The 57,671-nt window shown below is 44.0% G+C and carries 56 protein-coding genes, 1 pseudogene and 2 riboswitches (1 of these 59 running past the window's edge); of the genes and pseudogenes, 40 read left to right on the top strand and 17 right to left on the bottom strand.

The features are described from left to right. The 8 genes from galT to D1970_RS07135 all read left to right on the top strand — a co-directional run. A protein-coding gene (gene galT, locus D1970_RS07170; protein WP_119112205.1) for a UDP-glucose--hexose-1-phosphate uridylyltransferase crosses the window boundary here: on the top strand, positions 1-1,452 show its 3' portion. Its footprint begins 87 nt before the window's first position; the window shows 1,452 of its 1,539 coding nt (coding positions 88-1,539); its start codon lies off the left edge, out of view; its stop codon occupies positions 1,450-1,452. 24 nt (positions 1,453-1,476) lie between these two features. Further along, complete coding sequence (locus tag D1970_RS07165) at positions 1,477-2,646, top strand: galactokinase (protein ID WP_246370227.1); 1,170 nt, start codon at positions 1,477-1,479, stop codon at positions 2,644-2,646. 15 nt (positions 2,647-2,661) lie between these two features. After that, entirely contained in the window at positions 2,662-3,648 is a 987-nt protein-coding gene (gene galE / locus D1970_RS07160) for a UDP-glucose 4-epimerase GalE (protein ID WP_119112203.1), read from the top strand. Positions 3,649-3,729: 81 nt separating this feature from the next. Beyond that, positions 3,730-4,809 (top strand): M24 family metallopeptidase, encoded by a 1,080-nt coding sequence (locus tag D1970_RS07155; RefSeq protein WP_119112202.1) that lies wholly within the window; start codon positions 3,730-3,732, stop codon positions 4,807-4,809. Positions 4,810-5,077: 268 nt separating this feature from the next. Then, on the top strand, positions 5,078-6,349 hold the full coding sequence (locus D1970_RS07150) for an ABC transporter substrate-binding protein (protein WP_119112201.1): 1,272 nt from the start codon (positions 5,078-5,080) through the stop codon (positions 6,347-6,349). 165 nt (positions 6,350-6,514) lie between these two features. Continuing rightward, positions 6,515-7,408: a carbohydrate ABC transporter permease gene (locus tag D1970_RS07145; protein ID WP_119112200.1), complete on the top strand. Its 894-nt coding sequence runs from the start codon at positions 6,515-6,517 to the stop codon at positions 7,406-7,408. Between the two features lie 5 nt (positions 7,409-7,413). Further along, positions 7,414-8,244, top strand: a complete 831-nt coding sequence (locus tag D1970_RS07140; protein WP_119112199.1) for a carbohydrate ABC transporter permease — start codon at positions 7,414-7,416, stop codon at positions 8,242-8,244. 26 nt (positions 8,245-8,270) lie between these two features. Beyond that, positions 8,271-10,034: a glycoside hydrolase family 2 protein gene (locus D1970_RS07135; protein ID WP_119112198.1), complete on the top strand. Its 1,764-nt coding sequence runs from the start codon at positions 8,271-8,273 to the stop codon at positions 10,032-10,034. A gap of 60 nt (positions 10,035-10,094) precedes the next feature. Here D1970_RS07135 and D1970_RS07130 read toward each other — a convergent pair whose 3' ends face one another. Beyond that, on the bottom strand, positions 10,095-11,318 hold the full coding sequence (locus D1970_RS07130; protein WP_119112197.1) for an ROK family transcriptional regulator: 1,224 nt from the start codon (positions 11,316-11,318) through the stop codon (positions 10,095-10,097). A gap of 115 nt (positions 11,319-11,433) precedes the next feature. On the opposite strand from D1970_RS07130, the gene D1970_RS07125 reads away from it, so the two are divergent. Continuing rightward, the gene (locus D1970_RS07125) at positions 11,434-11,829 is read left to right on the top strand and encodes a hypothetical protein (RefSeq protein ID WP_142921000.1); all 396 of its coding nucleotides are present in this window, start codon (positions 11,434-11,436) and stop codon (positions 11,827-11,829) included. Positions 11,830-12,094: 265 nt separating this feature from the next. On the opposite strand, the gene D1970_RS07120 is transcribed toward D1970_RS07125, so the two are convergent. The 3 genes from D1970_RS07120 to brnQ form a co-directional block, all read right to left on the bottom strand. Further along, positions 12,095-12,427, bottom strand: a complete 333-nt coding sequence (locus D1970_RS07120) for a hypothetical protein (RefSeq protein ID WP_119112195.1) — start codon at positions 12,425-12,427, stop codon at positions 12,095-12,097. A 721-nt stretch (positions 12,428-13,148) separates the two neighbouring features. Further along, the gene (locus D1970_RS07115) at positions 13,149-14,642 is read right to left on the bottom strand and encodes a peptide MFS transporter (protein WP_119112194.1); all 1,494 of its coding nucleotides are present in this window, start codon (positions 14,640-14,642) and stop codon (positions 13,149-13,151) included. Positions 14,643-14,840: 198 nt separating this feature from the next. Beyond that, the gene (gene brnQ, locus D1970_RS07110) at positions 14,841-16,178 is read right to left on the bottom strand and encodes a branched-chain amino acid transport system II carrier protein (protein WP_119112193.1); all 1,338 of its coding nucleotides are present in this window, start codon (positions 16,176-16,178) and stop codon (positions 14,841-14,843) included. 544 nt (positions 16,179-16,722) lie between these two features. On the opposite strand from brnQ, the gene D1970_RS07105 reads away from it, so the two are divergent. Both D1970_RS07105 and D1970_RS07100 read left to right on the top strand, forming a co-directional pair. Further along, a complete protein-coding gene (locus D1970_RS07105; protein ID WP_119112192.1) occupies positions 16,723-16,995 on the top strand; it encodes a ubiquitin-like small modifier protein 1 in 273 nt (90 codons plus the stop codon). 5 nt (positions 16,996-17,000) lie between these two features. Next, complete coding sequence (locus D1970_RS07100; protein WP_119112191.1) at positions 17,001-17,270, top strand: MoaD-like domain-containing protein; 270 nt, start codon at positions 17,001-17,003, stop codon at positions 17,268-17,270. Between the two features lie 24 nt (positions 17,271-17,294). On the opposite strand, the gene D1970_RS07095 is transcribed toward D1970_RS07100, so the two are convergent. Then, the gene (locus D1970_RS07095; RefSeq protein ID WP_119112190.1) at positions 17,295-19,124 is read right to left on the bottom strand and encodes an aldehyde ferredoxin oxidoreductase family protein; all 1,830 of its coding nucleotides are present in this window, start codon (positions 19,122-19,124) and stop codon (positions 17,295-17,297) included. Between the two features lie 145 nt (positions 19,125-19,269). Between D1970_RS07095 and D1970_RS07090 the strand changes: the two genes are divergently transcribed. Further along, entirely contained in the window at positions 19,270-20,295 is a 1,026-nt protein-coding gene (locus D1970_RS07090) for a ThiF family adenylyltransferase (RefSeq protein WP_119112189.1), read from the top strand. Positions 20,296-20,394: 99 nt separating this feature from the next. Here the strand turns inward: D1970_RS07090 and D1970_RS07085 are convergent, their stop codons facing one another. After that, entirely contained in the window at positions 20,395-20,991 is a 597-nt protein-coding gene (locus D1970_RS07085; protein WP_119112188.1) for a biotin transporter BioY, read from the bottom strand. Positions 20,992-21,206: 215 nt separating this feature from the next. Here D1970_RS07085 and D1970_RS07080 point away from each other — a divergent pair, with 215 nt between their 5' ends. The 4 genes and pseudogenes from D1970_RS07080 to D1970_RS07065 all read left to right on the top strand — a co-directional run bounded on the left by D1970_RS07080 (position 21,207) and on the right by D1970_RS07065 (position 25,005). Then, complete coding sequence (locus tag D1970_RS07080; RefSeq protein WP_181213387.1) at positions 21,207-22,289, top strand: ATP-binding protein; 1,083 nt, start codon at positions 21,207-21,209, stop codon at positions 22,287-22,289. Between the two features lie 389 nt (positions 22,290-22,678). Beyond that, a pseudogene (locus tag D1970_RS07075) lies at positions 22,679-23,100 on the top strand (spore coat protein). Positions 23,101-23,263: 163 nt separating this feature from the next. Further along, positions 23,264-23,785, top strand: a complete 522-nt coding sequence (locus tag D1970_RS07070) for a hypothetical protein (RefSeq protein ID WP_119112186.1) — start codon at positions 23,264-23,266, stop codon at positions 23,783-23,785. Between the two features lie 17 nt (positions 23,786-23,802). Then, positions 23,803-25,005 (top strand): membrane-associated sensor domain-containing protein, encoded by a 1,203-nt coding sequence (locus D1970_RS07065; RefSeq protein ID WP_181213388.1) that lies wholly within the window; start codon positions 23,803-23,805, stop codon positions 25,003-25,005. Here the strand turns inward: D1970_RS07065 and D1970_RS07060 are convergent. After that, on the bottom strand, positions 24,970-26,325 hold the full coding sequence (locus D1970_RS07060; protein ID WP_119112184.1) for a HAMP domain-containing sensor histidine kinase: 1,356 nt from the start codon (positions 26,323-26,325) through the stop codon (positions 24,970-24,972). The genes D1970_RS07065 and D1970_RS07060 overlap by 36 nt on opposite strands. A 455-nt stretch (positions 26,326-26,780) precedes the next feature. On the opposite strand from D1970_RS07060, the gene D1970_RS07055 reads away from it, so the two are divergent. Further along, complete coding sequence (locus D1970_RS07055; RefSeq protein ID WP_119112259.1) at positions 26,781-27,503, top strand: response regulator transcription factor; 723 nt, start codon at positions 26,781-26,783, stop codon at positions 27,501-27,503. Then, positions 27,481-28,848 carry a sensor histidine kinase gene (locus tag D1970_RS07050; protein ID WP_119112183.1) on the top strand — a complete coding sequence of 456 codons (1,368 nt, stop codon included), beginning with the start codon at positions 27,481-27,483 and terminating at the stop codon, positions 28,846-28,848. The genes D1970_RS07055 and D1970_RS07050 overlap by 23 nt, the downstream gene beginning before the upstream one ends. Positions 28,849-28,918: 70 nt before the next feature. Here D1970_RS07050 and D1970_RS07045 read toward each other — a convergent pair whose 3' ends face one another. From D1970_RS07045 to D1970_RS07025, 5 genes are all read right to left on the bottom strand, one after another. After that, positions 28,919-29,641 carry an ABC transporter ATP-binding protein gene (locus tag D1970_RS07045; protein ID WP_119112182.1) on the bottom strand — a complete coding sequence of 241 codons (723 nt, stop codon included), beginning with the start codon at positions 29,639-29,641 and terminating at the stop codon, positions 28,919-28,921. Continuing rightward, positions 29,638-30,336: an ABC transporter permease gene (locus D1970_RS07040; RefSeq protein ID WP_119112181.1), complete on the bottom strand. Its 699-nt coding sequence runs from the start codon at positions 30,334-30,336 to the stop codon at positions 29,638-29,640. The genes D1970_RS07045 and D1970_RS07040 overlap by 4 nt, the downstream gene beginning before the upstream one ends. Before the next feature lie 24 nt (positions 30,337-30,360). Then, positions 30,361-31,218 (bottom strand): ABC transporter substrate-binding protein, encoded by an 858-nt coding sequence (locus D1970_RS07035; protein ID WP_119112180.1) that lies wholly within the window; start codon positions 31,216-31,218, stop codon positions 30,361-30,363. A 15-nt stretch (positions 31,219-31,233) separates the two neighbouring features. Beyond that, on the bottom strand, positions 31,234-32,154 hold the full coding sequence (locus tag D1970_RS07030) for a substrate-binding domain-containing protein (RefSeq protein WP_119112179.1): 921 nt from the start codon (positions 32,152-32,154) through the stop codon (positions 31,234-31,236). Positions 32,155-32,733: 579 nt separating this feature from the next. Then, positions 32,734-33,516, bottom strand: a complete 783-nt coding sequence (locus D1970_RS07025) for an undecaprenyl-diphosphate phosphatase (RefSeq protein ID WP_119112178.1) — start codon at positions 33,514-33,516, stop codon at positions 32,734-32,736. Positions 33,517-33,771: 255 nt separating this feature from the next. Here D1970_RS07025 and D1970_RS07020 point away from each other — a divergent pair, with 255 nt between their 5' ends. After that, on the top strand, positions 33,772-34,941 hold the full coding sequence (locus D1970_RS07020) for an FtsW/RodA/SpoVE family cell cycle protein (RefSeq protein WP_119112177.1): 1,170 nt from the start codon (positions 33,772-33,774) through the stop codon (positions 34,939-34,941). Positions 34,942-35,281: 340 nt separating this feature from the next. Here D1970_RS07020 and D1970_RS07015 read toward each other — a convergent pair whose 3' ends face one another. Both D1970_RS07015 and D1970_RS07010 read right to left on the bottom strand, forming a co-directional pair. Then, positions 35,282-35,620 (bottom strand): spore coat protein, encoded by a 339-nt coding sequence (locus tag D1970_RS07015; protein WP_119112176.1) that lies wholly within the window; start codon positions 35,618-35,620, stop codon positions 35,282-35,284. Between the two features lie 13 nt (positions 35,621-35,633). Beyond that, a complete protein-coding gene (locus tag D1970_RS07010) occupies positions 35,634-35,912 on the bottom strand; it encodes a hypothetical protein (protein WP_119112175.1) in 279 nt (92 codons plus the stop codon). Positions 35,913-36,128: 216 nt separating this feature from the next. On the opposite strand from D1970_RS07010, the gene D1970_RS07005 reads away from it, so the two are divergent. Beyond that, positions 36,129-37,046 (top strand): proline dehydrogenase family protein, encoded by a 918-nt coding sequence (locus tag D1970_RS07005; RefSeq protein ID WP_119112174.1) that lies wholly within the window; start codon positions 36,129-36,131, stop codon positions 37,044-37,046. Positions 37,047-37,101: 55 nt separating this feature from the next. On the opposite strand, the gene D1970_RS07000 is transcribed toward D1970_RS07005, so the two are convergent. Beyond that, entirely contained in the window at positions 37,102-37,233 is a 132-nt protein-coding gene (locus tag D1970_RS07000) for a YuzL family protein (RefSeq protein ID WP_119112173.1), read from the bottom strand. A 216-nt stretch (positions 37,234-37,449) separates the two neighbouring features. Between D1970_RS07000 and D1970_RS06995 the strand changes: the two genes are divergently transcribed. The 20 genes from D1970_RS06995 to sufB all read left to right on the top strand — a co-directional run bounded on the left by D1970_RS06995 (position 37,450) and on the right by sufB (position 56,454). Beyond that, a complete protein-coding gene (locus D1970_RS06995) occupies positions 37,450-39,831 on the top strand; it encodes a 3-hydroxyacyl-CoA dehydrogenase/enoyl-CoA hydratase family protein (protein ID WP_119112172.1) in 2,382 nt (793 codons plus the stop codon). Positions 39,832-39,903: 72 nt separating this feature from the next. After that, the gene (locus tag D1970_RS06990; RefSeq protein ID WP_119112171.1) at positions 39,904-41,079 is read left to right on the top strand and encodes an acetyl-CoA C-acetyltransferase; all 1,176 of its coding nucleotides are present in this window, start codon (positions 39,904-39,906) and stop codon (positions 41,077-41,079) included. Positions 41,080-41,139: 60 nt separating this feature from the next. Beyond that, positions 41,140-42,924, top strand: a complete 1,785-nt coding sequence (locus D1970_RS06985) for an acyl-CoA dehydrogenase FadE (protein ID WP_119112170.1) — start codon at positions 41,140-41,142, stop codon at positions 42,922-42,924. A 197-nt stretch (positions 42,925-43,121) separates the two neighbouring features. After that, positions 43,122-43,481, top strand: coding sequence for an arsenate reductase family protein (locus tag D1970_RS06980; RefSeq protein WP_119112169.1), 360 nt, complete (start codon positions 43,122-43,124; stop codon positions 43,479-43,481). Between the two features lie 73 nt (positions 43,482-43,554). Beyond that, positions 43,555-43,935, top strand: a complete 381-nt coding sequence (gene gcvH / locus D1970_RS06975; RefSeq protein ID WP_119112168.1) for a glycine cleavage system protein GcvH — start codon at positions 43,555-43,557, stop codon at positions 43,933-43,935. 126 nt (positions 43,936-44,061) lie between these two features. Continuing rightward, entirely contained in the window at positions 44,062-44,301 is a 240-nt protein-coding gene (locus D1970_RS06970; RefSeq protein WP_119112167.1) for a YusG family protein, read from the top strand. 182 nt (positions 44,302-44,483) lie between these two features. Then, complete coding sequence (locus D1970_RS06965; RefSeq protein WP_181213389.1) at positions 44,484-44,834, top strand: toprim domain-containing protein; 351 nt, start codon at positions 44,484-44,486, stop codon at positions 44,832-44,834. A 6-nt stretch (positions 44,835-44,840) separates the two neighbouring features. Continuing rightward, positions 44,841-45,155 (top strand): thioredoxin family protein, encoded by a 315-nt coding sequence (locus D1970_RS06960; protein ID WP_119112166.1) that lies wholly within the window; start codon positions 44,841-44,843, stop codon positions 45,153-45,155. Positions 45,156-45,303: 148 nt separating this feature from the next. Further along, positions 45,304-45,636 carry an SCP2 sterol-binding domain-containing protein gene (locus D1970_RS06955; RefSeq protein ID WP_119112165.1) on the top strand — a complete coding sequence of 111 codons (333 nt, stop codon included), beginning with the start codon at positions 45,304-45,306 and terminating at the stop codon, positions 45,634-45,636. A gap of 81 nt (positions 45,637-45,717) precedes the next feature. Further along, a riboswitch (SAM riboswitch) is annotated at positions 45,718-45,821 on the top strand. Positions 45,822-45,910: 89 nt separating this feature from the next. Then, complete coding sequence (locus D1970_RS06950; RefSeq protein WP_119112164.1) at positions 45,911-47,230, top strand: O-acetylhomoserine aminocarboxypropyltransferase/cysteine synthase family protein; 1,320 nt, start codon at positions 45,911-45,913, stop codon at positions 47,228-47,230. Between the two features lie 78 nt (positions 47,231-47,308). Then, a riboswitch (SAM riboswitch) is annotated at positions 47,309-47,425 on the top strand. Between the two features lie 121 nt (positions 47,426-47,546). Next, a complete protein-coding gene (locus D1970_RS06945) occupies positions 47,547-48,572 on the top strand; it encodes a methionine ABC transporter ATP-binding protein (protein ID WP_119112163.1) in 1,026 nt (341 codons plus the stop codon). After that, positions 48,565-49,230 carry a methionine ABC transporter permease gene (locus D1970_RS06940; protein WP_119112162.1) on the top strand — a complete coding sequence of 222 codons (666 nt, stop codon included), beginning with the start codon at positions 48,565-48,567 and terminating at the stop codon, positions 49,228-49,230. The genes D1970_RS06945 and D1970_RS06940 overlap by 8 nt, the downstream gene beginning before the upstream one ends. 13 nt (positions 49,231-49,243) lie before the next feature. Further along, positions 49,244-50,071: a MetQ/NlpA family ABC transporter substrate-binding protein gene (locus D1970_RS06935; RefSeq protein WP_119112161.1), complete on the top strand. Its 828-nt coding sequence runs from the start codon at positions 49,244-49,246 to the stop codon at positions 50,069-50,071. Between the two features lie 169 nt (positions 50,072-50,240). After that, a complete protein-coding gene (locus tag D1970_RS06930; RefSeq protein WP_119112160.1) occupies positions 50,241-50,609 on the top strand; it encodes a carboxymuconolactone decarboxylase family protein in 369 nt (122 codons plus the stop codon). A gap of 220 nt (positions 50,610-50,829) precedes the next feature. Further along, positions 50,830-50,982 (top strand): YuzK family famiily protein, encoded by a 153-nt coding sequence (locus D1970_RS23585; protein WP_498071986.1) that lies wholly within the window; start codon positions 50,830-50,832, stop codon positions 50,980-50,982. Between the two features lie 231 nt (positions 50,983-51,213). Further along, the gene (sufC, locus tag D1970_RS06925; protein WP_119112159.1) at positions 51,214-51,999 is read left to right on the top strand and encodes a Fe-S cluster assembly ATPase SufC; all 786 of its coding nucleotides are present in this window, start codon (positions 51,214-51,216) and stop codon (positions 51,997-51,999) included. 17 nt (positions 52,000-52,016) lie between these two features. Beyond that, complete coding sequence (gene sufD / locus D1970_RS06920) at positions 52,017-53,324, top strand: Fe-S cluster assembly protein SufD (RefSeq protein ID WP_119112158.1); 1,308 nt, start codon at positions 52,017-52,019, stop codon at positions 53,322-53,324. Next, a complete protein-coding gene (locus tag D1970_RS06915; protein ID WP_119112157.1) occupies positions 53,324-54,553 on the top strand; it encodes a cysteine desulfurase in 1,230 nt (409 codons plus the stop codon). Before sufD ends, D1970_RS06915 begins: the two co-directional genes overlap by 1 nt. Continuing rightward, positions 54,543-54,986 (top strand): Fe-S cluster assembly sulfur transfer protein SufU, encoded by a 444-nt coding sequence (sufU, locus tag D1970_RS06910; protein WP_119112156.1) that lies wholly within the window; start codon positions 54,543-54,545, stop codon positions 54,984-54,986. Before D1970_RS06915 ends, sufU begins: the two co-directional genes overlap by 11 nt. Before the next feature lie 70 nt (positions 54,987-55,056). Further along, a complete protein-coding gene (gene sufB / locus D1970_RS06905; RefSeq protein ID WP_119112155.1) occupies positions 55,057-56,454 on the top strand; it encodes a Fe-S cluster assembly protein SufB in 1,398 nt (465 codons plus the stop codon). A gap of 88 nt (positions 56,455-56,542) precedes the next feature. Here sufB and D1970_RS22840 read toward each other — a convergent pair whose 3' ends face one another. Then, entirely contained in the window at positions 56,543-56,878 is a 336-nt protein-coding gene (locus D1970_RS22840) for a tyrosine-type recombinase/integrase (protein ID WP_246370229.1), read from the bottom strand. Between the two features lie 240 nt (positions 56,879-57,118). Beyond that, on the bottom strand, positions 57,119-57,517 hold the full coding sequence (locus D1970_RS22835) for an N-terminal phage integrase SAM-like domain-containing protein (protein WP_259339590.1): 399 nt from the start codon (positions 57,515-57,517) through the stop codon (positions 57,119-57,121). Positions 57,518-57,671: the final 154 nt, after the last annotated feature.

Genomic DNA, 57,671 nt, shown 5'->3' with positions numbered 1-57,671 from the left:
TCCCGAAACAAAATATTGTCTGTATTGAACATGGATGATTGGGAAGATCCGGAAATTATGAAGGAAGACCGTAAGCCAGCTGTCAGCAGCAATTCGGAAATCTTGCTTAAACCCATTCTTGACTGGGCCTTTGAAAATGATGTTCTTAAGTCCAATACACTAACAGAGCGCGATATTTTGGATACTAAAATCATGGATTGCCTCATGCCTCGGCCATCTGAGGTTATAGAAATGTTTAAAAGCCACTACAAAAATAATCCTATAGAGGCGACTGATTATTTCTACAGCTTGTCTAAAGCTTCCAATTATATCAGGATGGACCGGATAAATAAAAATATTGAATGGAAAACCCCTACAGCATACGGGGAGATAGACATCACGATTAACCTTTCCAAGCCTGAAAAGGATCCGAAGGAAATTGCACTCCTGAAAAACGCACGCATTTCCTCCTATCCGGCATGCCTCCTTTGCAGGGAGAACGAAGGCTACCGGGGGACACTGCGAAATCCTGCCAGAGCGACGCACCGGATCATTCCGGTGGAGTTAAATGGAGAAGGCTGGTACCTCCAGTATTCACCTTACGTTTATTATAATGAGCATTCAATTATTTTCAGCAATAAACATCTGCCAATGAAAATTTCAGGGGATACATTTGTAAGGATTTTGGAATTTACAGAAAAATTCCCGCATTATTTCGTTGGCTCGAATGCAGACCTTCCCATTGTTGGCGGTTCAATTCTTTCTCATGACCATTTCCAGGGAGGCAGATTTGAGTTCGCCATTGAACGTGCAGGGATAGAGGAAGAGTTTTTAGCAGCCCAATACCCATTGGTGAAAATCGGGATTGTTAGTTGGCCGATGTCGGTTATCAGAGTCCGTGGTGAAAAGAATGAAGTAGCCGAAATTACTGAAAAGATTTGGAGAACCTGGCAGCAATATAGCGATCCGGAGGCAGGGATTGTTCCATTCACTAATGAAACCCCCCACAATACAGTCACACCAATTGCTCGTAGGCGAGGTGGGCTTTTTGAAATGGATATTGTTTTACGGAATAACCGGACTTCGGAAGAACATCCCGATGGAATTTTTCATCCGCACCAAGAACTTCATCATATAAAAAAGGAGAACATTGGACTTATTGAAGTGATGGGCTTGGCTGTGCTGCCGGGACGGCTTGCCACAGAGCTTGAAAAGGTAGCACAGTATATGCTTGGAGATGTACAGGAAGCGGATTGGGATTCGGATATGCTTAAACATTACGATTGGGCTCAAGACATGCTAGGGAAGTACAAAGAAATCACTGAAGAGAATATCATGGAGCTTTTAAAAACGGAAGTTGGAAAAAAGTTCACTAGAGTCCTAGAGCATGCAGGCGTTTTTAAAAGAACAGACGAGGGGAAAAGGGCTTTTGCTAAGTTTATGTCGCACTTGCAGAATGAACAACTCAACTAAAGTAACATGCAGGAGGTAGTAAGTATGGAAAGACAAGAATTGCTTGCGCTGTTCAAAGAACAATATGGCTACACTGAAGGGGTAAGGGTGTTTTTTGCGCCTGGCCGTGTCAATCTGATTGGCGAACACACTGACTACAATGGCGGTTATGTTTTCCCAGCGGCGCTAACCTTTGGCACCTGGGCGGTAGCAGCACTGACCAATGATCGAAAATACAGATTTAGCTCAGCCAATTTCCCGTCTGCGGCTGCTTGTTCATCCGCGGAGCAGATTACCTATAGGGAAGAAGATGATTGGGCGAATTATCCCAAGGGTGTCCTAAACGAATTGATCCAACGTGAAGGTGCGTCTGCATTTACAGGGGCTGATGTTCTGTTCTATGGAAATATTCCAAACGGTGCAGGGCTTTCATCTTCAGCTTCCATTGAACTTGCAACATGCCTCGCATTAAGCAAGCTTGCGGGCCTGGAGCTGCCTATGGTCGAGTTAGTAAAGATTGGCCAGCTCGCCGAGAATCGTTTTGTCGGAGTGAATTGCGGAATCATGGATCAGTTTGCTGTGGGCATGGGAAAGAAAGGACATGCCATTGTATTAAAGTGTGACACCTTAAAATTTGAATATGTGCCAGTCAAAATCGATGGCTATAAGCTAGTCATTACCAATACGAATAAGCGCCGCGGACTCGCTGATTCAAAGTACAATGAACGGAGAAGTGAATGCGAGCAGGGCTTTGCCATTTTGAAAAATCACTTCCCTGAAGCGGCTTGTCTTGGCGATATCAGTTATGAACAATGGCAGTTTATTAAGGGTGTTATGGACAATGAGACAATTCGCCGCCGAGTTGAGCACGTCATTTGTGAGGATGAGCGAGTGCTTAAGGCAATGGAAAGCCTAAACCAAAATGATCTAGCTGCATTTGGTGAAATGATGAAGAAATCCCATGAATCGTTAAGAGACCTCTATGAAGTAACGGGAGTTGAGCTGGATACCCTGTTTGAAGAGGCTTCAAAAGTCGAGGGGTGCATCGGGACAAGGATGACTGGAGCAGGATTTGGCGGCTGTAATGTAAGCCTTGTAAAAGAAGAAAGAGTGGAAACGTTTATCAATGAAGTTGGCCAGAATTATGAAAGAAGGACAGGGCTTGAACCGACTTTCTATGTTTGCGAAATCGGCGACGGTGCCAAAGAAATATAGAGGGGAGATTGGACAATGGCTATTTTGGTGACAGGCGGAGCTGGTTATATTGGCAGCCATACTGTAGTCGAACTTCTTTCCCATGGGGAAGAAGTCGTTATAATCGATAATCTAAGGACGGGTCATAAGGAAGCTGTGAAAGGAGGGGCTTTTTACAAAGGAGATCTAAAGGACAGGGAGTTACTTGATTTAGTTTTTAAAAAACATGATATTGAAGCTGTCATTCACTTCGCAGCAAGCTCCCTTGTAGGGGAAAGCGTGCAAAAACCACTAGATTATTATGATAATAATCTGCTTGCTTCGCATTCTCTTGTTTCAGCAATGGTGGAGCATGGTGTGAACAAAATTGTTTTCTCCTCCACTGCAGCAACGTATGGAGAGCCTGAACAAATCCCGATTCTTGAACAGAGTCCTACTAATCCAACCAGCCCATACGGAGAAACTAAGCTTGCGATGGAAAGAATGTTCCGCTGGTGCGATGGCGCGTATGGACTAAAGTCCATTTCGCTGCGTTATTTTAATGCGGCCGGCGCCCATCCTGATGGGCACATAGGAGAGGACCACAATCCTGAGAGCCATTTGATTCCGATTATCCTACAAGTAGCATTGGGACAACGGGAGTCAATCGGCATTTTTGGCGATGACTATCAGACTGAGGACGGAACCTGTATCCGGGATTATATCCATGTTATGGACCTGGCTAACGCCCATTGGCTGGCTTTGGAACATTTGCGTAAAAATGAAACAAGCCATGTTTTTAATTTAGGAAATGGAACTGGTTTTTCCGTGAAACAGGTTATCGAGACTGCACGCCAGGTAATCGGTAATGATATCCCGGAGGTAGTCAGCAAGCGCCGGGCAGGAGATCCGGCAGTTTTGATAGCTTCGTCCAGTAAGGCGCAAACAGTACTTGGCTGGAAGCCTAAGTACAATGATTTGAAAACAATTATCGAAACAGCATGGAAATGGCATTGTGACCATCCTAACGGCTATAACGATTAAGACATAAAAGCAGAGAAGTCGCAGCAGTCTGGCTAATTTACCTGCTGGCCGCCGCGGCTAAATGATGAAGAGGTGAAGAAGATGAAGACACCCGCGGAAAAGGTGCAAGAATTTATCGATCAGAAAAATGTGGATGGGATATTTTTTCGAAAGCGCAGCAATTTTTCTTGGTTCACCCAGGGAAAAGTTAACTACATAGTGAACACAACTGAATATGGTGTTGCCGATCTGCTAATTTTAAAAAATAAAATGTATTGCATTACATCCAAAATGGAAGCTGCCAGAATTCATGATGAGGAACTTGAAGGCCTTGGCTTTGAATTCGTGACACCGGAATGGTTTGAGAACCAGGATGATGTAATCCGCCAGCTTACCAAGGGCAAAAAGATTTGCAGTGACAGCCCATTTAACGGCTTTTTGGATTTTGGGCTTGAGCTAACAAGCCTGCGGTTTACGTTGTCTGAAGAGGAGATTACCCGTTATAAGTGGCTTGCGCAAAAGGCAGCTAATGCTGTCGAGTCAACCTGTCGGGAAATCGAGCCAGGGTGGAGCGAGTATGAAATTCAGGCACACTTGGCGCAAAAGGTCATAAAAGATGGGATAAATCCGCATGTCATTCTTGTTTCTACCGATGAGAGGGTATTCGACTACAGGCACCCTATTCCAACCGACAAGAAGTTGGAAAAGTATGCGATGGTCGTTATTTGTGCGGAAAAATGGGGCTTGATTGCGAATGTGACGAGGTTTGTCCATTTTGGAGAACTTCCAGCTGCGCTGAAAGTCAACAAGGAAAAACTTGTACAAATTGATATTGCGATGAACGCAGCAACAAGGCCTGGAACAGCCATCAAGAATGTGCTTGAGATAGGGCTTGCCCAATATGGAACTGTAGGACATGGCGAGGATTGGAAATATCTTCATCAAGGAGGGCCGACAGGTTATGCATCTCGCGAATTCATCGCTGTTCCCGGAGTGGAAGGAATAGTTCATGAAAATCAGGCATTCGCCTGGAACCCAGCAATTAAAGGTATTAAGTCGGAAGATACCATTCTTGTAGGAAGGGAAGATAATGAATTTTTGACCCATACTGGCGAGTGGGTATACATCGAAAAAGAGGTGGATGGGAAGAACTATCTGCGTCCGGATATATTAATAAGATAGTATATTAATGCCCGTTTTTTCCCTTTTTATTAAATTAATTACCTATCTTTTAGAATACTGTTGCGGGCAATTTAAAAAAAAAGCGAAAAACAAGGTGTTTTTCTTGAAAAGTGCATGGTAAATAAAAAACTTGGTCTGTATTTATGAAAGCGTTGACAAAAACATTGAACCGCATTATCATAATAATACAAAGTAAATTAATTTAATTAAGTTTTTATTCAACTAGTTTTGAACAGTTAGACAAAATTACCCGAGGGGGAAGAGAAGCATGAAAAGGAAGAAAATACTTGGACTGGCACTGTCTGCAGTATTAGCACTAGGTACCTTGGCAGGATGCTCTAGTAATAAAGAAGAAAGTAAATCATCCGGCGGCGGATCTGCCGAAAAAATCACGTTCTGGGCTCCGTTCTCTGGGGCGGACGGCCCGCGTATGAAGAACATTGTTCAAAGCTATAATAAATCTCAGGCCAAATACCAGGTTGATCTGCAAATTGTTCCTCAGACAGACTATTATAAAACTGTCGACCTTGCATTTTCGGGCCAAAAGAATGGGCCGGATGTAATGATCATGCATAACGATCAAATTACTAACTATGTTGATAAAAACCTTCTAAAGGATCTAAGTGATACAATTTCAAAGACAGGCATGAAAGCAGAGGATTATTCCCAAACTGCTTGGGAGGCGGGAACAATCGAAGGAAAGCAATACTCCATTCCGCTCGATATCCATCCGCTTGTTCTTTATTATAACAAGGACATGTTCAAGGCAGCAGGGCTAGACCCGGAGAAGCCGCCAACCAACCGTGAAGAGTTTGTTAAGGCTGCGAAGGCAATGACAGATGATTCCAAAGACCAATACGGTTATGTTGTTCCAACTCTCTGGCCGAACCAATTCATCTATCCAACAGTCTTCTTCCAGAACGGCGGGGAACTGCTGAAGGATGGTAAGCCAAACTATAACAGTCCTGAAGGTGTTGAAGCACTGACATTCCTTAGTGATCTTGTTGCAAAAGAAAAAGTATCTCCTGCAAACGTTCAGCAGGATGGTGAGGTCACCCTGTTCCTTCAAGGCAAAAACGGCATGCAGCTTAATGGACCTTGGATGATGGAACAGTGGGATAAAGCAGGCATTAACTATGGTGTTGCAGAAGTACCAATGTTAGGAACAAAAACAAAAGCTGTTTATGCAAACGGACACAACTTTGTTCTTCCAGCAACTGTGAAAGATTCGAAAAAACTTGAAGGCGTTTCAGACTTTTTGAAATATGTGGCTGAGAACACAATGGAATGGGCTAAGTCAGGACAAGCTCCAGCTTCTAAGGCCATTTACGAGAAAAACGAAGACTTTAAGAAAATGAATCAGCAGCCAAAGGTTGCAGCAGAATTTGAATATGCTAAATTCGCTCCTCGCATTGCTAACTGGGGACAGGTTTCTGAGCCGCTATGGTCAGAAGTGAACCTTGCGCTGCTAGGCAAAAAGGATCCTCAAAAAGCACTTGATGATGCAACAAAAAAAGCAGAGCAAATATTGAATAAGTAATTATTGTCGGGAGGCGGGTCCGGTGAGAAATTCACCTGCTCGTCTCCCATTATGTTATCTACCATGCTTTGCATATGGCATTCTCCTATTAATATTCACCGATGTATATCAACTAAGCACTTCAAAAGCACTCTATCTATTGATTACATGAAAGGAGGGGAGGGCATGAACCGGACAAGCTGGAAATCGAAATTGACATCTAGTCTATTTGTTCTTCCATATTTGATCCTGTTTACGGTTTTCCTTTTCATACCAATTGTTTATGGGGCATGGATGAGTCTTCATAATTGGGACCTTCTAAACCCAGTCCATGAATTTGTTGGATTTAAGAACTACGCAAAAATATTCGATTCAAATTCATATTTAAACAATCTATTTTTTGACGGTCTGAAGAATACCCTTCAATTCGTCGTATACAGTGTCCCTTTGCTGGTCGTAGTCGGCTTGGCGTTGGCACTTCTGGTTAACAGCCTTCCGAATAGGCTGAAAGGGTTTTTCCGAACTGTATATTTTATTCCTTATGCGGTATCCGTTTCTGTTGTAGCAATTATCTGGCTTTGGCTTTTGGATACCAACAGCGGGTTGATTAATCAATACCTGCCCAAGCTCGGACTGGAAGCTATTCCTTGGCTTACCGATATGCCTTGGGCATGGGTTTCTCTTGTTCTAGCAACCTTATGGTGGACAATTGGCTTTAACATGGTTATTTTCATCAATGCACTGAATGATGTTTCAGAAGAACTATATGAAGCTGGATCCCTTGATGGAGCGAATCGCTGGCAGCGCTTCTGGCATATCACGCTTCCGAGCATTAAGCCTACGATGCTCTTTGTATTGATTACCTCTACGATTGCTTCCTTCAATATATATGGACAGCCCTTCCTGATGACAAGAGGCGGCCCAGGGTCATCGACAAAGGTTCTGCTCATGAACATTGTGGATGAAGCTTTCGACCAAAGGCAACTCGGAAATGCCGCGGCTATGAGTCTAATGATGGCATTAATTATGATTGTGATATCGATTGTCCAATTTAAAGTTACAAAAAACAAGGAGGACTAGCAGCCATGAAAAGCAAAGGATTTAAACTGTTTATGGTGGCCGTAGCCATCATTATAGGGTTAATCTTCATTCTTCCGATTGTCTGGATGCTTTTGACTTCCTTCAAGACCGATCAGGAAGCATTTACGGCAGGGTTAAAATGGCTGCCAAAGGTTTTCACAGTAGAGAACTATCAATACGCCTTTTCAGGAAACGGGGATACCCCAGTTCTTCAATGGATGGGGAACTCTTTATTCGTTGGTATTGTAGGAACATTGATTGTCCTAACGGTAGATACATTGGCTGCCTATGGTCTTGCAAGGCTCGATGTTCCTTTTAAAAAAGCATTGGTTAGCTTGTTTATTGGTTCATTGATGATTCCTTGGGTTATTACATTCCTTCCTTTATACATGGAATTCAGTAAGGCTGGATTGCTTGATACTTATGCGGTTTTGATCCTTCCATATTCAGCGAATGCGTTCGGCGTCTTCCTACTTTATCAATATTTCAGGAACTTTCCGAAGGAGTTGGAGGAGGCGGCATTCCTTGATGGCGCGAACAAGTGGCAGGTATTTGTAAAAGTCGTGTTGCCTTCTGCCCGCCCGGTTATTTGGACACTTGCAATCTTTACATTCATGGGGATTTATAATGATTTCCTCTGGCCGCTCGTAACAACTAGCTCGCTAGACATGCGGACGATTACGACAGGTATTGCTGTCATGCAGCAGGGAAGCTTCGTTTCTTCTCCAGCAAAACTGATGGCCCTTACATCAATTGCAACGATTCCAGCTGTGCTTCTGTTCATCGTTGGCCAGCGTTCATTTATTAAAGGCGTTAATCAGACAGGGATAAAATAGAATTACGTCAGGAAGGATTGAAGATAATGGCTGTGCCTCGCAATGAATATCCAAGACCTCAATTTACAAGGGCAGAATGGGTCAACTTAAATGGTCAGTGGGATTTTGTTTTTGATGATGAAAATAAAGGGCTGGAAGAGAAATGGTACAGCCAATTCCCAAAAGGGAATAAAATAACTGTACCCTTTGCTTATCAGACGGAAATGAGTGGAATTAACGATCCATCTTTTCATGATATTGTGTGGTATCATCGTGCTATTACTGTTCCGGAAAGCTGGGTGGAAAAACAAGTCATTCTGCACTTTGGAGCGGTTGATTATCGTGCATGGGTGTACGTAAATGGCAATTTGGTCTGCCATCATGAAGGAGGCAATACGCCATTTTCCGCGAACATCACTCATCTTTTGAAAAAAGCTGGCACTAACGATGAGATTACTCTCCGTGTCGAAGACCCGTCCGAAGATGTAACCATCCCACGCGGGAAACAATATTGGCATGAACAATCTGAATCCATCTTCTATACCAGAACAACAGGGATCTGGCAGACAGTTTGGATGGAACCAGTTGAAGAAACAGTATTATCTTCAATCCGTTGGACCCCGGATATTGACCGAGGAAATATTGATATTGAGTTTGAGGTGGGCGGCAAGCTTGAAGATGGAATATCCTTGTCTGTTGAGATTTCCTTCAAGGGGCAAAAAATTATTTCTGATCAGGCAGGCGTTTTTGAAATCTTTAATAAGCGAAGCTATAATCTACGCAACCGTTTCACCGACCGGAGCAACATACACGGACCAGGCTGGTATTGGTCTCCTGAACACCCAAATCTTTTTGATGTTAAGCTCGAGTTAAAGGCTGGTGAAAGAGTCCTTGATTCCATCAAATCTTATTTTGGTATGAGGAAAGTTTCCATTGAAGCTGGTATTTTTATGCTGAATAATATGCCTTATTACCAGAAGCTTGTTCTCGACCAGGGGTACTTTCCCGGTGCATTGTTAACTGCACCAACTGATGAAGCATTGAAGTGTGATATAGAGCTTGCAAAAGAAATGGGCTTCAACGGGGCACGGAAGCATCAAAAAGTGGAGGACCCACGCTTCCTTTATTGGGCGGATAAACTTGGATATCTTGTTTGGGGAGAAATGGCTAATGCATCGGAATACAGCGAGGAAGCTGCCCGCCGCCTAGCTACTGAATGGTTCGAAGTGGTGAAGCGAGACTACAGCCATCCTTCCATTATTGTATGGCTACCGCTCAACGAAAGTTGGGGCATCTCAAGGGTGGCGTATGATAAGCAGCAGCAAGCCCATGCAACCTCAATGTACTGGCAGACAAAATCAATCGATCAGACTAGGCTTGTTCTTTCCAATGACGGATGGGAACATACCATTTCTGACATCTGCGGAATCCATAATTATCGGACTGCTGAGGAAATAGAGAAAGCGTATTCATCTGTAGAAAATGCGATTACAACCACACCGGCAAATCGTGTTATCTATGCGAAAGGATTCGAATATCGCGGCGAGCCCATTATGATTACCGAGTACGGCGGCATTGCCTATAAAGTAGACGAACAAGAAGGCTGGGGCTACTCTGCCGTTCAGTCTGCAGATGATTTAGTAGAAGAATACCGCAAACAAACTCAGGTATTATTCAGCAGTCCGGTTATCCAGGGCTTTTGCTATACACAGCTAACCGATGTCGAACAGGAAATCAACGGATTGCTCACTTATGATCGCGAACCTAAATGTGACTTGGGAAGAATTAGAGAAATTAACTCGCAAAAATAAAAAAATCTTGCACGGCTTTGTGAGCTGTGCAAGATTTTTTATGTTTCTTTTTCAACGATGTTAAGCAGCGCTTTTTGAAGAGAAAAGTTCAACAAGAATAAGGGCAACAGCACCAATAACGGTGGCATCGGCTCCAAATTTGGAAATGATGATTTCAGTGTTCTTTGCGCTTTCGGTAAGCGCCTTTTGGCTGACCGTTTTTCGTACTCCTTCAATTACAAACTCGTGGGCATTTGAAACACCGCCCCCTATAATGATTTGGGCTGGATTTATAAGATGAATCAAATTAGTAAGGCCGATTCCTAAATAATAACCTGCCTGCTGAAGAGCCGTCGTACATAACTGGTCACCTTTTTTGGCAGCATCATAAATTAATTCCGCATTGATTTTATCTAGGTTGTTTTCTGCAAGTTCTTCAATCAGGCTTGAATGGCCAAGCCGTAATAGCTTTTTTACTCCTTCAGCGATAGCAGGCCCGGATGAGAATGTTTGAAGGCAGCCATAGTTACCACAGGGGCATTTAGGGCCATTTACATCAATCATCATATGGCCAATTTCACCGCTAATGCTGTGGTTCCCATGAAATAGCTTTCCATTTATAACGATTCCTGCCCCTATCCCACGCCCAACGTTTATGCAGACAAAGCTTTCGGAAGACATCCCATTGCCAAACCATAATTCGCCGAGGCTCATGGTTCTAGCATCATTTTCAACCTTAACAATCATATCGAACTCTTTTTCCAGCACTGCTTTGATAGGTATATGATGGAGATTTAAATTAGGGGCAAAAACAGATTCCCCTTTCTCAGGGTCCACAATGCCGTGCATGGCAACACCTATGCCAATAATTTTTTTCTCATCAATTTCCTCGCTGCTTTTGATGGAATGGATTGAATCAATAATTAATTCTAGCAGCTTATCGTTATTTATTGACTCAGGTATAGGAAAACACTTCTTTTTTAACAACTTGCAGGACAGTGTAGTGATAATGACCTTAATATCCTTCGATCCTACATCAAGCCCTATCACATGAAAGTTTTCGCCGTTAAGGGTAAGAAGGGTAGGCTTTCTCCCTCCGCTGGATTCACCAAGGGTCCGCTCAATTATTATCCCAGTTTGAAGAAGTTCTTTTACAAGGTTACTTACAGTGGGCGGAGTTAGTTTAGTTAATTTGGCAATTTCCGCACGTGAAATAGGTTCTTTTTGTCTTATTATATTTAATATTAATGAGCGATTCATTGATTTCATTAATTGAAAACTACCAGTTTGCCATTTTGTTGTCATAGTTCCACCCTCCAATCTTACTTAATTAAATTTAATTATAAACAAAAACCTGGAATTATAACATAGTTAGGTGTTCCTTTTACAATAATTAATTATAAAAGCTATGATGCACTATATGACTACTAGACAAAGAGACGAAATCAGAACGCTAACAAACCCAGTCTTGTTGTCCCAAATCCTCCATGAAAAGATTGAAGTTTTCATCTTCGTCAGCCGGGAACTTACTCATTTTTCTTACTTTATGGAGTTTATTCTGATCGCTGAGCAAATCGAATCCTTTTTCTGTCTATCGAAATTCTCTCCTTTCCCCTTCAGTGGTATAAAAAGGGTAATATTCTATAATATAGGAAGGAATTTCACTAGTATTGATCAAGTAGAATTCATGGATGATATCTCTATGTATGATATGAGCTGTCCATTTTTCGCCATCCAAGTGATGGAGCATCAGGACGCTATCCCTCGGATAATCCGAACAGCGAACCATCCATTTGGACTCGGTGTATTTGTTTGATAAACTTTTGAAAGCGGGATCTCATCCCGTTCCGCCTTCTCTTCATCCCACAACTGATTCAGCATCAACTGATGAATCGTCGTCTCGAAGATTGCGTCCCATTCTTAAACACTTTTATCGCCAAAAGACGACTCCGCAATCCCTTTCCCAACCCCAGGATATCCACAAAGAGAAACAAACAAAGCCACTCCTTCGTCGTGCAAGTCATTAAAAAGTTCATTCTTATTACCTTTTTTTAAAAAATTTGCTCCTAAAGTTAAGGAAATTAGAGAAGGGCCCAGCGAAGGAATTTTAAAACAATCTTGAATATGATAATAAAGCTAAAACCCATGATAAATGGGGTTATTAATTGTAGTAATTTCCGGATTGGCCATGAAAAATTTTTAGATTTTTTATAAAAATAAATAGCAAGCCCCATCATGAGATTCATTAGAGAGTTTACCAGTTTCTCTAATCGGTTTTCTGATGGGGAAAATGTTCCCCATTCATACCACGCGAGTTGTGTGTCTCCTAATAGAAACAAGACTATACTATATCCAACTTGTGCGACCATTAACATAGCTATACCAACTTCTAAGCTGTATAAGAACGCTTCCATAAAAAATTGTCTCCTGTCATTAAAAAAGTTTTGGTAGGAAACTCACTTAAACCATTTGCCTGTGGACTTTCCAATCCACTTTCCTATAGATCCTCCAATATCCTTAATTTTGGCTCCAGCCTTGGTGCTTACCGCTGCGCCCACCAGACCACCAATTGCACCACCAACTATAATACCTACAGGCCCTCCAAGACTACCGATTGTAGCACCTATTTTTGTACCAGCTGTTATTGCAGCAACGTCAGTCGGAAATCCTGCTAAAGCTCTACCAGTTTTTTCAGAGAATGATTTATTTTTATTTTCCGGATCAACATATTCTGTTAAATTGGCGGCAACTGTGATGACACCGCCATTACTATATCATGGAAATGATGGAGGTATAATGGACAATTTGGATTAATTTAGGGGAATAGTATAGGTCTATAATCCTGAATAAACACGCTGTTTATGGTGATAAATGACGAAAGATTAAATGAAGGTCAATCTTTAGGCATAGCCTTTTTGTTTTTTTACGGAGTATTCCAGTTGAAAGAGGAGCCAATCAAGAGGTATTTAATAGTATCATTAGATGAATTAGTGGCAGAAAAAAGTGTAAAAGTATTTTTAGGTATAACTGCCTTTGTTCGAATAAATCGTTCCTTTACAAACGATAGAAGGGCCTTAACATAAAAACCGCCAGCCCCTGATAAGGTGCTGGCGGTTTGGTTAGGTGTCTCGCTTTTTAGTTTACGCCTTTCATGAGTTTCTGGATTTGCGGTGAAAGGGCAAAGAGGAGGAATCCTAGCAGAATGGACAGCCCGCCGATGATTCCAAAGTAATAGATTTCGGTACTTGCAGAATAGAATCGGACAACCTGTGCGTTGATGGCCTGGGCGGATGCGCTTGTCAGAAACCAAAGGCTCATTGTCTGTGCCGAGAAAGCTGCAGGCGCAAGCTTTGTGGTGGCCGACAGGCCGACCGGCGATAATAGCAGCTCTCCAATTACAACAAGGAAAAAGCTGAGAACAAGCCAGAGCGGATTAACGAGAGTTTCAGTTCCATTCACGTATGCCGGAATAATCATGACAATGAACGACAGTCCGGCAAAAACCAATCCTATCGCGAATTTCTTTGGCGTTGATGGTTGGCGGTTTCCAAGTTTCACCCACAGCCATGCAAATACAGGGGCAAACATAATGATAAACAATGGATTTAGCGACTGGAACAATGCCGGAGCCAGTTTAAAACCTGCAAAGTCCAGCTGGGTACGCTTGTCCGCATATGTGGCAAGAATATTCGATCCCTGCTCCTGGATTGCCCAGAACATCATCGCCGCGATGAATAGCGGGATATAGGCAATCAGCCTTGAACGTTCTGTATTGGTGGTTTTAGGGCTGCGGTACATAAAGATAAAGTAAAGAACGGGAATGACAATTCCAAGAATGCTGACAAGAAGGATAAACCTTTCAATGTTCAAATACCCTTTATCAATCGCATAGGCTCCAATAAGACCAGCGGTCAGGACGACAGCACCAATGGTACCAAACACTTTTTTTCTTTCTTCTTGCGGCAGTGGGTTTGGCACAAAGGTTCCTGCAAGCCCGAGGTTTTTCTTTTTCGTCAACAGGAAAATGATCAGGCCAAAAAGCATTCCGATAGCGGCTAAACCAAATCCAAGGTGGAAATTGTAATTTTGACCGATTGTTCCGACAATTATAGGAGCAATGAATGAACCCATGTTGATTCCCATATAATAGATGCTGAAGCCTGCGTCGCGCCGCTGGTCTTCATTGCTGTACAAGTCGCCGACAACGCTGGAGATATTCGGCTTCAAGAGGCCTGTGCCAATTACAATCAAAGCCATGGAAATGAACAGCGCAGTCAGGCTGCCAGGCAAGGATAGAACGATATGGCCAAGCATGATGAAAATACCGCCGTAAAAAATGGTTCTTGAAGTTCCCAATAGACGGTCAGCAACCCATCCGCCAATGATGCCGGACATATAGACAAGCGACCCGTAAATTGCAAAAATCGAGTTTGCGGTTGTTTCGTCCAGACCAAGTCCGCCTTGAGACAACTCGTAATACATATAGTAAATAAGGATGGCTCTCATCCCATAGTAAGAGAAACGTTCCCAAAACTCTGTGAAAAACAGAGTAAAAAGTCCCTTTGGATGGCCGAAAAATCCTGTCTGGGGAACACTCTGCACTATTTTCTCCTTCATGTTTTCAGTCATAACGTATCCTCCTTTAAAAAGTAACTATTATTATACTACTATTATTGTTAAAAAATAAGAGAAAGTTTGACTGTTGTTAAAAAATGGAATAATTTATTCCAATAAATGGAAGTTAAATCAGTTAAAAAACGTTTTTTTTTATAAGAAAACAGGCTGCGAAAACTTCGCAACCTGTTGATTATTAATCGTAAAATAGAATTAATTATCTGTTGCAGGCTGTCTTCTTTCCAATTTCGAAAGAATGAACCTGTCGGCAATCAAGCCGGCTGCAGCCCCCACAATTGCCGGGACAAGCCAGCCGAGGCCTTCGGCATAAAGTGGAAGATTTCCTAATAGGGATTCCAATTCGGGAAGTCGCACTCCCATTGCTTTTAGGCCGTCAGAAATGCTAACCAACAAAGCTGCCAAAATCGACCCGACATAGACTGCCCTTGCTCCGCCAAAAAACGGGTGCAGAAGGGAAAGGACAACAAGGACAATCGTAATTGGATACAATGTCACCAGTACGGGAACTGAAACAGAAATGATCTGGTTTAAACCCATGTTGGCAATCAGGAAACTGATGATTGTAATAATAGTGGCAAACTGTTTGTAGGATACTTTTGGCAGCAGCTTTGTAAAATATTGTCCTGTTGCTGCTACTAATCCAACACAAGTAGTAAAGCATGCAAGGGTAACAATAACTCCAAGAAGAAGCATTCCCGGATAGCCAAATACCGTTTTAGCTGCTTCAGTCAGCAGCTGGCCTCCATTTTCATAGTTACCGGCACCAGCCATTTTAGTCCCAAGAAGACCAAGAGATACATAGACCATTGCGAGGCCTGCTCCTGCAATAAGGCCAGCCTTCAGGGTCAGCCGAACAACTTGTTTTCTATCCGTTACTTGTTTTTGTTTAATGGAAGTAATAACAATAATCCCAAATGCGAGGGCAGCAATCGTATCCATTGTTAGGTAGCCTTCCAGGAAACCCGCTGTGAACGGTGATTTTGAAAACTTGTCAGCAACGGCACCTGTTCCGCCGTCAAGCTTGAAGAGGCTGACAATGACAAGCAAGGCAATCGCTATAAGCATGATTGGTGTAAGGACTGTACCAACCCGGTCCACTAGTTTCGACGGATTCAGACACACCCAATATACTAGCGCAAAGAAAACCGCCGTGAATGCCAGCAGGAAAATCGGTCCTGCCGAGTTCCCCAAAAATGGCTTGAGTGACATTTCATAAGCAACATTTGCCCCTCTCGGGATTCCAAAAAAGGGTCCGAGCGACAGGTAAACGGCAACTGTAAAGACGACTGCGAAAACGGGGTGAACCCGTTTGCTCATTTCCTGTACACCGTCTTTCACGCTAGCGATGGCAACAACCGTGATGAGTGGCAGCCCCACGCCCGTTACAACAAAGCCAATTATGGCCGGCCAGAAATTCTCTCCTGCCATAATTCCTAAAAATGGGGGGAATATTAAGTTGCCTGCCCCAAAGAATAGTGCAAACAATGTAAGTCCGATAAATAATGTGTCTCTGCTTCTGTACTTTTCCATCTGTTTTAAAGACTCCTTCCGAATTGAAATGGTGATGAAGGTTAAGTGTTAATGAGGGTCTTATGGACAGGGAAAACCTGGTCAGCTCCAGGCAACAAAAAACCCGTCCCTCCACCGGGACGAGTATGATCTCGCTTTACCACCCTGATTCCGCAGTATAGTGCGGTACTCATCAACGTACCATCATACGTGTTCCTGTTAACGGAGGAAATTCCGGCAGGGGCTTACTCTTATTCTTTCTGCCCCGCATCTCGGAGAGGATAACCAATACGCGCTGAACGCCGGCTTTCAGCAACCGCCGGTTCTCTGGGGAACAGCATTCCTAAAGGTATTGCTCTCTTCATTGATTTTTATTATTTTAGACTAACTTATTAAAACAATAATAATATTCAGTAAATAATTTTGTCAACAGATATATTCTATTATCAAAAAGATAAAAAAACAACAGCTAGAATGCTTTTTTTCTTCAAAGTAAAAATGTCCCTGTGTTAGTGACAAACAGGGAATTCCAATTTAATATGAAAGTAAGAGAGGGGCTGATACGATGCATGTGAAAGTGTTCGCGAATTTGCGGGATATATGCGGTGGGGTTACGGTAGAGGTTGATCCGGCGGGCAATACTGTAATGGACGTACTTGAAAGGATGGTTGAAGTGTTCCCCAGGATCGAAACTGAAATTTTTACAGCGGAGAGGGAACTGAAGCCCTTTGTTCATGTCTATATTAACGGCAAAAATATCATCCATGCCGACGGCCTCAGGACAGTGGTGGAAGAAACGGACCAGTTCGCCTTGTTCCCACCTGTTGCAGGGGGCTGATGAGGATGGGCAGTGTGCTAGAGTTCCGCGGAATAAGCTGTAGTACTCTCGGCACTTATTTCGAGGAGCTTGGCGGCAAAAAGCAGATGGATATCTTCCCAATTTTGTATAAAGGTTCAGGCTGGAGCGGAGAAATTTTAAAAGAAGAAGTAATAGAATTGACAAAAGTAATCAGCGTAAATAAAGTCCTCATTCGTTTTTCAGCTGATTCTGATGCCGAATTAAATGAACTGATAAAACGATATCGATATAAAACAACAAGGATAGGAGGCTGATTCTCCTATCCTTGTTGTTTGCCATTATTGCTGGTGTTCCGAGGCAGGAACAATCTCCAGTTCGTGGAGCTTTTCAGGAGGCACTACCCCATCCTTCCACCCGCGCACATTGTAGTACTCATCAAGCATGATATCCATCCGGCTCACGAGTCCCGCGCTGTTTCCTGTAGCCGGTTCTTCAGTAAACCTTTTTGGAAGGAAATCGTCCTCGCGCTTATTAAACCCTGCAAGATTATTGTAATAGCGTTCAAGGTTGTAAATCCGCTCTCCTGCGAGCATGACTTCTTCTGCTGTCATTGGGATGCCAGTCATGGTACTGTACTGTTCCGCATAATGCTCGGCATTTTCGGAGAAGGATGAGAACTTACAGATATTCATGGAATCAGAGAATGCGAGCATATCCTGGAATGTTTTCAGCAGTTCGCCTTTCCCTTCAGGAACAAGCCTGTCAGTTGGTTCAGGAATGCCTGCTATTTCACTTGCGATGGTATATCCGCGGAGGTGGCATGCACCGCGGTTGCTTGTTGCATAGCCAAGACCAATTCCCTGGATTCCACGTGGGTCATAAGCCGGTATCGATTGGCCTTTAACAGACATCGAAAGCTGCGGTACACCCCATTCAGCCGTTGCCCGAGCCGGACCTTCGGCAAGAATGCCACCCAATCCTTCGCGGAACGCAATCTTCCTCGTCAGTTCGACCATGGCATCCGCGTCTCCCCATGAAAGCTTGTCAGTTATATAGCCTTTTTCATAGGCTTCCATTGTGACAGAAAAAGCATGGCCGAGTTCAATTGTGTCCAGGCCATATTCATTGCAGCGGTCAATCATATATGAGATTGCTTCCGCATCGCTTAACAGACAGTTGGAGCCAAGGGACCATGCTGATTCAAACTCAATGCTTTCCACTCGTGTTGCAAATTTGCCGTCCTTCACTTCAACTTCAATTTTGCAGCCGACAGGGCAGGCGTGGCATGTATTGTTGGCAACGCGCAAATGCTTGTTGACGTATTCTCCGCTGTGCTTTTCGGCTTCATCCCAATGTGTAAGCTGTGAGTTTTTCGTTGGGAGTGCACCTACTTCATTAATCAGGTTTGTCAGGACATTCGTTCCGTAGACAGACAAGCCGCCTTTATTCGGGGCGGTCAAACCTCCTTCAAGGATGGCTTTGACTGCCTTTCGGTTTGCCTTGTTATATTCATCCTTTTCCTTTGGTTCGGGCATATTGCCTTTTTGGGCAGCTTTGATCACGATGGCCTTGAGCTTTTTAAAACCAGCCACTGCGGCAGTGCCTCCGCGTCCTGCTGCACGGTCATGCTCATTGATGAAGGATGAGAAGCGTACGAGGTTTTCTCCAGCCTGGCCGATTGTCATCACACTGAGGTTCTCTTCGCCATATTTGTCCTTCAGGTCGCGTATCGTTTCCCTTGTGCTCTTTCCCCAAAGGCTGGAGGCATCACGCAGTTCAGCCTGCCCATTCTCAATATAAAGATAGACAGGTTTGTCGCTCTTGCCCTTGAAAATGACATTGTCCAGCCCAGCCCATTTCAGGCGTGCTGCAGTCCAGCCTCCTATATGCGAGTCTGTGACTGTATCTGTCAGTGGGGACTTTGTCACAACTGCCAGACGTCCGCTCATCGAAGAACGCGAGCCTGTCACGGGGCCCGTCATAATGCAAAGTATGTTTTCTTCCGACAGTGGCTTTACCTCCGGCCCATTGTCAAATACATATTTGACACCAAGGCCGCGCCCGCCGATGTACTTTCTCGCATCATCCTCATTGATCTCCCTGTACCCAACCGTGCCATCCGTCAAATCCACAACTGCTTCCTTGTTATTAAAACCGCCAAGATCCATCGTTCATCTCCACCTCTTTCAATCAATAATAATCCCTATCTTATAATTAATTAGATAGTGCAGAGGAAAATTCCTCTTGCTTATTAAGTGTCGCAATAATTTTTTTATTTTTCTATAATAAAATAAAGGGAATGGGGGATTTGGGATGGAAATGGAACGTTATTCTCGTCAGCTTCTGTTTGGGCCGATTGGGGAGGAAGGGCAGAAGAAGCTCCTTGGCAGCAGGGCTGCAGTGGCAGGGATGGGTGCGCTTGGAACTGTGATTGCAAATCATCTTGTGCGCTCAGGAGTAGGCTATGTCAGGCTGATTGACAGGGATATAGTCGAGCTTTCCAATCTGCAGCGGCAGCTGTTATACGATGAGGATGACGCAGCTGCAAACATCCCAAAAGCAGTCGCCGCTGCGAACAAGCTGCGGAGAATCAACTCGACTGTGAAGATTGAGCCTGTGATTGCAGATTTAAATCCTGAGAATGCTGAGGAACTGCTCGGCGATGTCGATGTCATTATGGACGGTACCGATAATTTCTCGACAAGGTACTTAATTAACGATCTATCTGCCAAACTCGGTATACCATGGATTTATGGTGGAGCGGTGAGCTCAAGGGGCATGTACACGGTAATTATTCCTGGAAGTACACCGTGCTTCCGCTGTTTGTTTCCGGACGTGCCTGCAGGAATGGGGGAGACATGCGATACAGTTGGTGTCCTGTCCCCTGTCACTGACATCATAGGATCATTCCAGGCGGCTGAAGCTTTGAAACTTCTCCTCGGGGCAAAATCAAACCCTAATCTTGAGCAGCTCGATATATGGAACCATACGATTCTTCAAATGGATGTATCCCAAGGCCGGAGTCCGGAATGCCCGGCATGTGGCCGGGGACAATACGAGTTTCTTGAGAAAGCGCATGGGCGCGAGCCAGCCTATACGGTACTGTGCGGTCGCGAGACTATACAGATTAACCCGGGAATTCGAGGAGAAGTGAATCTTACCAGCCTTGCTTCCCGGCTTCAGCATAGCGGGCAAGTGCTTCAAAACTCCTTTCTGCTCAAGTTCTCACCCGAAGCCGGCGTGTCGATGGTCTTCTTTAAAGATGGCCGTGTCCTTGTGCATGGCGTCGATCATGCTGCCCAGGCGAAAGCCTATTATGCAAAATACTATGGAAGCTGATTTCCTTAAATTATTTAGATAGAAAAGGAACGGCCGCATTACTAGGGAATGCGGCCGTTCCTTTTCGAATTGCAGAAATCTTGGCTCGTACATTGTCAGTTAAACTGCATTTTTCAGATGCTTGAAGCTCCCTTTTGAAAGCACTGATCTTTCCAGGCGGTGGGCCACTAACCCTGCAAATACAGAAAGGACAATATCTTTCGGGATCGGGACTGCCATCCACATCCATGCCATTTTGTAGGTGAAACCTTCCGGAGCCGCAGCCCAGCTTTTCATCGCGAAGTACATCCAGTTCGTCCCAAATACGTAGTTCACTATAAGTCCAATGAGTGAAGCGACGATAAAAGCTGGCAGAGAACGATATTTTTCAACGATTTTTCCGACACAATAGGCCGTAAGAATGAAAGAAACAATAAATCCAAATGTAGGGCTTACTACCGTCGAAAAGCCTGCGCCAAATTTAGCAAAAACCGGTACTCCTGCAAGTCCAACAAGCGTATAAACTCCCATAGATATTGCTCCGAGGCGAGCTCCAAGTATGACACCTGCAAGGATAGCGAAGAAAGTCTGCAAGGTAATCGGAACTTCCCCAATTTTCATAAAAGGTGCAAAAGATGTAATGTTTGCACCGACTGCCATCAAGGCAACGAACATTGCCGCTAGTGTTAAGTCTATCGTCCTGAATTTCTTCCCCATACACCCAATCCCCTCTTCGTGTTCGAATATGTATATAAGAATAGAATAATAGATTGTCTTATTTTGTGTCAACTTAAAAATTAGCAGGTTAACATATGGTGCTGATTTGAGTGATTTACAGATAAATGTACAAAGTTTTGCAAATTACAGCAAACAATAATAGTCATATTACAGCAAAGAATTTATAATAATGTTAATAAATGGCGGGAATTGTGGTGAATAAAGTGGCTGACAGAATAAATTGCAAAAGTTTATCAGGAAACTTTTTCCCGGAAGACCATATCAAGAGTCTGATGTTTAAGCTTGTGAAGCAGGACGGGAATTTTGTGTATAAAGGGGCCTGGGGAGATATTCATCCAACCTTCGGCGTGAATGTGAGCGATATAGCAGGCAGGAGACTTCAAGACATTTTTTCCGAGGAGGTTGTAAGGCAAAAGCTCCCTTTCTATGAAAAATGCTGGGAAGGCGAGGAAGTGAAATATAGCGGCATGCTTGAACAGTTTTCATTTCTCGTGTTCCTTGTCCCTGTGAAGGATAACGGATGTGTGACAGAAATCAGCGGGACTGTAATGGATATCACCAATTTGAAAAAAAATGAGGATAAGCTGTTCAACTCGGAAAAACTGGCGCTTGTCGGGCAGCTGGCCGCAGGGATTGCCCATGAAATCAGGAATCCGCTGACTTCATTGATGGGATTCACAAAAATTTTGCTCGAACTGAACAAAGACCAGCAGCTCACAGGGCAGTACCTTGGAATCATGCAAAGCGAACTTGAAAGAATCCGTAATATTGTCAATGAATATATGCAGCTGGCAAAGCCGCAGATTGTTGCCGGTGAATGGGAATCGGTGTGCCTTGAATTGTTAATCAGGGATGTCCTGAGGCTTGAAGAAACTCAAGCACTTATGAAAAGCATTGAATTCGATGTGCACATTGAGGCGGGTATGCCTCCTATCAGGGGAAAGGCGAACAAGTTAAAACAAGTGTTCATTAATTTAATCCAAAACGCAATAGAATCTATGGAAAGAGGAACCATTAAAATCACTTTGTCTCGCTACCAAGAGGAGATGGTGAAGGTTTCAATTGCCGATAAGGGCTGCGGGATTCCCGAAGAGAAGCTTAGTAATTTGTTTACTCCGTTTTATACAACGAAAGCAAATGGAACTGGTCTAGGACTTTCAGTTTGCAAGAAAATTATTGACGACCATCAAGGCAGGATTGAAATTCGCAGCATGGAGAACGGTGGTACCATCGCTTCTGTTATGCTTCCCATTCAGCATGACAATGAACAGTCATAGACTATTATCCTATAAAAAAAGGTCCTCCCAAGGAATTTTGGGAGGGCCTTTTTTGTGCGATTCCTGTAAAATCTCCAAATTCCACTCCTGTTCCCTTTCATTAGCCCATCCCAATTTCCGCGTTAACACATATGAATAGACTAGAAACACAATAAAACAGACAGGAGCTGACAACCTGAATGGATGACGGGATCAAAAAAGCTATTTCACAAACGCTGAAGAGCAACCCAAAGGGCACCTTTATGGATAAGGTACTTCAGATGTCTTTGACCGCCATAGCATTTAGGAGCTGGCAATCAGGTCTCTGAAAAAAACGGAATACCAGGAAATCGGCGGATGAAATCCACTCGGAACTAAAGAATTTGCTAGATTAAAGGGAGGTGAAAGTGATGAGTAAAGTATGGTATCCAAGCAAAAAGAGTGGATGTTGGAACGCACTTGATTCCGAATCATGCCATCCAACCTTCAAGGATACAGAAGTGAGCCAAAAGGGAAGTCAAAATAGCGAGACTTACCAGTCATCCGAAGAAACAATCGATAGCATCGATTCGAAGTGGAAGTGGTTTCTACCGACACTCAGGTAGCCCTCTCCATCTAGGCTGCACTGCAGGCAGCGATTGCAGTGATCCTTCAGCTTTCGATTGCAGATAGCTGCAAATCGGACGAAATTGCACACAAGCTTTTCCAAAAAGCATCAATCAAGCAGAAAAACCGCCAGCGGACTGTCATCAAAAACTCCCGCAATGTCAAAGTAACAACAACTGACATTGACCTTGCTGTCAATATTCAGCTGTTCTTGCATTATTGGTGAAACTGGAAATCCTTTAAACACAAAGAGGGCCGGGAAAACTTGGCCCTCTTTAAAAGTTCAGAAGTAAATGTTCCTTAAACCTTCATATGATATTGGGCATTGTGGCAGAGGCTTCCATTAAAATATAAATGATTCCATTATTTCTTAAGGGGCCATCTGTGATATGAAGAAAAAGATCATGATTGCAATGTTGGCGGTCTTTGTTCTGTCATTGGTTGCAACGAAGTATTTCACTGATTTTCTGGACTCTAGGGAGTCTGCCATCATTATTGGCAAAGACTTTGAATATGCGGATAACTACCAGGATAAGGAAGTGTTGAGCCGGTCAGCAGACAACATTTTCATCGGTGAAGTGATTGAGGAAAGCGGGGACAGGAAAGCCATTGGGGGAGCCTCTACGCAATTTTCCGTAAGGATCACACAAAATCTTAAGGGTGCGCTTATCGGGGACGTGACAATAAACCAAATGGGTGGTTATTACAAAGAAAAAGGAAAGCTCTATCTTCTGCAATACGAAAACGATTCCATGCTGCAGCCGGGACAAATGTATGTTTTTGCTGTTAACAGGAACAAGCCCAAAAATTGGTATAACATGGTCCCTAAATACGGGAAAGTCCCCGTGAAGACAGAGCAAGAGAAGTACAGGCTTATCAAGGAATTCAAGCGCGCTATAGACAAGAACTGACAAGGCAGGTGATGGTATTGGAACATAAAAAAATCAGTGAGCAACGGTTTTTGGTTTATATTGTCGCAGCGACAATATTTCTAATGGCCGTCCATTTTTATCATACGGAATTGTCCAGTTACTTCAACCCGGATAATTATGTGGGGATTCATACAGTGCTCGAATTCATTAGTATAACGGTCTCTTTTTCTATTTTTTTATATGGCTGGTGGTCATTCAGCTATACCCAGTCGGCGAGGGTACTCTTGCTGGCTTTTGTTTTTCTGATTGTTGGGGCGTTTGATCTGCTTCATGCTCTATCGTTCAAGGGAATGCCTGTTTTTATTGCAGAAAGTTCCATTGCAAGGGCTACATGGTTTTGGCTGGCAGCCAGGGGAGTTGAATCAGTGTCCATGGTGGCAGTCCTGCTCTTCAAGAACCGTAAGATTAGCTTTGATCCAAGACGTTTTCTGCTTCTATTGAGCGGGGTGCTGATTGGTACGCTTTCTTTTGTATTCTTCAGGTTTGAAACACAGCTTCCGCTTCTTGTCATTGAAGGGCAGGGTACGACATTTCTTAAAAACGCAGCTGAGTATGCCGTCTGCTTTCTTCACTTCGCTTCTATCATCCTTGCGCTGTATCTGTACTATGAAGGGAAGAAGGAATACCATTTATACGTTGCTCTTGCTTTTACTTTCCTGTTCATGTCAGAGCTTATTTTTACCGTATACCAAAGTGTGTTTGATATCGATAATTTGACAGGGCATCTTTACAAGCTAATGGGATATTTCTTCATTATGAAAGGATTTTACTTTTCAATCATCCGCAGAGATATGTTTTCCGAAAAACAGCGTCTGGGAACGTTAGCAGAGCGGGAAAGGCTCATCAATCACCATAATGGGGGTCTATTCAAAGCCATCAAAAAAGGGGATGACTATCTTCATTTCTACCATGGAGGCTTTTTGCTCCAGCAGCTTGGCCGGAATGAAGAGGATATCAATGGAAGAACACTTGAAGAAATTTTTTCAGCAAAAACAAACAGGCTGCTCAAAAATTATGATACAGCCTGGGAAGAAAGAGAGAAGGTATCATTCTGGGTTGATTATAAGGGTTCACGGTACATTGTCTCACTTGTGCCTATTGAGGACGATGGAGTGGTGGCTGAACTTTCTGGGTCTGCCATGCAGGCGGACCCATCCTTCCGCTCAGGATGGAAGGATGATTTCGAAAGTCGTGCCTGAATTAAGTTCGCTTTCTGCTGAGATGGAACCTCCATGCGCTTCGACAAGCTCCCTTGCGATTGCAAGGCCAAGGCCTGAGCCTCCCAATTGCTTAGACCTGGACTTATCTACACGGTAGAACCTGTCAAAAATCCAAGGGAGATCTTCCTTAGGGATGCCCTTTCCTTCATCAGACACATGGATATGCACATTGTCCCCGCGCGAGAAAGCTTCCAGCTTTGTTACAGTGTGCCTGCCTGAATATTTCCGGGCATTGTCGAGCAGGTTCAGGATTACCTGTTCAAATCGCGCTGGGTCAATGTCAGCATGGATGCCTTTTGGGCAATGCAGTTCCAGTTGCATTTCTTCTTCTGAAAAGGAAGGGGAGATTTTTCGGTGGATTTCTGACAGGAACAGGTTAAGGTCAGTCCGGCGGGGGGTGATGGAAAAGCTGTTTTCATCCATTTTGGCCAGGTCGAAAAGTTCCTGTACAAGCACCGAAAGCCTTGATGCTTCTTCTTTGATGATCCGCAGGTAATCCATCCTGTCTTTGTCGTCAATTCTAGGCTTGCAGGCGATATCGGCATATCCCTTCAAATAGGTAAGCGGAGTCCTGAGTTCATGCGAAATGCTCGCAAGGAATTCGTTCCGCTCTTTTTTTATATGCTTAAGATCGCTTGCAAGAACAGCGATCGACTCCCCGAGTTCTCCAAGTTCATCCTTCCCAAGGCGCGGCAGAGTGACTGAATAGTCGCCTGCACTGATGCGTTTTGTCGCTTCATTCATTTTTATCATCGGGTTTGTGATGAATTTGGACAAAAAGCTGAAGATCATAACCATCATGATGACCAGTAGCGTGCCAGCGAGCAAAAAGTGTTCATTCAGCTTTGAAATCAGTCCTTGAACTCTGTCTGTATCCTGGAACATATAAACCGCACCGCCGCTGTCCAGCGGGCTGACAGACGAGATATATTTTCTCTCCTTCCAATTACCCTCGAGAATCCTCCCATCCCGCTGTACCTTGCCTGGTGTCCTTTGAACGCTATTCTGAATATCCCCGTCGACCGGACGGGACGAGGCAACGATTTTTCTATCGGGCCCTGTAATGACAACATGTGTATCCAAGCTTGATTCCATCGCAGTGATATGGTGGATTGTTTCAGCCCCATATGCTGACTCAAGAACATCCCTGTGGTTGTTCCCGCGCATTTGCAGTGCCGCCAATTCTTCGCTTATTCGGGAGTGGATGATCGAGGAATGGAGGAAGTAAAATAAGACGCCTTCAATAAGGATGATGGAAGCAAAAAATACAATACCGATTTTGATGGATATTCTGCCCAAACCAGCTCACTCCCAGTTTTTTTTAATCATACTAAAAAAATAGGGGAAATGAAAAGATTCAAAAAAAAAGAGGCTGGCACCTGGCCGGCCTTCCACATAGGGAGGTTTTGCGGACAAAACCGATTATAAAATTAAAAGGGAAGTTTGCAAAACATGTAAAGCCAGAGTACTGCATAAAACGAATACAGCTTGTGAAAACCGATGGCCCTTAAAGTATACCGGCTTTCGAAAGAGGTTTTTCCGAACCCCTGTCTGTTGAAGCTCCATTCATTTCCTGAAGCTAGCAGCAGCGAAGTAAGTTGCTTAATTCTTCCTATTTCGCCTGCTCCTTGCTGTCTTCTTGTCTTTATAATAATAAGTGGGTATGTAAATCTTATGGAGAAGTTATGTGGAAGTTATGAAGATTTATCAATCCGCTGCCGAGGAAGGAATCTTTGCTCGAAAGGATGGGTGTTATGGAACAGAAAATCTTGCTGGTGGATGATGAACGGATGATTACGGACGTTCTGGAAGCCTATTTGCTCAAGGAAGGCTATGATGTTGCCAAATCGGACAACGGTCTTGATGCGCTTCGGAAAGCGGAAGCAGAAAAGCCTGATTTAATTGTCCTTGACCTTATGCTTCCCGACATTTCAGGAGAGGAAATATGCAGGCTTTTACGCAAGGAATCAGATGTGCCGATCCTGATGCTAACGGCAAAGTCAGGAGAAGATGAACGGATTAACGGAATTGTAATGGGAGCAGACGACTATGTCACAAAGCCATTCAGTCCGCGGGAAATCGTGGTCAGAATCGGAGCGATACTGCGCCGGGTGAGAAAAGCAGCGCCTCAGAGAGAGGAACGGTTAAGCTTTAATAACCATGAGCTTGTACTTGACCTTGTTAAAAAAGAAGTCACTCTTCATGGGGAAGGCATTAGTTTTACTCCAATTGAATACAGGCTGCTTTCCAATATGGCCAAGTCGCCGGGACGAGTATACAGCAGGATGGATCTGCTTGAAAAGATACAGGAAGATGGCTTTCCATATGAAGGGTACGAACGGAGCATTGATACACATATCAAGAATTTGAGGAAGAAAATAGAAAAGGATGCCCGCGGCCCCAAATATATCCTGACAGTATTCGGGATGGGCTACAAGTTTGGGGGAACGGCGGATGATGAAAACGCTTCGTTCTAAAATCCTGTTTTACTTTCTTCTCGTTTCCTTGTCTGGGATCCTTGTTGTCAGTTTCAGCCTCCAGTGGGGATTCGAAGCAAGCTTTAACCATTATATCAATGAAAACCGGACTGAAAACGTCAGTCAGCTGAAGAATGCCCTGATGCTTGAATTCAAGGAACATGGCACTTTTACCGGGGAACGGGTTTCCCAGCTTTTTTACGAGCAAGCAATGAATGATAGCCTATATTACAAGCTGTATACGCCAAACGAAATCCTCCTGATGGATTCCACCTCGATTCGAGGAATCATGGAAGGAATCGGGATGGATTCTAATCCTTACAAGGAAGACAACTGGCAGACATCAACTGAAAATATCCAGCAGGATGGGAAACTGATCGCAGTGCTTAAAATCTACTATCCAAAAGGCTTCATTGACAGTGATTATATCTTTTTGCAGACGATCAAAAAATATATCGGGACTGCAGTTGCGGTGACCATCCTGCTCTCGCTAGTTTTCAGCATGCTGTTTTCGAGAAGGCTTACTTCCGGGCTGAACAGCTTTTCAAAAGCAGTTGAAGAGCTTGCCCGCCACAAGAAAGGGGTCAGGGTGCCTCTTGACAGCCTTTCCCTTGAAATGAAGGAATTTGGAATCGCGTTTAATGATTTGTCTATGTCGCTGGAGAAAGAAGAACGGCTTCGTAAGGAATTCACTGGTGACCTGGCCCATGAACTGCGTACACCTTTAGCTACTTTAAGAAGCCAGATTGAAGCTTTCCAGGATGGTATATGGGAACCGACACCTGACCGCCTAAAACAAAGCCATAGCGAGCTGATGCGTCTTGTCAGGCTTGTAAACGAACTGGAAAAACTGCTTGCAGCGGAAAACCCGCAAATTCGGCTGGATTTATCCGAGCTTGATGCCGGAGTACTGCTCCGTGACATGCATGAGCTTCTTGTCCCTGTTTTCAGGGAGAAAGGTGTCCATCTGCAAATCATTCCGCCGGGCGTGCCCATAAAATTTTCGGGTGATAGGGATAAAGTCGCCCAGATTTTAATGAATGTCACGAACAATGCGCTTAAGTATACTCCTGAGGGAGGTAATGTGACATTAGCGGCCATCGAGGAAGGTGGGCTGGCGGGTTTTCTTGTGAGAGATGAAGGTGCAGGCATAGCGGAAGAAGATTTGCCTCATATTTTTGAGCGGTTTTACAGAGGAGATAAATCCAGAGACCGCAAAACCGGCGGAGTTGGAATTGGCCTGTCCATCGTAAAAGCGCTTGTTGAAGCACACAAAGGCACCATTCAAGCTGAAAGCGATCCGGGAAAAGGGGCAAGCTTCACCATTCTGTTCCCGGCAGCCTGATATATAGGAAAACCCGGGAAACCCCCGGGTTTTGTTTTACGCCGCTAGACGGTCGCTTCCGCTTTTCTTCTTAATAAAGCATTTTGTTCCATTCTCCTATAAAAGCTGCTGTCTCAGCGTTTGGGTTTGAAAGTACATCGGCTGTTGCCCCATATTGCTTAATCTGGCCATCGATCAGGATAGCGAGATTTTCTGTGAAATATTTGATTTCCATTAAATCATGGCTGATCAATACTGTCGTAGTCTCTGTTTTATTGATGATGTCCTTCAAGTCTTTGATCAGTTTTGATTTTGTCGGAAAATCCAGCGCTGAAAATGGTTCATCGAGAAAAAGCACTTTTGGCCCAAGTACCATTGCCCTTGCGAGATTGACCCGCTGCGCTTCGCCCCCTGATAATTGGAGGGCATTTTTTTTTGATAGATGGGAAATGCTGAAGGTTTGGAGCCAGAACTCGACTCTTTCCCTGATCTCTCTTTTCGGGCGGTTTCTAAGCTTAAGGCCGAGAGCGACGTTTTGGTAAACACTTGTATCGAGCAGCAAGGATTGCTGAAGGGCGACAGCAAAATGCCTCCTCGTTTCAAGAGAGACAGAACCAGTGATCTCGGCACCCTGAAAGGTAATGGTACCGCTCGAAGGACGCTCCAGAAACGAGAGGGTTTTCAGAAGGGTGCTTTTTCCTGCCCCGTTTGGACCCATGATTCCGCATGTGCTTCCTTTGGACAGGGAGAAATGGGGCACAGATAATATGGTTTTGTCTTTCTTTTTTACAAGGATGTTTTCAAGCGTAATCATGCGTGCCTCTTCCTTTGCTGTAAATAGGTCAGGCAGAAAGTGATAAGGAAAGCGATTGCCATCAGGATGAACGAGAGGGCCAAAGCTACTTCGAAATTGCCTTTTGAAACTTCCATTACAATCGTTGTTGTCAGTATTCTTGTCTCGCCGCTGATATTTCCTCCGACCATCATTGCCGCCCCTACTTCAGCAATGACCCTGCCGAAGCCGGCAATTACTGCTGCAAGGAGGGCAAGTCGCGCCTCTTTCATCAAAATCCAGAGGAGCTGCCACCTTGTTGCTCCTAAAGCTTTGATTTGCAGAATCATTTTTTCATCAAGCTGCTGGAATGCTGCGGCTGTTAGCCCGGTTACAATTGGGAAAGATACAAGCGTCTGGGCGATAATGATGGCTACCGGCGTATAGAGCAGGGAAAGGTCCCCGAGCGGGCCAGACCTCCATAAAAAAATGGTGATCCAAAGGCCTGCTACCACAGGGGGCAGGCCCATTCCGATATTAACAAAAGTAAGAAGTAGTTTTCGCCCAGGAAACCTCGACAAGCCGAGCAGGATTCCTGCCGGAACCCCCCCAATGGTGCTGATGAGGATGGCGGTCATTGACACTTCTAGTGTGCGCAATGTAATTTCCGCAATTTCGGGGTCCCCTTCAAGAATCATCTCTATTGCTTTTTTTAACCCATGCAGTAACAGATCCATAGCTTATCAGGCTCTTTCTTTTGCTTATTTGTCAAACAAGAAGAACAATGCCTGTCCATACTTGTCTTTTCCGAACTCGGAGATGGTTTTCTTTGTTTCGTTGTCCTTCATGAAATGAACAAAGTCCTTGGCACCTTCCTTGTTGATTTTTTCATGTTTCTCAGGGTTCACTTGCATGACATGGTAAATGTTCAGCAGGCTGTCATCCCCTTCGGACATGATATCAAATTCTCCCAGGCTCTTTTTTTGCGCAAGGTATGTGGCGCGGTCTGTCAGTGTGTATCCTTTTTTCTCAGCAGCTACCTGAAGCGTGCTGCCCATTCCTTGTCCTGTAGATATATAATTCTCTTTTTTTGCTGGATCAAGTTTGTTGTTCTTCCATAGTTCGAGTTCTTTTTTGTGCGTTCCGGAATCATCCCCTCTTGAAACGAAAGGCTGATTGGATTCCATCAATTTCGTAAAGGCTTCTTTTGCTGGAACACCTTTTATTCCTGCAGGGTCTGCAGAGGGGCCGACTATAATGAAATCATTGTACATCACTTTATGGCGGTTAATGGCATCGCCGCTGTCCACAATTTTCTGTTCTGCTTCAGGGGCATGGACAAGAAGGACATCCGCTTCTCCTCTTGTGCCCATTTCAAGTGCCTGTCCTGTTCCAACTGCAATCGTTTTTACTTTGTATGGATACTTTTTTTCAAATTGTGGTACCAGTACATCGAGCAAACCGCTGTCCTGTGTACTAGTCGTGGTGGCAAGAATTAAATCGGTCCTTTTTTCTACTTTCTTTTCGGCTTTCTCTTTCGAATCTGTTCCAGCACCTGAACATGCTGTGATGATTGCGAGCATGAAGATGAGCATCATGCTGAGTAACTTCTTTTTCATTATAGTTCCTCCTGATTAGTCGTATTGGAAAATAATTTCACCGAATTGGCTTGCATCGTATCCTTCCAGTTTCATGACGCAATCCTTGAATGTCGTAAAGTGCAAAAGATCAAGTAAATGCTCAAGCTTCGTTTTGTTATCGTCTGTCCAGCGAAATACAAGGTCGAATTGTTCTTTTGTCACTGGGATAAAATCAAGACCAAGCTGGCCCGCGGCAAATTTTACCCCAAAGACAGCGTCAGCGGACCCTCTGTTGATATGGGAAGCTGCAGCTAAATGGTTCCATTCCTCTTTGTTGTAGCCGCGAATATCTTCCGGCTGGATATTCTCTGCTGAAAGGAAGGAATCAAACAAGAAGCGTGTACCCGATCCTTTTTGCCTGTTGATGAAGGAAACATCCTTTCTGGCCAAATCTTTAAAAGAGAGGATGTTTTTAGGGTTGCCTTTTGCAACAATCAATCCTTGTTCCCGGGACGCAAGCCTGACAACAGTGATTTTTTCATGTACGAAAAGCTGGCGAATGAACGGAAGGTTATACTCTCGGGATGTGGGATCTAGCAAATGCACTGCTGCAATGTCTGCAGCTTCACGGTATAGCATCATTAATCCTTCAAGACTGCCGATGTAGGAAGGGGAGATGGTTAAGCCTGCACTTTCCGAAGCAGCATAGCTTACAAGCTGTTCTACAAGGAAATCATGGCTTCCAGCAAGAAGAAGGGAATGATTTGCAGCGTGAGAAGTCCGGTTTTGATTGGCTTTTGGTGAGGAAGCCTGCATGCTGTGTTTAAACCGTTCTACTTCTTCTGGCTCAATTCTCATCTTGTTGCCAACCTTGAAAGCGTTCAATTCTCCTCGTTTAATCAGCTCGTAAACGGTATTTTTAGAGATCTTGAACATTGATGCAATTTCATCGGGAGTGTAGGCGAAGTTTTGCACGTTTCCCAACTCCTTTTAAGTAATTACTTATAAGATAAAGCAAATTCCTGCAAAATAGTGTGATTTTTATTATATATTGTCACGTTTTGTTATGTTTTATTTTATTTTGTTCGAAAAATAGACACATAATAATACGCTAGGCAGTATTCTGGATTTTTAATAGTCCCTAATGGTAAACTATAAAAAAAGCAGTGGGAAAGGAAAGATAGGATGAAGATTACTGACGAGGCGCGCGACGTCCTGAAGGACATTTTTGCAGAGCGCAATGCTGAGGGCATCCGTATGTACTTCGCCGGCTTTGGCTGAGGAGGCCCCCAAATTGGACTGGCCCTGGATGGGCCGGAAGAAGAAGATGCGGTTTCAATTATTAATGATATTCAGGTTGCAATCGATGCAAGCATAGTTCAGGAAACAGCAGGGCTTATCCTGGAATATGATGAACATCATGACAGCCTTGTCTTAAGGGGCGGCAGCAGCTGCTAATGAGGAAAACCCCATTTCAATTTTAATTGAAGTGGGGTTTTTGGTTTTTTAGGGATAGAGAAGTATAGCGTTAGGAGTACAGACAAATTCCTATGCTCAAAATTTTCCGGTAAACTGGAAGATGAGGACGGCGATCCCCAATATCCATACATAAATTGCAAAAGGCTTCAGTGAATGGTTTTTTAAATAGCCAATCATCCATTTTACAGCGATATAGCCAAAAATGGCGGAGGTCACAATTCCAACGAATAGCGAAGAAAGAGCGATCGCTTCAGAGCCTCCGGCAAAAAGGTCCTTCAGCTGCAGCACAATTGCCCCTAATATAGCCGGCGTGGACAGCAGGAATGAAAAGTAGGCAGCCGTTTCCCTGTCAAGCTTTCGCCAAAGTGCGGCAACGATGGTCATTCCGGAACGGGAAATGGCAGGCATCATTGCGGCTGCCTGAAACGTACCAATAATAAAAGCATCCTTGTATGTGATATCGGCCATTTTTTTTCGGCCGTTTTTGATGGAATCAGCAAACCAGAGAAAAGTGCCGGTTATTAGGAACTCCCATCCGATTGTTGCACCTGTTTTTGAAATGTCATCGAAAAAATCCTTGAACAAAAGACCTGCCATAACTGCAGGGAGCGTTCCAACGACAAGTAGGAATGTGAGTTTGCCAAAGGGATCCTTCAGAATTCGGATAAATTCATCCTTATAAAAGACAAACACGGCCAAAAGAGTGCCGACATGGAGCATCGTATCGAGCAGAAGTCCAGCTTCCTGAAGGCCGAACAAGTTGCGCCCAAGATAGAGATGGCCCGTACTGCTGATTGGCAGGAATTCCGTCAATCCTTGAATCACCCCAAGAATAAACGCTTCGATTTTTGTAAGCATATGAACGCCCTCACTTTTTTGGAAAATATAGTATAGCTAGATTTTAGCCTATTAAAGTTCGCCTGAAAAGCTAAATCATTACCATTCTATGTGGATGGGTAGGGGGGGCAGTCCATAAAAAATTTGATAATAATGGAATGAAACGGCTCTTGTGTTTATGAAATTGTCGCCAATCGATGGGAAGAAGTTGTGATTTTCTCCGGAAAAAAATATAATGGATTATTGTACGAGGTTTTTTATAAAAGGAGATTTCCTATGACTTCTAACCAAAACAAACCATCCAGGCTCGATTATGGCCTGGTTCTAATACTGTTTTTATTGTTTTTAGCAAGCTGTGGGGCTATTTACAGCGCGCAGACAACAGGTCAATATCCTACGAATTTTTTTGTGCGGCAGGTAGTTTTCTATGGGATTGGCTGCGGGATTATTGCTTTTGTTATAAGGCTCGATTCCGACCAGCTGAAAAAGATCACATGGTATGCATACGGTTTTGGCATCTTTTTGCTGGCCTTTTTGATTGTTGCACCTGCCAGTATTGCCCCTACAATCAATGGAGCAAAAGCCTGGTTTAAGGTCCCGGGCTTCGGGTCGCTGCAGCCATCGGAATTTGCCAAAGTGTTTATCATTTTGGCGCTAGCAAGAGTCATCTTTGAACATCACCAAAAAAATCCAGTAAAATCAATGCAAACTGATTTTTGGTTGCTGATTAAAATTGGGCTTGTCACGATGTTTCCGCTCATGCTTGTCATTAAAGAGGATCTTGGGACATCGCTTGTATTTCTTTCCATCATGCTTGGTATGATCTTTATATCAGGGATATCATGGAAAATACTTCTCCCTATTTTTGGATTTGGGGCAACCTTGATTAGTGTAATTTTTTATTTTGTTCTTGCTAAGCCTAAGCTGCTCGAAAAATATTTAGGTGTTGACCAGTATCAGTTTGAACGTATATATTCCTGGTTGGATCCGTATAACAATCAAGGCACTACAGGTTATCAGCTGATAAAGTCATTGCTTGCCATTGGTTCGGGCCAAACAACAGGGAAAGGCTACTTTTCGCGTGAAGTAGAAATTCCTGAAGGCCACACCGACTTTATCTTCAGTGTGATCGGCGAGGAGTTTGGCTTTATCGGGGCAAGTATTGTTGTCAGTTTGTTTTTCCTTTTGATTTATCAAATTACAAAAATCGGGATGGAAGCAAAGAATGACTATTACACATATATTTGTGTTGGTGTCATCAGCATGATCACATTCCACGTCTTCCAAAATATCGGTATGACGATCGGGCTGCTGCCAATCACCGGCATTCCGTTGCCGTTCATCAGTTATGGCGGAAGCTCGCTCATGGGGAATATGTTCGCAATGGGGCTGATATTCTCTATCCGTTACCATCATAAGAAATATATGTTCTCGACAAGTGCGTGATAAAAAAGAGCTAGAGGAATCTTGCTCTTTTTTTATAAGTAAATTTAACTTTTTGTGTTTCCTTTATCGCGCATTAACGGGCAGTAGATTCCCAACTGCCCGTAAAAGCCCGATCTCCTCATCTAACAATCAGCGGGAAAACCATCCGCTGATTGAAGATTCGCCTTATCTCGTGCCGGTGTGCTCCAGTCCATAAGTCGCTAAACGGGGGCTTTCGCTTTCATTGTCCAGCTACCAAAGACAGGAAGTCCTAGTGCCGACGTTGCCACAGGATGTAGCGGTATAGTCTCGCCGTCTTGTCTTCTGCTTGTCGCCCCTGTGCAAGGCGCTTTCGCTTTTCTTATTGAAGTCTACCCCCGTATGGGAACTGGGATGAATAGCCTTGGAACTGCTGATGTGACTGCTCAAGTTTTTGTGATTCGGCGGCTTCGATACCGTACCAGCCTTTTCTGAACATCAGGTTGTACAGGGTGCGCTGGGCGTCTTGCGTTTCGTTGAAAATGGATGCGATTTCCTGATACAGGCTGTCGTGGCTTAGTTCATTTAACGTCGTTGAATAGGAGCCGGTCATATATTTTTCGGTTGTCAGGAAATCATTGATAAAATCCCTGTCGTTCATCTCAGGGGTTTTGTTGATTTTCGTTTCAGGGTTTTGTATTTTTTGCTGGTTTTGGGTCATTTTATTTCCTCCTTTACTGCATTCCTGCATTCTTTTGATTCTGGCTGCTGTGGAGGCGGGACAGAATCCGCTCGTAATGGCGCTGATGCATTTCCCCGCACCTTTCCAATTCAAGCTTGATCTCGGAGTCATTGCACTGTTGCGCGAAAAAATGGGCTTTCTTCATCGCAAGGAGATTCCATGAAAGCATGTCTGTCAAATAAAGCGAATCTTTCACAGAAATGACTTCAGGGGGCTGCTGCATCTGCATTTGCCCTTGCTGTTCCTGATTGTTCATGTTTTGCTGCTGCATTATTTTCCCTCCTATATAATTCTCAATTCTTGCCTATCTTTCCACATATGGGATAAAAGTATTCCAGGGTGGAATCGACAAATAAGAACATTTTTCTACGAAAATAATTTTCAAAAAAACAGAAAAATGATAATATGGTAGTAAAGCCTGAATTTATACAAAATATCGAAAAATAAGGCTGTTTTGCAAACGTTTTCAAAGGGGAGAATAACAGAGATGGAAAAAATAATGAAAGACTTTTTTCTTTTCCTGTCAAAAAACAGGTCTTTAACCAAACTTGCAAAAAAATATGGCCTGAGATTCGGCGCGGGGCGGTTTGTTGCCGGGGAAACAATCGATCAGGCTGTTAAGGTCATTAAAGAGCTCAACTCAAAGGGCCTTGTTGTCACAATTGATTATCTGGGTGAATTTGTTGACAATGAAGCAGAAGCCAATGAAATGGCTAACCAATCGATTGAAGCGATCAGGGCGATTGGGCGCGAAAAGCTGAAATCCCAGCTCAGCCTGAAAATGACGTCAATGGGGCTCGATATTTCCGATGAGCTTGTGATGGGAAACATGAGGCGAATCTTAGAAGCTGCTAAAGAGAACAATGTCTTTGTTACAATTGATATGGAGGACTATTCACGCTGCGGCAAAACCATTGAAGTATTTAAGCAGCTTCGGTCCGAGTATGACAATATCGGTACGGTCATCCAAGCATACTTGTACCGTACGGAAAAGGATATTATGGATTTAAACGATTACTCGCCAAATCTCCGTCTTGTAAAGGGAGCCTATAAGGAATCTCCTGAAGTGGCATTTCCCGAAAAGAAGGACGTGGACGAGAACCTTAAGAAAATCATCAAAATGCATTTGCAAAACGGCAACTATACTGCTGTAGCAAGTCATGATGACGAAATCATCAATTATACGAAACAACTGGTAAAAGAGCTTAATATCCCGAACAGCCAGTTTGAATTCCAAATGCTTTACGGTATCATGCCTGAGCGCCAAAAAGAGCTTGTACAGGAAGGCTACACCATGCGTGTCTATGTCCCATATGGCACAGACTGGTACGGCTATTTCATGCGCCGCCTGGCTGAACGCCCTGCAAATGTAGCTTTTGTGCTCAAAGGAATGTTTAAGAAATAATGAACGCCAGGCCCTTTCTGCGGCCTGGCTTTTGCTTGTTATGAAAAGGAGAGTATTACTTTTTATACTGGCTGTTTTGGCTGTTGACCTTGTTGATACCTTGGTGGTTATCGGAAGGGCCAGCGTTTCCCTTAACGCTTGCAGCGCTTACTCCGCGTTTGGATGGATCTTTTTTCAATCTTGCCATCATCATCACCTCCCTATTTTATAGTGACCCAATAAACGCCATCCAAGCCAAAAATAAAAATTTCTAAAAATTTTTATTTTTCAATACCTAACCATTGCGCAAAGTTTCGAAATATTCTATAGTATTAAGTAACAAAACTCATTCACTCATTTTTTTTAGCATAAAAATGAATGAGTATTCATTCAAGAATTTTGTCAAAGGGGGAAGACAAATACAATGCGACAAATTCAAAGGGCCGCTGTATTAGGATCTGGGGTTATGGGATCGGGAATCGCTGCACATCTGGCAAACATCGGGATACCGACATTGCTGCTTGATATCGTACCGCGCGAGCTAACAGAAGGGGAAAAAGCGAAAGGACTCACGCTGGTAGATAGGAGTGTCCGCAGCCGCTTTGCCGAGGGAGCTATTCAGAAGCTGCTAAAGCAAAAACCGGCTCCGCTTGCCTCAAAGAAAAACCTTAATTTGATTGAGGCCGGCAATTTTGAAGATGATATGCCCCGTCTGAAAGATGTCGACTGGATCATCGAAGTAGTTGTCGAAAACCTTGAGATTAAGAAGAAAGTTTTTGAAAGCGTTGACAAATATCGTAAGCAAGGAAGCATTGTCAGCTCAAATACATCGGGAATCTCTGTAGAAGCAATGGCTGAAGGACGGTCTGAGGATTTCCGGAAACACTTTCTGGGAACCCACTTTTTTAATCCGCCGCGCTACTTAAAATTGCTTGAAGTCATTCCTACAAAAGACACAGACCCGGAAATCCTTTCGTTCATGAAAACGTTCGGCGAAGACAGGCTTGGCAAAGGCGTAGTCGAAGCCAAGGATACACCGAACTTCATTGGCAACAGGATTGGTACATACGGCCTGCTTGTCACCGTCAGGGAAATGCTGAAAGGCGGATACAGCATCGGTGAAGTCGATTCTGTTACAGGCCCGCTGATTGGGCGGCCGAAGAGCGCGACTTTCCGCACGCTTGACGTAGTAGGCTTAGATACGTTTGTCCATGTGGCGAACAACGTTCATGGGCAGGTCGAAGGCCAGGAACAAGAAGTATTCGAAGTTCCTGGATTCATGAAAGAAATGCTGGATAAAGGATGGCTTGGAAGCAAATCGGGCCAAGGTTTCTTCCTGAAAAAGGGGAAAGAAATACTGGAACTTGATCCACATACACTTGAGTACGGCCCACGTAAAAAACTAAAAGCAGCTTCAATTGAAATCAGCAAGCAGGAAAAAGGCGCTGCGAATAAGCTGAAGGCAGTTGTGTACGCACAGGACCGTGCAGGTGAACTTCTCTGGAATATATTCATTCCCGTCCTCATCTATTCGGCACAATTGCACGGAACAATTGCTGATACGATCGTGGCAATTGACCGCGCGATGAAATGGGGCTTTGGCTGGGATATGGGTCCGTTTGAAGCCTGGGATGCACTGGGGCTTGAAAAATCCCTTAAAAAGATGGAAGCGGAAGGATCCGAAGTCCCTGGCTGGATCAAGGACATGATAGGCAGTGGCTTTACATCTTTTTACAAAGAAGAGAATGGGCAGACCTCCTATTTTCATAACGGTGAATACCTGCCTGTTGAAAATAATCCGAAAAACATCAGCCTGAGACAGCTCAAAAAACAAAAGGGTGTCATCAAAAAGAACAGCGGGGCAAGCTTGATTGACCTTGGGGATGGCGTTGCGCTGCTTGAATTCCATTCTCCGAATAACGCGATTGGCATGGACATCACCCAGATGATCAATTTTGCGGTGGAAGAAGTTGAAAAGAACTTTAAAGGACTTGTAATCGGGAATCAGGGCAAGAACTTCTGTGTCGGGGCCAATCTTGCTATGATCCTGATGGAAGCGCAGGACGACAATCTATTTGATATCGACCTCGTTGTCCGCCATTTCCAGCAGGCAATGATGAAAATCAAATACAGTTCCAAGCCGGTTGTGGCAGCACCTTTCGGAATGACGCTTGGAGGCGGTGCGGAGGTCTGCCTTCCGGCTGCGCACATCCAGGCATCGATGGAAACCTATATGGGCCTTGTCGAAGCGGGAGTAGGCCTGATACCTGGTGGTGGCGGAAACAAAGAGCTGTATATCAAGCATGTTGAAGGAATTCCGAACGGGGTTGAGTTTGACCTTCAAAAAGTGGCAAACAAGGTCTTTGAAACGATTGCAATGGCTAAGGTATCCACTTCTGGAGAAGAAGCAAGAGAAAATAACTTCCTCAATAAGTTTGACGGCATCAGCGTAAATGGTGACCATTTAATACACGATGCTAAACAAGCGGTTCTTTCATTGTATGAAAAAGGCTATACCGCACCAATGAAGAAAAAGATTCCTGTTGCCGGAGAACCAGGATATGCAACATTACTTCTTGCAGCACAGACAATGCACTTGTCAGGCTACATTTCCGAGCACGACCTGAAGATTGCCAGGAAGCTTGCCTATGTCATCAGCGGCGGTAAGGTTCCATACGGCACATTGGTGGATGAAGAGTATTTGCTGAACCTTGAGAGGGAAGCCTTCCTGAGCCTTGTAGCCGAGCCGAAATCCCAGCAGCGTATGCAGCATATGCTCGTCAAGGGCAAGCCTCTCCGCAACTAATCCTAAACAAAAGCTAATCGGAAACTGGCATCTAAACATAGATGATGAACTTAAAGGAAGAGAGGGAATGAGATGAGAGAAGCGGTTATCGTTGCCGGTGCACGTACACCGGTAGGAAGAGCGAGAAAAGGCTCGCTTGCGAATGTCCGTCCGGATGATTTGGGAGCAATTGCCGTCAGGGAGACTTTGAAACGCGCAGGCAATTATGAAGGAAATATCGATGACCTTATTATTGGCTGCGCGATGCCGGAAGCTGAACAGGGCTTGAATATGGCACGCAATATCGGTGCGCTTGCCGGTTTGTCGCATGAGGTCCCAGCAGTAACGGTCAACCGGTATTGTTCATCTGGCCTGCAGACAATCGCTTACGCAGCGGAAAAAATCATGATTGGCCACGCTGACACCATCATTGCCGGCGGCGCTGAATCCATGAGTATGGTTCCGATGATGGGACATGTAGTTCGGCCAAACTCGAAGCTTGCTGAATCCGCTCCCGAGTATTATATGGGAATGGGTCATACTGCCGAGGAAGTAGCTAAAAAATATGGGATTTCCCGAGAGGAGCAGGATGCATTCGCTGTCCGCAGCCATCAGCGTGCTGCAAAAGCACTCGAAGACGGAAAATATGCTGATGAAACTGTCGCAGTTGAGGTTGCTTCGCGTACTGTCGGGAAGGATAACAAGCTCGTTGAGAAAACGTTCCAGTTTACGCAGGACGAAGGTGTACGGTCGGGAACAACTGTCGAAGTCCTTTCTAAGCTGCGTCCAGCTTTCTCTGTGACAGGAACGGTTACGGCAGGAAACTCATCGCAAACGAGCGACGGTGCTGCGGCTGTTATGGTCATGGATGGGGAAAAAGCGGATTCGCTTGGAATGAAGCCACTGGCAAAGTTCAGATCATTCGCCCTTGGGGGTGTACCGCCGCAAATCATGGGTATCGGCCCAGTTGTAGCTATTCCGAAAGCGCTTAAGTTGGCAGGATTGGAGTTATCCGATATTGGGCTGATTGAACTGAATGAAGCGTTTGCCTCTCAATCGATTCAGGTCATTCGCGAGCTCGGGCTTGATGAAAATAAAGTCAATGTAAATGGTGGAGCGATTGCTCTCGGCCATCCTCTTGGCTGTACCGGTGCAAAACTCACACTTTCACTGATTCACGAAATGAAACGCCGCAACGAGCAGTTTGGCATAGTCACAATGTGCATTGGCGGCGGTATGGGTGCGGCAGGTGTATTTGAACTTCTTTAATCACAGCTAGCGAGGGAGTACCCCTCGGCAATTTGATGAAAAACAGGGAGGAATCTACTAATGGCAAATCAAACTGATAAACTCTTAAAGGGCGGCAGTTTTATTATTGAAGAAGTAACTAGTGACCAAATGTTTACTCCGGAGGATTATACGGATGAACAGAAAATGATTGCTAAGACAGCCGAGGACTTCGTTGAGAACGAAGTGCTGCCAGAGGTGGAGCATTTAGAAAACCATGAATTCCACCGCTCTGTAAAACTATTGAAAAAGGCTGGAGACCTGGGGTTGCTTGGAGCTGATGTACCGGAAGAATACGGCGGCCTTAGCCTTGATAAAATCAGTTCAGCTCTGATAGCCGAGAAAATGTCGAGGGCAGGCGGTTTTGGCATCACCCATGGCGCACATGTAGGGATTGGCTCCCTTCCAATCGTTCTCTTCGGCAATGAGCAGCAAAAGCAAAAATACCTTCCGCTTCTGGCGACTGGAGAGAAGCTTGCGGCCTACGCGCTGACAGAGCCGGGTTCAGGATCGGATGCTCTTGGCGCAAGAACGACTGCAAAGCTCAATGCTGAGGGAACTCATTATGTTCTCAATGGCGAGAAACAGTGGATTACAAATGCAGGCTTTGCTGATGTGTTTGTTGTATACGCAAAAATTGATGGCGAGCAGTTCTCCGCGTTTATTGTGGAACGCGAATTCCCGGGCGTTTCCACTGGGGCAGAAGAAAAGAAAATGGGAATCAAGAGCTCTTCAACAAGAACATTGATACTTGAAGATGCCGAAGTGCCTGTGGAAAACCTGCTTGGTGTTGCGGGCAAAGGGCATGTGATTGCATTCAATATCCTGAATATCGGCCGTTATAAGCTAGGTGTAGGCGTTGTTGGTGGAGCAAAGCAGGCGTTTGGCCTGACAGTCAAGTATACAAACCAGCGCCAGCAGTTCAAGACGCCTATTTCTCAGTTTAACCTGACGAAGGAAAAGCTCGGAACGATGGCTTCGAAAATATATGCCGCTGAAAGCTCTGTATACCGTACTGTCGGTATGTTCGAAGACAGGATGAGCAGGCTGAGCGAAGAGGAAATTAACAACGGAAAAGCGGTTGCTGATTCCATCGCGGAATACGCGATCGAATGCTCCCTGAATAAGTTTTTTGCGACAGAAGTACTTGATTACGTAGTTGATGAAGGTGTTCAGCTTCACGGAGGATATGGTTTCATGCAGGAATACGAAATTGAGCGGGCTTACCGTGATTCCCGGATTAACCGTATTTTTGAGGGCACGAATGAAATCAACCGCCTGCTTGTACCTGGAACATACTTGAGAAAAGCATTGAAGAACGAGCTTCCGCTTTTCCAAAAAGCCCAGGCACTGCAGGAAGAATTGATGATGATGATGCCTGAAGAGCCAGGCGACGAGCCGCTTGCACAGGAGAAATACCTTGTAAAGAATGCGAAAAAAATTGCACTGCTTGCAACAGGCCTTGCTGCCCAGAAATTCGGAAAGGCCATTGACCAAGAGCAGGAAATCCTTGTGAATATTGCTGATCTTGTCTCAAATGCTTATGCAATGGAGTCAGTTGTCTTGCGGACCGAAAAAGCCATTAAGAAAGAAGGGCTTGAAAAGAATAGCCAAAAGTTACTCTATACACAGATTTTTTGTCAGGAAGCCTTTAACGAAATTGAACAGGATGCCAAGGAAACACTTGTTGCAACAGAGCAGGGCGATACGCTGCGCATGCTGACTTCCGCTTTGAGAAAATTTACCCGCTTCACGCCGATCAATGTGATCGCGAAGAAGCGTGAAGCCGCAGACAGGCTGATCGATAGTGAGAAGTTTGTCGTTTAATCTTCTAAAAGCAGGCTCTCTTCCTTTTGGAAGGGAGCCTTTTTTCCTGATGAAAAAATGATTTGCTGGCGAATGGTGCCCTAATAAAAAAGATTTTGGAAAATTGGAGCACTCAATGTTAGAATTGTGATATAAAGGTATGGTAATATCCGTGTATAGGGTATTTACCCGGAAAAGAAACTCTGGGTGGTGAAATGATGGCATTGACCTTCTACTGGTATCCAAAATGCGGAACATGCCGCAATGCAAAAAAGTGGCTTGATGCAAATGGGGTATCTTACAATGAATTACATATTGTAGAACATCCACCTTCCCGGTCTGAACTTGAAGAGCTATATAAGAAAAGCGGACTGGAGCTCAGGAAGTTTTTTAACACGAGTGGGCAGAAATACCGGGAATTGGGATTGAAAGACAAAGTAAAAATAGCTTCCGAATCGGAACTGCTCGATTTGCTCGCATCCGATGGGATGCTGATCAAACGTCCGCTGCTGACAGACGGCAAAAAGGTTACAGTCGGCTTTAAGGAAGAAGAGTACAGAAATACTTGGCTATCATAAGTACAGGGGAAGTTTCCGAATAAGGACGCTTTGGCGGCTTGTTTGGATTTAAACATATAGTGGAGGGATACTGATGAATACACCAAAAGAATTACGCTATTCTGAAGAACACGAGTGGGTCAAATCCGAAGGGGAAAAAGTACGTGTCGGCATTACCGATTTCGCACAATCTGAACTGGGAGATATCGTTTTCGTAGAGCTTCCGGAAGTCGGAGACACTGTAACAGCTGATGAGCCTTTTGGTAGCGTTGAATCTGTAAAGACTGTTTCCGAGCTTTATGCGCCTGTTTCCGGGAAGGTCATCGAAGTGAACGAAGAGCTTAATGATAGCCCTGAATTCGTTAATGAATCTCCATATGAGAAAGCATGGATGGTTGTCATTGAACTTTCCGATGCCAGTGAACTGGACAACCTGATGACTCCAGAAAAATATGAAGAAATGACAAACGAATAAAGAGCGGCCCAAAAGCGTTCCTGTTATCAGGGACGCTTTTTTTTTGCAAGATTAGTGTGTTTCTGCGAAACAGGGCAGACTATCTTTAAAAAATAACCTCCTGCGGAAAAGAAAGGTGTGCTGTAAATGGCTTTGGAGGAAAAAAAGCTGGATGTAACCGACCGAATAATAGGAAAGCTTGAAAAGGGAGGAATCGCCCTATATCTTGAGCAAGAGAAGATTGGAGTTATTACCCTGCCTGAAAGTATGGAAATTGACCTTGAGAACCATTATGAAGCAAAAGCGCAAAAGATTTACCAGAATGTATCCGTTCCTTCGGAGTCCCAGCCAAGGTATACAGATTGCGACGAGGGCGGCTGGTGTTAAATGGCGGGAATTACCCGCTTTTTTCTATGTGCTTAAAGCGTAGATGCAAGGTGCGATTCAATATTTTTGCAAAATGACGTAAAAAAAGTGACAATAGATATAACAACAGTGACTACAGCACAAACATTTCCGGAAAAGGATAATAATGTAAAGTATCGATAAATCTGGCGGTGGTAATTAGCATGGTGGAATTAGAAAAGGTTCTCATTGTCGAAGGATCATCCGATCGAAAAAAGGTTCAAGGTTTGCTGAATGAACCTGTTGAAATTATCTGTACAAACGGAACGATTGGTATAGCTAAACTCGATGAACTGATTGAAAGCTTGTTTAATAAAGACGTCTACATCCTTGTCGATGCCGATGAGTCAGGCGAAAAGCTCCGGAAACAGTTTAAACGGGAATTTCCCGAGGCCAGCCATTTGTATATTGACAGAATGTATAAAGAGGTGGCAACAGCACCTGAAAAGCACTTGGCAACGGTTTTGCTTGGTGGCAACATTGATGTTCACGCACAGTTTCTGGAAAAAGGATGAATCGTTATGCAGCAATGGCCTGAGGAGAAAATTGAAGAACTAATCGATAGCCATACAGACGGGATGGTCTATTTTTATACCCCGTTATGCGGTACATGTCAGGTAGCTGGAAAGATGCTGGACGTGGCAGTGGAGTTATTTCCAAATATTTCGTCAGGGAAATCGGACCTTAATTTCATGCCGCGACTGGCTGAGCAGTTTCAAATCGAAAGTGTGCCATGTCTGATTCTCTTAAAAGAAGGCGTGCCTATCGAAAAAATATATGCCTTTCATTCCGTTCCCTTTCTGTATGAAAAAATGAAACAAATTGCCAGTAAGTGATTCTGACAATCGTTTTATTGTTAGACATATTTCTCGGGAAATGATAAAAAACGATAACCCTCCCTTTAAGTGGGGGTATTTGTCGATTGAATTTAAAAGGGATTTTCCGTGCTCTGGAGAAACCTTCTCTTAACGGGAGGCTTACGGTATGGAAAAGTGTCTAGAACGGTTTGTGGAAAGGGCAGAGGGTAAAAAGCACCTGTATGAGCTGACAAAAATGAACAGCATAGCGTTAACAGCAGAGACAACAACCGGGGATTTTACAATCTTTTTTGAAAACAAGCGTGTATCTCTTAGGCCGGGACTCCTTGACAGTGCGGCTGTCACACTGAAAGGGAACATAGGGGTAATCCTTGCCCTCCTTGATGGAAAATTGAAGCTGAGAGAAGCGGTTCGACGCAACTTCCTTGATGTACGCGGAAACTTTCGGGCTATTCTTCTAGCCGAGTCTTTTTTGTATTTAAACAGGGAGGATGAATAGAAAAGCTTGTTTTTTTTGAAAAATCGTTTGACGCGAGTGAAGGCTCATGTTATGATCGTCTTAATTTTAAAAAACTGAATATTCTTATCAAGAGAGGTGGAGGGAAATGGCCCTATGAAGCCCGGCAACCGGTCAGTGAACACGGTGCTAATTCCATCAGGGCAGACCGCCTTGAAAGATAAGGAGAGATGACAAACCACCCTCTTCTTAGGAAGAGGGTTTTTTCATTTCTTCTTCCTGCAGAAGAATACCTAAAATAAGGGGAGAGATGAACATGACAGAACAGAAGCAATTAAAGATTGAAACAATCGGGGTACATGGCGGGCTTACGGCGGATGAAGCGACAGGTGCGAGAGCGGTGCCTATTTATCTCAGTAATGCATATGAATTTAAAAGCACAGACCACGCTGCCCGGTTGTTTGCTCTTGAGGAGCCGGGATATATATATTCGAGGATTCATAACCCGACAGTGAATGTGTTTGAAGAAAGGGTCGCCCTTCTTGAAGGAGGAGTCGGAGCTCTTGGGGTATCAAGCGGAATGGCGGCTATAACACTGGCAATTTTAAACATTGCGCATGCAGGGGATGAAATCGTTGCGGCCTCCAACTTATACGGGGGAACATATAATCTTTTTTCTGTGACGCTTCCGAAGTACGGAATCAAGGTGAAGCTCGTTGACCCGCAGGATCCAGAGAATTTCCGAAAAGCGATTACGGAAAAAACAAAAGCTGTGTATGCAGAAACAATCGGCAATCCAAGCCTCCGTGTCCTGGATATTGAAAAAACAGCAGAGATCGCCCATGAAGCAGGCATTCCGCTAATCGTCGATAATACTTTTGCCACACCTTACCTATGCCGGCCGATTGATCATGGGGCGGACATTGTTGTTCATTCTGCAACAAAATGGCTTCTTGGAAACGGAACAACGCTTGGCGGCATTATTGTCGACGGAGGGAAATTCGACTGGAACTCGCCTAAGTTCCCTGGTTTCACTACTCCAGATTCCAGCTACCATGACATTGTTTACAGTGAGGCGATTGGAGCAGCCGCGTATATTGTCAAAGCGCGTGTACAGCTTTTAAGGGATATCGGTACATCGCTAAGTCCCCAAAGTGCCTTTCAGTTTACGCTTGGCCTGGAGACACTCCATGTAAGGATGAAGGAGCATATTGCCAATGCGAAAAAAGTAGTTGAGTATCTTGATGCACATCCTGCAGTCTCCTGGGTTTCATACCCTGGACATGAGAATCATCCGGACAAAGAGCTTGCTGGCAAGTATTTACCGAAAGGGGCAGGGGCTGTCGTTGTGTTTGGAATTGAGGGAGGACGTGAAGCAGGGGCAAGACTGATTGATTCGATCCAGCTTTGGTCTCATGTAGCGAATGTCGGGGATGCGAAAAGCCTGATCATCCATCCTGCCAGTACAACACACCAGCAGCTCGATACATTAGGCCTTGCGAGTGCCGGAGTCCCAGAAGACTTGATTAGGCTGTCGGTAGGGATAGAAAATATTGAAGATTTGCTCGATGATTTGGAACAGGCAATCCAAAAGGCAGTTGCAGCTAGGAAGGACTCTGCCAGTTTTTGCTCTTGACACTTCTTTTCATGACATGATAAAATCACTCTCGTAATTAACCGCTAAAACCGTAATAAATGAAATCCTAATAGATTGCTCTTATCAAGAGAGGTGGAGGGATGTGCCCGATGAAGCCCGGCAACCGTCAATAAGTTCCTACTTATTGAAATGGTGCCAATTCACACAAAGCAAAATTGCTTTGGAAGATGAGAGAAAGGTTTCCTGATTCCATGCCTTTCTGCTCATGTGCAGAAAGGCTTTTATTTTGCCTTTTTAACACAGGGGCCGAGAAATGGCGGTGTCATACGGAGCGGAATAAGAGAGGATGAATCCTTTGATTTCAATAAATAATGTCCGAAAGGTGTATCCTTCGAGACAGGGAGAAGTAAAAGCGGTTGACAGGGTCAGCCTTGAAATAAAAGACGGAGAAATATTTGGCGTCATTGGCTACAGTGGCGCAGGAAAAAGCACGCTCATCCGCATGCTGAACGGACTGGAGATTCCTACTGAAGGAAGCATCACTGTAGCGGGTCGGGAAGTATCCAGAATTAAAGGTTCTGAACTTAGGAAAGCCCGCCAGGAAATCTCGATGATTTTCCAGCATTTCAACTTGCTGTGGTCTCGTACGGTAGCAGAAAACATTGCATTTCCATTGGAAATTGCCGGTGTCTCAAAAGCTGAACGCGACAGCCGCGTCAAGGAACTCATCAGCCTGGTAGGCCTTGATGGCCGGGATGATGCCTATCCTTCCCAGCTAAGCGGCGGGCAGAAACAGCGGGTAGGAATTGCAAGGGCATTGGCTAATAACCCTAAGGTACTGCTGTGTGATGAAGCCACTTCAGCACTTGATCCGCAAACGACAGACGCTATTTTGGATTTACTGGTTGATATTAACCATCGCCTTGGTCTTACAATTGTACTTATCACACATGAAATGCATGTCATCAGGAAAATTTGCCATCGTGTCGCTGTCATGGAAGGCGGATCGATTGTGGAAACGGGTCCTGTCCTCCAAGTATTCAAAAATCCCGAGAAGCCTGTTACAAAAAGGTTTGTCCAGCAGGTCACCGAACCGGAAGAGACGAAAGAAACGATGGGCCACTTGGTGGCCAATTATCCTCGGGGTCAAGTCATCCAGCTGACATTTGTCGGAGAGGGTGCAGAGCAGCCGTTAATAACGAATCTGATCAGAAAGTTCCCACTGACCGTTAACATCCTTCAGGGGAAGATATCACAGACACAGAATGGATCTTACGGAACATTGTTCATCCATTTGGATGGAGAAGAGCCAGATGTAGCACAGGCGCTCGCATTTATCAGGGAGCAGGAAGTTGGAGTGGAGGTGATTTCCCATGGCTGATTTGTTTCCGAATGTCGTGTGGGAAAATATGTGGGAAGCAACACTTGAAACCCTCTATATGAGCGGAATTTCTGTTGTGGCCACCTTCGTTCTCGGTGCAATACTTGGTTTGCTCTTGTTTTTAACTTCAAAAGGGAATATATGGGAAAATAAACCAATCAACATCATCATCAGTGCTTTTGTGAATATATTCAGGTCCATTCCATTCATCATCCTGATTGTCCTGCTTATTCCATTCACCAAGCTCATTTTGAATACAATGATCGGGGAAAATGCAGCATTGCCTGCGCTTATAATTGGGGCAGCACCTTTTTATGCGAGAATGGTAGAAATAGGGCTTCGGGAAATCGACAAGGGTGTCATTGAGGCAGCAAGATCGATGGGAGCAAAAACATCAACGATTATTTGGAAAGTACTGCTTCCGGAGTCGATGCCTGCGCTTGTTTCCGGTATCACTGTAACTGCAATTGCGCTTGTCAGCTATACAGCAATGGCCGGGGTCATCGGGGCCGGTGGATTGGGAAATTTGGCTTTCCTTGAAGGATTCCAGCGGAGCCAAAATGATGTAACACTCATGGCCACAATTATTATTCTTGTTATCGTATTCGTCATTCAATTTATTGGCGATTTTATTACATCCAAACTAGACAAACGCTAAAGGAGAGATTGGAATGAAAAAATGGCTGGCAGTTATTCTAACACTTGCTCTGACTCTGGCACTTGCTGCCTGCGGGTCGGAAGATGAAAAAAGCGGAGAGAAAGATGGCAAAGAAATTGTTGTCGGTGCCTCCAATGTGCCGCATGCAGAAATTCTTGAACAAGCAAAACCTTTGTTAGAGAAAAAAGGTATAGAGTTAAAGATCGAGAAGTTCCAGGACTTTGTTGTTCCTAACCAAGCGCTGGATTCCAAGGAACTTGATGCAAACTACTACCAGCACATTCCTTACTTGAATAACCAGATAGATGAGCACGGCTATAAGTTCGAAATTGCTGGCGGCATCCATATTGAACCAATCGGCATTTATTCAAAAAAATATAAGAAACTGAGCGATCTTCCAAAGGGCGGACATATTATCATGAGCAGTTCTGTTGCTGACCATGGCCGAATTCTTTCACTGCTTGAAAAACAGAAGCTGATTACCCTGAAAGAAGGCGTCGACAAGACAAAAGCAACAGTAAAGGATATAAAAGACAATCCAAAGAATTTGAAGTTCGATACAGATTACGAAGCTCCACTTCTTCCGCAAATTTATAATAATGATGAAGGAGATGCGGTTCTGATCAATTCAAACTATGCAATTGATGCTGGATTGAACCCGCTGAAGGATTCCATTGCAATTGAAGAAAACGATTCTCCATACGTGAATATCGTTGCTGTCAGGAAAGGCGATAAAGACAGAGAAGAAATCAAGGCTCTGGTCGAAGTACTCCATTCCAAAGAAATTCAGGACTACATTCTTGAAAAGTATAAGGGAGCCGTTGTACCGGTTTCTGAATAATTCATTGAAGACAGGCCTTGTGCCTGTCTTTTTGTGTGACTGAAAGCCGGTGAGAGTGGTTCGCTTTTCGATTTAAATAAAAGATAGGCCTGGTTCTTTGCTTTTAGCTGTAATATTCCTTGGCAAGTTTCACATACTATTCCTGAAATTAGTGAATGGAGTGGATATGATGGAGAGTCAATATAGTGCGTTAAACGGAACAGAAGCAACGCTGCACGACTATAAACAGGGACTTGGATTATTTACGCAAAAAATGCCCGATATCGCCAGGCACTATAATGCTTTTACGGAAGCGTGTTTCAAGGAAGGCAGCGTTACAATGAAGGAGAAGCACTTAATCGCCCTCGGAATCGCTTTGCATGCACAGGATGAGTATTGCATCGTTTATCATATAAAAGGCTGTATTGATAATGGAGCTACTGAAGAACAGATTATGGAAACAGTTGGAGTAGCTGCAGCACTTGGTGGCGGCGCTGCGATGAGCCAGGCTGTTACGCTAGTACAGGAAGCCGTGAGCGATCTTAGCCAACGGCATTAGGATAGAATATCGGAAGAATCCTGAAGAATTCTTCGTCTGAAAGAGCTGAGCGGCGCTCATGCTGAATCAACCCTTTAAAACCAATTATTGGCTGTTTTTACCGCTTTGAGCCGGGTATAGAATACATGATACGATGAGGAAGCAATAAAAACGCGCGTAAAGCGTAACTACGAAGGGATGATTCACTATTAGTCCGTTACAGCTGAATTACACAGCAGAAATGGAAAAAGCTATGCATGGAGCTCATGGGATTAGTTATGAGGTGTACTGCATGAAGCATGAAGCCAGGATGAGAGTGGAGAGAAGACGCGAAAAGGATTATGTGGAAAGCCAGCGGATGGTAGCGGATCTGGATCGCAAGGTACATTCCTGATTTTAATAATGGATATGAAATGGAAACCAGTGTGAATGCACTGGTTTCTTCTATAATATACGGTATTTTCGGCAGTGTCTGGTGAGATGCTTTATTTTCTGTCAATCTCTTTTTCTAAACAGTTGCGAACACTTTTCATTTGTTATAAGATTGTAATGAGAATAGAATGAGAATAGACGAATCCCCTTTTTATTGGGATAACTTCTTTTTTTACTAACGGAGGGAATGAATATGGCTGGATCTGTATTAACAATAAAGGACCTTCATGTTGAGATTGAAGGCAAAGAGATATTAAAAGGCGTTAACCTTGAAGTTAAGGGTGGCGAAATCCATGCAATCATGGGCCCGAATGGAACTGGAAAATCTACCCTTTCTTCGGCAGTCATGGGGCATCCGAAATATAAAGTGACTCAAGGGACTATCACACTTGATGGGGAAGACGTACTTGAGATGGAAGTCGATGAAAGGGCACGTGCAGGTCTGTTCCTAGGAATGCAATATCCAAGCGAAATCAGCGGCGTGACAAATGCCGATTTCCTGCGCTCTGCAATTAACAGCAGGCGTGAGGAAGGAAAAGAAATTTCCCTGATGAAGTTCATCCGTAAAATGGATTCGCAAATGGAATTTCTTGAAATGGACCTGGACATGGCACAGCGGTACCTTAACGAAGGTTTTTCGGGCGGGGAAAAGAAACGGAATGAAATTCTTCAGTTAATGATGATTGAACCGAAGATTGCCATCCTTGATGAAATTGACTCTGGTCTTGATATTGATGCTCTTAAAGTGGTATCTAAAGGAATTAACGAAATGAGAAGCGAAGATTTCGGCTGCTTGATCATCACACACTATCAGCGTCTTCTGAACTATATCACACCAGATCATGTGCACGTAATGATGCAAGGACGCGTTGTCAAATCAGGCGGGCCTGAACTGGCACAGCGTCTTGAAACTGAGGGATACGATTGGATCAAGCAAGAACTTGGAATTGAAGATGAAACAGTTGGGCTAGAAGCGTAAGCGTTAGGGGGATCATAATGACTACGGAAATGAAACTGCCGTTTGACCAGGAATATATAACTTCCTTTTCGAAAGAGATGGGAGAACCGGAATGGCTGACAGAACTCCGCGTACAATCGCTTGAAAAAGCTGATACGCTTCCTATGCCAAGACCGGATAAGACAAAGATCAATAAATGGAACTTTACTCATTTCAATAAACTTATTGTTAAAAGTGACGAATTCAAATCGCTTGAAGAACTTCCAGAAGCAGTTAAGCCGCTCATAGATGCTGATCATTCAAATAGCGTATATATACAGCGGAATAACAAACCTGCGTACTTGAAGTTATCAGCAGAGCTGCAGGAAAAAGGCGTTATATTTACAGATATGTATACAGCATCGCGCATGCACGGAGATTTGCTGAAGAAGTATTTCATGCAATCTGCTGTGAAGGCTGACGAGAATAAACTGACAGCCTTACACGCGGCTTTCCTAAATGGAGGAGCATTCCTTTATGTACCTAAGAACGTCACGATCGAGGAACCGATCCAGGCGATTTTCCTTCATGATGATGCAGAAGCAAACCTGTTTAATCATGTGATTGTGGCTGCAGAAGACAACAGCAGCGTTGTGTATGTTGAAAACTATATTTCAACGGTAGATTCTGCCGACAGCAAGGTAAACATCGTATCAGAGGTAATTGCCGGAGCGAATGCACGCATTCAATACGGTGCAGTTGATACACTGGCTAAAGGTGTGACTGCCTATGTGAACCGTAAAGGGCTAGCAGGCAGGGATGCCCAGATTGAATGGGCGCTTGGGCAGATGAATGATGGCAATACGATCTCCGAAAACGTAACCCTCCTTCAAGGAGATGGATCTTACGGAGATGCGAAAACCGTTGTTGTCGGCCGCGGAGACCAGGTGCAAAATTTCACTACGAAAATTATCCACCATGGTAAAAATTCCGAAGGCTTTATCCTGAAGCACGGAGTAGTAAAGGAAAGTGCTACAGTTATTTTCAATGGCATCGGAAAAATTGAACAAGGTGCTTCAAAATCCAATGCAGAACAGGAATCACGTGTACTGATGTTAAGCGAAAAAGCCCGAGGTGATGCGAATCCAATCCTTTTGATTGACGAGGATGACGTTACCGCTGGACATGCCGCTTCGGTTGGACGCGTTGACCCTGGACAGCTCTATTACCTGATGAGCCGCGGCATTCCACAAGCCGAGGCTGAAAGACTTGTTATCCACGGATTCCTTGCACCAGTTGTAAATGTGCTTCCGATTGAAGGAGTTAAAAAGCAGTTAGTCGAGGTTATTGAAAGGAAAGTTAAGTAATGGATATCAACGAAATCCGTAAATTTTTTCCAATTCTTGATCAGGAAGTCAATGGAAGCCCGCTTGTCTATCTTGACAGTGCGGCGACATCGCAGAAGCCTGTTCAGGTCATCGAGGCAATTGACCGATATTACCGTGAATATAATTCCAACGTCCACAGGGGCGTTCATACGCTAGGAACAAGAGCGACGGACGGCTACGAAGGCGCGAGGGAGAAAGTCAGGAAATTCATCAATGCCAGCTCGGCGCAAGAAATCATCTTCACAAGGGGAACAACCACGGCAATCAATACAGTTGCTGTAAGCTATGCCCGTGCCAATCTTCGTGAAGGTGATGAAATAGTCATCTCCTATATGGAGCACCACAGCAACATTATTCCATGGCAGCAAGCCGCAAAAGCGACTGGTGCTGTTCTGAAATATGTTCCGCTTCAGGAGGATGGAACGATTTCACTTGAAGCTGTCAGGGAAACGGTGACAGCCAACACGAAAGTGGTCTCCATCATGCAGGTTTCCAATGTGCTTGGTGTCATGAACCCAATAAAGGACATTGCCCGGATTGCACATGAAAACGGAGCAGTCATGGTTGTAGATGGTGCCCAAAGTGCGCCGCATATGAAAATCGATGTCCAGGATTTGGATTGTGATTTCCTTGGTTTTTCCGGTCATAAGATGTGCGGACCGACGGGAATCGGGGTATTATATGGTAAGAAGAACTTGCTTGAAAATATGGAACCGATTGAATTCGGCGGTGAAATGATTGATTTTGTTGGCCTCCAGGAGTCAACCTGGAAAGAGCTCCCTTGGAAATTTGAAGCTGGAACACCGATTATTGCCGGCGCGATCGGTCTAGGTGCGGCGATTGATTTTCTTGAGGAAATTGGCCTTGATAATATTGAAGCTCACGAGCACAGGCTGGCAGCCTATGCAATGGAAAAGATGTCAGGTATTGAGGGGTTGACGATTTACGGTCCAAAGGATCCGGCAAAACGGGCGGGGCTTGTCACCTTCAATCTCGATGACGTCCATCCGCATGATGCAGCGACAGTCCTTGATGCCGAGGGTATTGCTGTTCGCGCGGGACACCACTGCGCCCAGCCTTTGATGAAATGGCTGAACGCTTCCGCCACAGCACGTGCGAGCTTCTATCTGTACAATACAGAAGCAGACATTGACAGGCTTGTAGAAGGCCTTGTCAAAACAAAGGAGTATTTCAGCGATGTCTTCTAATAATTTGGATACCCTGTATCGTCAGGTTATCATGGATCATTACAAGAATCCCCGTAACAAAGGGATAATTGAAGATGGCAACCTGACAATCAACATGAACAATCCGACATGCGGCGATCGAATCCAGCTGACTATGAATGTAGAGGATGGAATCGTTTCAGAATCGAAATTCGAAGGTGAAGGCTGCTCCATTTCGATGTCTTCGGCTTCCATGATGACGCAGGCGATTAAAGGGAAGAAAATTGAAGATGCTTTAAAACTGGCCGAAATTTTTTCAGATATGATGCTAGGAAAAGACTATGATGAGGAAGATCTTGACCTTGGTGATATCGAAGCGCTCCAAGGAGTTGCTAAGTTTCCTGCCAGAATCAAATGCGCTACTCTTGCCTGGAAAGCGATGGAAAAGGGTTTGAAGGATGAGTCCGGAAAATAGCTGCCCGGCAGAAACGGAACAGCTCCCCTAGAGGGCAGCTAAAGTTCCGCAGAAATGGAGGAATTCGACGATGGCGAAAAAAATGCCAGAGATCGGTGATTATAAATACGGTTTTTCCGATAAAGATGTATCGATTTTTCGGTCAAAACGCGGTTTGACACGTGAAATCGTTGAAGAGATTTCTAAAATGAAGGATGAGCCTCAGTGGATGCTCGATTTCCGCCTGAAATCTCTTGAGCATTTCTACAACATGCCAATGCCTCAATGGGGCGGCGATTTGGCTTCATTAAATTTTGACGAAATCACATACTATGTTAAGCCGTCAGAGAAATCCGAGAAGTCATGGGATGAGGTTCCTGAAGAAATCAAGCGTACTTTTGACAAGCTTGGTATCCCGGAGGCAGAACAGAAATACCTCGCGGGCGTGTCCGCGCAATATGAATCTGAAGTGGTTTATCACAATATGAAGGAAGAACTTGAAGACCTGGGAATTGTCTTTAAAGACACGGACTCGGCTCTGAGAGAGAATGAAGACATCTTCCGTGAACATTGGGCGAAGGTAATCCCGCCGACAGACAATAAATTCGCGGCTCTTAATTCGGCTGTTTGGTCTGGCGGCTCTTTCATCTACGTACCAAAAGGCATTAAAGTAGATACCCCGCTGCAGGCGTACTTCCGTATCAATTCCGAAAACATGGGACAGTTTGAACGTACCCTGATCATCGTTGATGAAGGCGCACATGTCCACTATGTGGAAGGATGTACGGCACCTGTCTATACTACTAACTCGCTTCACAGCGCAGTGGTTGAAATCATTATCAAGAAAGACGCTTACTGCCGCTATACGACGATCCAAAACTGGGCGAACAATGTTTATAACCTTGTTACAAAACGCGCAGTCTGCGATGCAAATGCAACGATGGAATGGATCGACGGAAATATCGGCTCAAAGCTGACAATGAAATATCCTGCTGTAATCCTGAAAGGTGAAGGCGCAAGAGGTATGACGCTTTCAATCGCTCTTGCTGGCAAAGGGCAGCATCAGGATGCCGGTGCAAAAATGATTCACCTTGCACCTAACACTTCATCGACGATTGTGTCAAAATCGATTTCCAAACAAGGCGGTAAAGTAACCTACCGTGGTATCGTCCACTTCGGCCGCAAAGCCGATGGAGCGCGTGCGAATATCGAATGCGATACGCTCATTATGGACAGCAAATCAACATCTGACACCATTCCTTACAATGAAATCCTTAATGATAATATTTCGCTTGAACATGAAGCGAAGGTTTCCAAGGTCTCCGAAGAACAGCTCTTTTACTTGATGAGCCGCGGTATCTCCGAGGAAGAAGCAACAGAAATGATCGTCATGGGCTTTATTGAGCCATTTACGAAAGAACTTCCAATGGAATACGCTGTTGAGATGAACCGCCTGATCAAGTTCGAAATGGAAGGTTCTATTGGATAACAAATAAAAAACCTTTAGATATCAAGGGTTTGAGAGGATTTCATATCGTGCCAAATTTGTGTCATGCCAAATTTGTGCCAAGTTGAAATTATCTTTTAGTGTAGGAGGCGAACTTTTGAAGTTCGTCTTCTTCTATTTTTTCGGTAATATCAAGATAAGTATCTGCTGTTGTTTTGATGGTTTTATGCCCTAAGCGATTTGATACATATTTAAGGCTTACACCTGATTCGAGTAGTAGAACCGCATGGGTATGTCTAAAGCCGTGGGTGCCTTTATAATCAACACCGGCTTTTTTGCAGTAACCCTGCATGGTATCACGAATTGTAGAAGGTGTTAAATAATGACCGTGACAATTTTGAAAAATGATACCATCTTCATTTTTATGAAATCTTTCATTTCCTAAAATTAATTCATTTTGCTTCAATTTGAACTTCTTTAATTCACGGACTAAATCAGGTTCTATTTTGATCGTGCGATAGGAAGAGGAATTTTATAATGTTGTCAATTTTACATTGTTATTATCATCACGACTTGTTTGTTTGTCGATGGTAATCTTATCACCATTAATATCTTCCCATCTTAAAGCTAAAGCTTCAGATATCCTTAAACCGGTTTTGCTTAAAAAGTACATAAGCACGTAATAGAGCTGATAATCAGGAAAGCGCTAATGTTTGTATTTTTTCATAAAATCTAATAACTGATTTAATTCTTCAAGGCTGAAATATTTCACTCTTTCCTTTTTTATAGCAACAGAATCCTGAACAGGAACTCTTAATTTATCAGCCGGATTTTTTTCAAGAACTTCAAGTTCATGAACGGCATAATGTAAGATGCTTTTCATAACAGAAAGATATTTTAATCTTGAACCAAATGAATATTTTTCTTTTCCGTTTTCATCTAATTCACCAAATTTTGCAATCCATCTTTTTATTTCAGGTCTATGGATCGTCATGATTTTTTTATTTCCAAAAGTGGGCAAAACGTGATTCCTTATAATTACTTCAATTTGTTTATATGTGGATTCCTTTACATTAGCTTTTTTATGTTCAAGCCAATCCTTCACAACTTCGTCATTTACACAAAATTATTGACGCTCCCTTTTAATAAGGTAACAACTTAGAGAAATTACTACTAGAATGAAACCTAAACATTGGATCTAAGTCAATATCTTGGACACAAATAAGTTAACTTTTCATGCAGATTGATAGAACTGATCT

This window comes from Mesobacillus zeae, assembly GCF_003570705.1.
Classification (GTDB): domain Bacteria; phylum Bacillota; class Bacilli; order Bacillales; family Cytobacillaceae; genus Mesobacillus_C; species Mesobacillus_C zeae.
This window is presented reverse-complemented; position numbering and strand designations above follow the sequence as displayed.

Bases quoted from the DNA above. Each gene is read 5' to 3' on its own strand.
- D1970_RS07085 (WP_119112188.1), bottom strand. From the start codon at position 20,991: ATGGGGAAGAAATTCAGGACGATAGACTTAACACTAGCGGCAATGTTC.
- D1970_RS07150 (WP_119112201.1), top strand. From the start codon at position 5,078: ATGAAAAGGAAGAAAATACTTGGACTGGCACTGTCTGCAGTATTAGCA.
- sufC (WP_119112159.1), top strand. From the start codon at position 51,214: ATGGCTGGATCTGTATTAACAATAAAGGACCTTCATGTTGAGATTGAA.
- sufB (WP_119112155.1), top strand. From the start codon at position 55,057: ATGGCGAAAAAAATGCCAGAGATCGGTGATTATAAATACGGTTTTTCC.
- D1970_RS07135 (WP_119112198.1), top strand. From the start codon at position 8,271: ATGGCTGTGCCTCGCAATGAATATCCAAGACCTCAATTTACAAGGGCA.
- D1970_RS07000 (WP_119112173.1), bottom strand. From the start codon at position 37,233: ATGGCAAGATTGAAAAAAGATCCATCCAAACGCGGAGTAAGCGCTGCA.
- D1970_RS07145 (WP_119112200.1), top strand. From the start codon at position 6,515: ATGAACCGGACAAGCTGGAAATCGAAATTGACATCTAGTCTATTTGTT.
- D1970_RS23585 (WP_498071986.1), top strand. From the start codon at position 50,830: ATGGAAAAAGCTATGCATGGAGCTCATGGGATTAGTTATGAGGTGTAC.
- D1970_RS07100 (WP_119112191.1), top strand. From the start codon at position 17,001: ATGGGCAGTGTGCTAGAGTTCCGCGGAATAAGCTGTAGTACTCTCGGC.
- D1970_RS07035 (WP_119112180.1), bottom strand. From the start codon at position 31,218: ATGAAAAAGAAGTTACTCAGCATGATGCTCATCTTCATGCTCGCAATC.
- D1970_RS06935 (WP_119112161.1), top strand. From the start codon at position 49,244: ATGAAAAAATGGCTGGCAGTTATTCTAACACTTGCTCTGACTCTGGCA.
- D1970_RS07105 (WP_119112192.1), top strand. From the start codon at position 16,723: ATGCATGTGAAAGTGTTCGCGAATTTGCGGGATATATGCGGTGGGGTT.
- D1970_RS07070 (WP_119112186.1), top strand. From the start codon at position 23,264: ATGAAGAAAAAGATCATGATTGCAATGTTGGCGGTCTTTGTTCTGTCA.
- D1970_RS06950 (WP_119112164.1), top strand. From the start codon at position 45,911: ATGACAGAACAGAAGCAATTAAAGATTGAAACAATCGGGGTACATGGC.
- D1970_RS07050 (WP_119112183.1), top strand. From the start codon at position 27,481: ATGATGAAAACGCTTCGTTCTAAAATCCTGTTTTACTTTCTTCTCGTT.
- sufD (WP_119112158.1), top strand. From the start codon at position 52,017: ATGACTACGGAAATGAAACTGCCGTTTGACCAGGAATATATAACTTCC.
- D1970_RS07090 (WP_119112189.1), top strand. From the start codon at position 19,270: ATGGAAATGGAACGTTATTCTCGTCAGCTTCTGTTTGGGCCGATTGGG.
- D1970_RS07125 (WP_142921000.1), top strand. From the start codon at position 11,434: ATGACTACTAGACAAAGAGACGAAATCAGAACGCTAACAAACCCAGTC.
- D1970_RS07040 (WP_119112181.1), bottom strand. From the start codon at position 30,336: ATGGATCTGTTACTGCATGGGTTAAAAAAAGCAATAGAGATGATTCTT.
- brnQ (WP_119112193.1), bottom strand. From the start codon at position 16,178: ATGGAAAAGTACAGAAGCAGAGACACATTATTTATCGGACTTACATTG.
- D1970_RS07020 (WP_119112177.1), top strand. From the start codon at position 33,772: ATGACTTCTAACCAAAACAAACCATCCAGGCTCGATTATGGCCTGGTT.
- D1970_RS06955 (WP_119112165.1), top strand. From the start codon at position 45,304: ATGGAAAAGTGTCTAGAACGGTTTGTGGAAAGGGCAGAGGGTAAAAAG.
- D1970_RS07045 (WP_119112182.1), bottom strand. From the start codon at position 29,641: ATGATTACGCTTGAAAACATCCTTGTAAAAAAGAAAGACAAAACCATA.
- D1970_RS07165 (WP_246370227.1), top strand. From the start codon at position 1,477: ATGGAAAGACAAGAATTGCTTGCGCTGTTCAAAGAACAATATGGCTAC.
- D1970_RS07055 (WP_119112259.1), top strand. From the start codon at position 26,781: ATGGAACAGAAAATCTTGCTGGTGGATGATGAACGGATGATTACGGAC.
- D1970_RS06930 (WP_119112160.1), top strand. From the start codon at position 50,241: ATGGAGAGTCAATATAGTGCGTTAAACGGAACAGAAGCAACGCTGCAC.
- D1970_RS06965 (WP_181213389.1), top strand. From the start codon at position 44,484: ATGGTGGAATTAGAAAAGGTTCTCATTGTCGAAGGATCATCCGATCGA.
- galE (WP_119112203.1), top strand. From the start codon at position 2,662: ATGGCTATTTTGGTGACAGGCGGAGCTGGTTATATTGGCAGCCATACT.
- D1970_RS06990 (WP_119112171.1), top strand. From the start codon at position 39,904: ATGAGAGAAGCGGTTATCGTTGCCGGTGCACGTACACCGGTAGGAAGA.
- D1970_RS06995 (WP_119112172.1), top strand. From the start codon at position 37,450: ATGCGACAAATTCAAAGGGCCGCTGTATTAGGATCTGGGGTTATGGGA.
- D1970_RS06940 (WP_119112162.1), top strand. From the start codon at position 48,565: ATGGCTGATTTGTTTCCGAATGTCGTGTGGGAAAATATGTGGGAAGCA.
- D1970_RS07120 (WP_119112195.1), bottom strand. From the start codon at position 12,427: ATGGAAGCGTTCTTATACAGCTTAGAAGTTGGTATAGCTATGTTAATG.
- D1970_RS07115 (WP_119112194.1), bottom strand. From the start codon at position 14,642: ATGACTGAAAACATGAAGGAGAAAATAGTGCAGAGTGTTCCCCAGACA.
- D1970_RS07095 (WP_119112190.1), bottom strand. From the start codon at position 19,124: ATGGATCTTGGCGGTTTTAATAACAAGGAAGCAGTTGTGGATTTGACG.
- D1970_RS07140 (WP_119112199.1), top strand. From the start codon at position 7,414: ATGAAAAGCAAAGGATTTAAACTGTTTATGGTGGCCGTAGCCATCATT.
- D1970_RS07015 (WP_119112176.1), bottom strand. From the start codon at position 35,620: ATGACCCAAAACCAGCAAAAAATACAAAACCCTGAAACGAAAATCAAC.
- D1970_RS06985 (WP_119112170.1), top strand. From the start codon at position 41,140: ATGGCAAATCAAACTGATAAACTCTTAAAGGGCGGCAGTTTTATTATT.
- D1970_RS07010 (WP_119112175.1), bottom strand. From the start codon at position 35,912: ATGCAGCAGCAAAACATGAACAATCAGGAACAGCAAGGGCAAATGCAG.
- D1970_RS07155 (WP_119112202.1), top strand. From the start codon at position 3,730: ATGAAGACACCCGCGGAAAAGGTGCAAGAATTTATCGATCAGAAAAAT.
- gcvH (WP_119112168.1), top strand. From the start codon at position 43,555: ATGAATACACCAAAAGAATTACGCTATTCTGAAGAACACGAGTGGGTC.
- D1970_RS06980 (WP_119112169.1), top strand. From the start codon at position 43,122: ATGGCATTGACCTTCTACTGGTATCCAAAATGCGGAACATGCCGCAAT.
- sufU (WP_119112156.1), top strand. From the start codon at position 54,543: ATGTCTTCTAATAATTTGGATACCCTGTATCGTCAGGTTATCATGGAT.
- D1970_RS06915 (WP_119112157.1), top strand. From the start codon at position 53,324: ATGGATATCAACGAAATCCGTAAATTTTTTCCAATTCTTGATCAGGAA.
- D1970_RS07005 (WP_119112174.1), top strand. From the start codon at position 36,129: ATGGAAAAAATAATGAAAGACTTTTTTCTTTTCCTGTCAAAAAACAGG.
- D1970_RS07025 (WP_119112178.1), bottom strand. From the start codon at position 33,516: ATGCTTACAAAAATCGAAGCGTTTATTCTTGGGGTGATTCAAGGATTG.
- D1970_RS06960 (WP_119112166.1), top strand. From the start codon at position 44,841: ATGCAGCAATGGCCTGAGGAGAAAATTGAAGAACTAATCGATAGCCAT.
- D1970_RS06970 (WP_119112167.1), top strand. From the start codon at position 44,062: ATGGCTTTGGAGGAAAAAAAGCTGGATGTAACCGACCGAATAATAGGA.
- D1970_RS07130 (WP_119112197.1), bottom strand. From the start codon at position 11,318: ATGACAACAAAATGGCAAACTGGTAGTTTTCAATTAATGAAATCAATG.